The sequence below is a fragment of the Sphingomonas echinoides ATCC 14820 genome (assembly GCF_000241465.1).
GTDB lineage: Bacteria > Pseudomonadota > Alphaproteobacteria > Sphingomonadales > Sphingomonadaceae > Sphingomonas > Sphingomonas echinoides.
In genome coordinates this window covers 3,478,847-3,536,517 of the sequence record NZ_JH584235.1, presented here as the reverse complement: position 1 = coordinate 3,536,517, position 57,671 = coordinate 3,478,847, and the positions used below count along the sequence as shown (strand labels likewise).

Below are 57,671 nucleotides of genomic sequence, written 5' to 3'. Positions count from 1 at the left end.
CGGCACCTTCATCATCAACGGCACCGAACGCGTCATCGTGTCGCAGATGCACCGCTCGCCGGGCGTGCTGTTCGATCATGACCGCGGCAAGACTCACGCCTCGGGCAAGTATCTGTTCGCCGCGCGCGTCATCCCGTATCGCGGTTCGTGGCTCGATTTCGAGTTCGACGCCAAGGACATCGTCAACGTCCGTATCGATCGCAAGCGCAAGCTGCCGGTCACCGCCCTCCTCTACGCGCTCGGCATGACCGGCGAGGAAATCCTCAACCACTTCTACAACCGCGTAACCTTTGTGCGTGGCCAGGGTGGCTGGATCATCCCGTTCCAGGCCGAAAACTGGCGCGGCCAGAAGCCGATGTACGACATCATCGACGCCAAGACCGGCGAGATCGTGTTCGCCAACGGCCAGAAGATCAGCCCGCGCGCTGCCAACAAGGCGGCCAAGGACGGCCTGACCGACCTGCTGATCCCGACCGAGGAAATCTTCGGCCGCTACAGCGCCTATGATTTGATCAACGAGTCGACCGGCCAGATCTACATCGAGGCAGGCGACGAAGTGTCGGCCGAGAACCTCGAATTGCTCGACCAGGCCGGCATCGACCGGATCGAACTGCTCGACATCGATCACGTCGCCACCGGCGCGTGGATCCGCAACACGCTCAAGGTCGACAAGGCTGAAGAGCGCGAGCAGGCGCTGTCGGACATCTACCGCGTCATGCGCCCTGGCGAGCCGCCCACGCTCGAAACCGCAGAGTCGCTGTTCTCGGGCCTGTTCTTCGATCCCGACCGCTACGATCTGTCGGCGGTGGGTCGCGTCAAGCTCAACATGCGCCTCGACCTCGATGCCGAGGACACCGTCACCACGCTGCGCACCGAGGACATCCTCGCCGTCATCAAGACGCTGGTCGATCTGAAGGACGGCAAGGGCGAAATCGACGATATCGACAACCTCGGTAACCGTCGTGTCCGCTCGGTCGGCGAATTGCTCGAGAACCAGTACCGCGTCGGCCTGCTCCGCATGGAGCGCGCCGTGAAGGAGCGCATGTCGTCGGTCGACGTGTCGACGGTGATGCCGAACGACCTGATCAACGCCAAGCCGGCGGTTGCCGCAGTGCGCGAATTCTTCGGCTCGTCGCAGCTGTCGCAGTTCATGGATCAGACCAACCCGCTGTCAGAAGTCACCCACAAGCGCCGCGTGTCGGCGCTTGGACCGGGTGGTCTGACGCGTGAGCGCGCTGGCTTCGAGGTCCGCGACGTTCACCCGACGCATTATGGCCGCATCTGCCCGATCGAAACGCCGGAAGGCCCGAACATCGGTCTGATCAACTCGCTCGCCAGCTTCAGCCGCGTGAACAAGTACGGCTTCATCGAAACGCCGTACCGCAAGGTCATCGATCATAAGGTGACCGACGACGTCGTCTATCTGTCGGCGATGGAAGAGGCCAAGCACACGATCGCCCAGGCCAACGCCGAGCTGAACGCCGACAAGGGCTTTGTCGAAGAACTCGTCTCGTCGCGTCAGGCGGGCGAATTCCTGATGGCGATCCCCAACAACATCACCCTGATGGACGTCAGCCCCAAGCAGCTCGTCTCGGTCGCGGCATCGCTCATTCCGTTCCTGGAAAACGATGACGCCAACCGCGCACTGATGGGCTCGAACATGCAGCGTCAGGCCGTGCCGCTGGTCCAGGCCGAGGCGCCGTTCGTCGGCACCGGCATGGAAGAGACCGTTGCGCGCGATTCGGGTGCTGCGATCTCGGCCAAGCGCGCCGGTATCGTCGACCAGGTCGATGCGTCGCGTATCGTCATCCGCGCAACGGGTGATGTCGAAGCCGGCCAGTCGGGCGTCGACATCTACACGCTGATGAAGTTCCAGCGCTCGAACCAGAACACTTGCATCAACCAGCGTCCGCTGGTGAAGGTGGGCGACGTGATCACCGCAGGCGACGTGATCGCCGACGGCCCGTCGACCGAATTCGGTGAGCTGGCGCTGGGCCGCAACGCGCTCGTCGCGTTCATGCCCTGGAACGGCTACAATTATGAGGACTCGATCCTCATTTCCGAGCGTATCGTGAAGGACGACGTCTTCACCTCGATCCATATCGAGGAATTCGAAGTCATGGCGCGCGACACCAAGCTCGGGCCGGAAGACATCACGCGCGATATCCCGAACGTCGGCGAGGAAGCCCTGCGCAACCTCGACGAAGCGGGCATCGTGTACATCGGCGCCGAAGTCGAGCCGGGCGACATTCTTGCCGGCAAGATCACCCCCAAGGGTGAATCGCCGATGACGCCGGAAGAAAAGCTGCTCCGCGCCATCTTCGGTGAAAAGGCGTCGGACGTGCGCGACACCTCGCTGCGCCTGCCGCCGGGCGTTGCTGGTACCGTCGTTGAAGTGCGCGTGTTCAACCGCCACGGCATCGACAAGGACGAGCGCGCGATGGCGATCGAGCGCGAGGAAATCGAGCGCCTGAAGAAGGACTCGGACGACGAGCGCACCATTCTCAACCGTGCGACCTGGTCGCGCCTCAAGGAAATGCTGCTCGGCCAGACCGCGACCGCCGTTCCCAAGAACGGCCCCAAGAAGGGCGTGGTCATCGATGAGGACGTGCTCGACAGCGTCGATCGTCACGAATGGTGGAAGTTCGCGGTTGCCGACGACAAGGTCCAGAGCGATCTGGAAGCGGTCAAGGCGCAGTATGACGATGCCGCCAAGCTGATCCTCGACAAGTTCCACGATCGTCGCGACAAGCTCGAGCGCGGGGACGAGCTGCCGCCAGGCGTGCTCAAGATGGTCAAGGTGTTCGTTGCAGTGAAGCGCAAGCTGCAGCCGGGTGACAAGATGGCCGGCCGTCACGGCAATAAGGGCGTCATCTCGCGCATCCTGCCGGCCGAGGACATGCCGTTCCTCGCCGACGGGACGCCAGTCGATCTCGTGCTCAACCCGCTGGGCGTGCCGAGCCGCATGAACGTCGGGCAGATCTTCGAAACGCATCTCGGCTGGGCCGCCCGCAATCTCGGGCAGCAAGTCCATCGTGCGCTGGAAGATTGGCGTGAGGCCAACCCCGATGCCAAGGCTGGCGACATGCCCGACGCGGTCAAGGCACGCTTGCTCGAAGTGTATGGCGAGCATTACGCCGCCGACATCGAGGCACGCGATGCCGAGCAGATCATCGAGCTGACCGAGAACCTGAAGACCGGCATTCCGATGGGAACGCCCGTGTTCGACGGTGCCCGCGAAGCCGACGTTTCGGCGATGCTGGAACTGGCAGGACTCGACACTTCGGGTCAGTCGGATCTGTATGACGGTCGCACCGGCGACAAGTTCGACCGCAAGGTCACCGTGGGCATCATCTACATGCTCAAGCTGCATCACTTGGTCGACGACAAGATCCATGCCCGGTCGATCGGGCCGTACTCGCTCGTCACGCAGCAGCCGCTGGGTGGTAAGGCGCAGTTCGGTGGTCAGCGCTTCGGCGAAATGGAGGTCTGGGCGCTTCAGGCTTATGGTGCTGCCTACACCTTGCAGGAAATGCTCACGGTCAAGTCCGATGACGTCGTCGGGCGCACCAAGGTCTATGAGGCGATCGTCAAGGGTGACGACACGTTCGAGGCCGGTATTCCGGAGAGCTTCAACGTGCTCGTCAAGGAAATGCGCTCGCTGGGTCTGAACATCGAACTGACCACGACCGAGCATTTCGACAGCGACGGCGTCGCGATCGCGGCGGAGTAACGCGACCTTCCCCCCTCCCGCTTGCGGGAGGGGTTGGGGGAGGGCCTGTAGGGTCAGGCACTTCCCGACGATATCCCCTCCCCTAGCCCCTCCCGCAAGCGGGAGGGGAATTGGAGAATCCAAATGAACGAACTGACCAATTTCGCGAACCCGGTCATCAAGGCCGAGACCTTCGACCAGATCCAGATCGGCATCGCCTCCCCGGACAAGATCCGCTCGTGGTCGTTCGGTGAGATCAAAAAGCCGGAAACCATCAACTATCGCACGTTCAAGCCCGAGCGTGACGGCCTGTTCTGCGCGCGCATCTTCGGTCCGATCAAGGATTACGAATGCCTGTGCGGCAAGTACAAGCGCATGAAGTATAAGGGCATCGTCTGCGAAAAGTGCGGCGTTGAAGTCACCGTCTCGAAGGTCCGCCGTGAGCGTATGGGCCATATCGAGCTGGCCGCCCCCGTCGCGCACATCTGGTTCCTCAAGTCGCTGCCGTCGCGCATCGGCCTGCTGCTCGACATGCAGCTCAAGCAGCTTGAGCGCGTGCTGTACTTCGAGGCGTATATCGTGATCGAGCCGGGCATCACCCCGCTCGAAAAGTACCAGCTGATGACCGAGGACGAACTCCTCGACGCGCAGGACGAATATGGCGAAGACGCCTTCTCGGCCGGCATCGGTGCAGAAGCTGTGCGCATCATGCTGCAGGACCTCGATCTTGAGGGCGAGCGCAAGGAACTGCTGGAAGAACTGGCGGTCACCAAGTCCGAGCTGAAGCCCAAGAAGATCATCAAGCGCCTCAAGGTCGTCGAGAGCTTCATCGAATCCGGCAACCGCCCGGAATGGATGATCCTCGAAGTCGTGCCGGTCATTCCGCCTGAACTGCGCCCGCTGGTGCCGCTCGACGGTGGCCGCTTCGCGACCTCGGATCTGAACGATCTGTATCGCCGCGTGATCAACCGCAACAACCGCCTCAAGCGCCTGATGGAGCTGCGCGCGCCGGACATCATCGTCCGCAACGAAAAGCGCATGTTGCAGGAAGCCGTCGACGCACTGTTCGATAACGGTCGCCGCGGTCGCACCATCACGGGTGCCAACAAGCGTCCGCTCAAGTCGCTGTCCGACATGCTCAAGGGCAAGCAGGGCCGCTTCCGTCAGAACCTGCTCGGCAAGCGCGTCGACTATTCGGGCCGTTCGGTCATCGTGACCGGCCCGGAACTGAAGCTGCACCAGTGCGGCCTGCCGAAGAAGATGGCGCTCGAGCTGTTCAAGCCGTTCATCTACGCCCGTCTCGACGCCAAGGGTCTCTCCATGACCCTCAAGCAGGCGAAGAAGTGGGTCGAGAAGGAGCGCAAGGAAGTCTGGGACATCCTCGACGAAGTCATTCGCGAGCACCCGGTCATGCTCAACCGCGCGCCGACGCTCCACCGTCTCGGCATCCAGGCGTTCGAGCCCGTGCTGATCGAGGGCAAGGCGATCCAGCTTCACCCGCTGGTCTGCTCGGCCTTCAACGCCGATTTCGACGGTGACCAGATGGCGGTCCACGTGCCGCTCTCGCTGGAAGCCCAGCTCGAAGCGCGCGTGCTGATGATGTCGACCAACAACATCCTGTCGCCTGCCAACGGCAAGCCGATCATCGTGCCGTCGCAGGACATGGTGCTGGGTCTGTATTATCTGTCGATGCTCAAGGAAGGCGAGCCTGGCGAAGGCATGATGATCTCCGACATGCAGGAGGTGCATCACGCGCTCGAAGCAGGGGCCGTCACGCTGCACACCAAGATCATCAGCCGCGTTCCGCAGACCGATGAGCAGGGCAACCAGTATCTCAAGCGCTATGAGACCACCCCGGGTCGCATGCTGCTGGGCGAGTGCCTGCCGCAATCGTCCAAGGTGCCGTTCGACACCGTCAACCGCCTGCTGACCAAGAAGGACGTCGGCGACGTGATCGACGAGGTCTATCGTCACACCGGCCAGAAGGAGACCGTGCTGTTCGCCGACGCGATCATGTCGCTCGGCTTCCGCCATGCGTTCAAGGCCGGCATTTCGTTCGGCAAGGACGACATGATCATTCCGGACGCCAAGGTCGGTCTCGTCGACGAGACGCGCGGCCTGGTGAAGGACTTCGAGCAGCAATATCAGGACGGTCTGATCACGCAGCAGGAGAAGTACAACAAGGTGATCGACGCCTGGAGCCGTTGCGGTGATCAGGTGGCGAACGCCATGATGGAAGAGATCAAGGCGGTTAAGCGCTACGAGGACGGCCCCAATAAGGGTCGCGAGAAGCCGATCAACTCGATCTACATGATGGCCCACTCGGGTGCCCGCGGTTCGCAGGCCCAGATCAAGCAGCTCGCCGGTATGCGCGGCCTCATGGCCAAGCCGTCGGGCGAGATCATCGAAACGCCGATCATCTCGAACTTCAAGGAAGGTCTGACCGTCCTTGAGTATTTCAACTCCACCCACGGTGCCCGTAAGGGTCTGGCGGATACGGCGTTGAAGACGGCGAACTCGGGCTACCTGACGCGTCGTCTGGTCGACGTTTCGCAGGACTGCGTGATCATGGAGCTCGATTGCGGCACGACCCGCGCGCTGGAAATGCGCGCGATCGTGCAGGGCGGCTCGACCATCGCGTCGCTCGGCGAGCGCATCCTCGGTCGCACGACTGCGGAAGACATCATCGACAGCAAGACCGGCGAGATCGTTATCCCGTCGGGCACGCTGCTCGACGAGCCGATGGTCGCGCAGATCGAGGCGATCGGCACGCAGTCGTGCAAGATCCGTTCGCCGCTCGTGTGCGAGACCAAGATCGGCGTCTGCGGCAAGTGCTACGGGCGCGATCTCGCCCGCGGTACCCCGGTCAACATCGGTGAAGCCGTCGGCGTCATCGCGGCGCAGTCGATCGGTGAGCCGGGCACGCAGCTGACCATGCGTACCTTCCACATCGGTGGTGCGGCACAGCTCAACGAACAGTCCAACCTGGAGGCAGTGGCCGACGGCACGATGGAGTATCGTGATCTTCGCACCATCACCGACCAGCGCGGCCGTCGCGTTGTGCTCAGCCGCTCGGGTGAAATCGCGATCGTCGACATGGACGGCCGCGAGCGTGCGGTGCACCGCATTCCCTACGGTGCCTATGTGCTGTTCGACGACAAGCACATCGTGTCGAAGGGCGATCGTCTGGCCGAGTGGGATCCGTTCACCATGCCGGTCATCACCGAGAACCCCGGCGTCGTGAAGTATCAGGATCTGATCGAGGGCAAGACGCTCACCGAGCAGGCCGACGAAGCCACCGGCATCTCGCAGCGGGTCGTGATCGAGTATCGCGCCAGCGGCAAGACCAAGGAGGATCTCCGTCCGCGCCTGACCCTCACCGGCGAAAGCGCCGAGGAGGCCGGTCGCTACATGCTGGTGCCGGGCGCAACGCTCTCGGTCGAGGATGGTGCAACGGTTCAGGGCGGTGACGTTCTCGCCCGTGTCAGCCGCGAAAGCGCCAAGACGCGTGACATCACCGGTGGTCTGCCGCGCGTTGCCGAGCTGTTCGAAGCACGCAAGCCCAAGGAAAATGCGATCATCGCCAAGGTCTCGGGCCGCGTGGTGTTCGGCAAGGACTATAAGGCGAAGCGCAAGATCGGCATCCAGCCCGAGGACGGCGGCGAGGTCGTGGAATATCTGGTGCCCAAGTCGAAGGTCATCGACGTGCAGGAAGGCGATTACGTCAAGCGCGGCGACAACCTCATCGGCGGCAGCCCCGATCCGCACGACATTCTCGAAGTTCTCGGCATCGAGCCCTTGGCCGAATATCTCGTGTCGGAAATCCAGGAGGTCTATCGTCTCCAGGGCGTGAAGATCAACGACAAGCACATCGAAACGATCGTTCGTCAGATGCTGCAAAAGGTCGAGATCACCGACGGCGGCGACACCACGCTGCTGGCCGGCGAGCAGGTCGATCGCGACGAGATGGACGAGATCAACTCGAAGATCGGCAAGAAGGATCGTCCGGCGGTCGGCAAGCCCGTCCTGCTCGGCATCACCAAGGCGTCGCTGCAAACGCGCAGCTTCATCTCGGCGGCGTCGTTCCAGGAAACCACGCGCGTGCTGACCGAAGCCTCGGTGCAAGGCAAGAAGGACACGCTCACGGGCTTGAAGGAGAACGTGATCGTGGGCCGTCTGATCCCGGCGGGCACGGGTGCGGGCATGAACCGCCTGCGCGTTACCGCTTCGTCGCGCGATGCGGCGCTGCGGGTGCAGCAGCGGCGCATGGCCGAGGTGTCGATCATCGCGCCGAATTCGGCCAAGGAAGAGCATGACGCCGAACTCGCCCGCTCGCCGCGCGATGCCGGCGGCACCGGTGACGATGCGCTGGCGGCGGTGACGCCGTCGGGCCATGGCACCGATGCGGATGCTGGCGAGTATCTGAACCAGGAGTGATCCTATCAGGTCGGGCACCCCGCCCGATCTGACGTACAAAGCCGTCGTCCGGGCAACCGGGCGGCGGCTTTTTGGTTGGAGAGGCAGGCCGCCGACTGTGTCCCTTATGGAACCGTTCCGGCCCGGCACGCCGCTCAGTGAGCCTGGTCCGCGAATCGCACAAAATTGGTCTGGTTAAGCCCAATTATCGTCCCAGGTTCTGCTCAGGTTCTATCCACCGCCGAACCACAAAATTTGGACATCTCTGCGCGCGATGCGGTAAATAGCCGAAACACAACGACTTGCTTCTGCGGTCGGGCACGCGTCCCCTGTCATCGAATTGCAACTTTGGCATAGCCTTTGCGGACAGCATTGGTTATACATTGGCGTACCGTAGCGGTGCAATAAGACACCAATGTGATACCACATGATGCGGTAAAGTGGGTGGCCCCGGGCAGGACCGGGGCTTCGGATCGGAGGTCAGCCTGCGCTGTCTGGCCGATGTATTGGGGAGGGTTCTGATTTATGCGACTTCATACCGTTTTGTTGACCTCGAGCATCCTTGCCGGTCTCGCCAGCGCTCCGGCGATGGCACAGACCGCAACCCCGGACGCAGCGGCGGCCGCACCGGCCTCCGCGCCACAGGCTGACACCGCGTCGAGCGACGATATCGTCGTTACCGGCATCCGCGAGAGCCTGCGCAGCGCCATCTCAGTGAAGCGCAACGCCAATGCCGTCGTTGACGTGATCACGTCCGAGGCGATCGGCAAGTTCCCGGATCGCAACGTCGCGGAATCGCTGTCGCACATCCCCGGCGTCAGCATCGACCGCCGCTTTGGCGAAGGCGAAAAGGTCGCCATTCTCGGCACCGATCCCGCGCTTAACCGCATGCTGCTCGACGGCCATGCGCTGGCCTCGGCCGACTGGGGCGGCAATGACAATGATCCGTCCAGCCGCACCTTCAACTATTCACTGCTCGCCCCGGAACTGGTCGAGCGCCTCGAAGTGTACAAGTCGCCGGAGCCGCGCATCGAAGAGGGCAGCCTTGGCGGCACCGTCATCGTGCGCACGCGCCGTCCGCTTGACACGCCGGCAAATTCGATCTTCGCCTCGGGCGGCTACAGCTACAATGATCGTTCGGACAAGGGCAATTTCCGCGGTTCGGGCCTGTACAGCTGGAAGAACAAGGACGACACCTTCGGCGTCCTGATCGCGGGCGGCTATGACAAGCAAACCATCACGCGCGCTGGCGTGGAATTCTTCGGCTATCAGAGCGGCGCGGACTTCTTCCAGAAGAATGCCGACGGCACCGTGAAGCGCGACGCGGCGGGCCAGGGCATCCTGCAGAACCCCAATGCGACGATCACCGGCGGCACCAAGGAAGACCTGATCAAGGCGGTCGCGCCGTTCGGCATCAACTATGCCTATTTCCAGCAGACGCGCGAGCGCAAGACCGTGTCGGGCACCGTGCAATATCGCCCGGCACCGAACCTGACGCTGACCCTCAACGGGCTGCACATTGACGGCAATTACAACAATTACAGCCAGTCGATGTACACCATCCCCGTCGCCTGGACCGGTAACGTGCTGCAATCGGCCAACGTCTCGAATGGCGTCGTCAATGCCGCCTCGTTCGGCGCGGCGACCAGCCAGAGCGCCGAGCTCGATACCAACGTCCGCCACACCAGCCTGAAGACCAACAACCTGAATTTCTTCGCCGATTGGGAAGGCAGCGGCGGCACCAAGGTCAACTTCGCGGGCGGGTGGAGCCGTGCAGTCGGCGGCCGCAACCCCGAATATCTGTTCAACACCCAAACCAAGTTGCCGTTCAGCTATGCCTTTGGCCCCAACAGCGCGACCGTCAACTTCGTCGGTGATTTGACCAACCCCGCCAATTACTTCACCAACGCGAACAACAATCTGGCGCAAATCGAAGGCAAGCCGGTTATCGTCAACGGTACGCAGCTGAACGGCGCGCAGATCGGTGGCCTGGACTACAGCGTCACCACCGACCGCGACGTGTTCGGCGGCTATGACGCGACCATTCCAGTCAGCTTCGGTCCGTTCACGCAGATCCTGCTCGGCAGCAAGATCACCGACCACGTCAACCGGCTCGATGCGCGCGGCATCAACACCTATATGACGAGCTCGAAGACGCTGGCGCAACTCGGCGTGGCGACCACGACGACGCCCGACGGCACGTTCGACGGCAGCGGCGGCTCGGGCAATGCCACCAAATATATCAACCTGTCGCAGCAGGCGGTGATCGACCTCCTCGCCAACGCGATCAACAGCCCGCTGGTCGCCAAGGTCGGTGCCTCGACCAAGGTGCAGGAAACCGTCGCAGCGTCCTACGTCCAGGCCAATTTCGACCAGGGCGGCGTACGCGGCAATATCGGGGGTCGTCTGGTCTATACCCGCGACATCTCGACCTATGCGACGACGCTGAGCAACACGGTCGCGCCGGTGCCCGTCCCGACGCGCACCACCAGCGATTATCTGAAGTTCCTGCCAAGCCTCAACATCGCTTATTCGGTCACCCCACAGGTGATCGTACGCGGTGCCGTGGCCCGCGTGATTTCGCGGCCGCGTTATGAGGATCTGGCAGCAGCGACGTCGCTCAACGACGTCACGCTCGACGGCGGCGGCGGCAACCCCAACCTGAAGCCGTATGAGTCGACCAATTACGAACTGACGGCGGAATGGTATCCGCGCGCTGGCACGTTGGTTTCGCTCGAACTGTTCCGTCGCGATATCTCGAACTACATCATCAACACCCGCACCGACACGGTGTTCTACAACTCGCTGCAGGGCAAGTTGACCAGCTACAGCGTCAACCAGCCGATCAACGGCGGCAAGGCCAAGGTCAACGGCGTGCTGGTGGCGGGCCAGGCGGAAATCTGGGGCGGTTTCGGCCTGCAGGCGAACTATTCGTATCAGGACAGCTCGACCTCGTCGGTCGACACCACTGGTGCTTCGCTCAACCTGCCCTATCTGTCGCATCACACCGTCAACGTGATCCCCTATTTCGAAAAGGGGCCGCTGCAGGCGCGACTGAGCTACAACTATCGGTCGTCCTATTTCCGCACGATCGGCCGTCTGGGCTCGCGCGAAATGGTGGCACCGTATAGCCAGCTCGATTTCTCGCTGGGCGTGAAGGTCATTCCGGCAGTGACCTTGTCGTTCAACGCGCAGAACCTGCTCGATTCGACCTATCTGCAGTATAATGCGACGCCCGATCGTCCGACCGCTTTCTACAAGAACGGTCGCACCTTCGTCGGCTCGATCTCCTTCCGCATGTAACCCCCCTCCCCCTACATGCGGCAGCGCCGCCGCCCGGACCCCCGGGCGGCGGCTTTTTTTTGGGGTGCGGGCACGACGGCTATGTCCTCTATACCAGGCCGTCGTTCAGCCCATCCGCACCACGCGCGTGCCCAGCCGCTCGGCCTCTTCCGGGTCGTGCGTCACCATCAGGATCGGCAGGCGCAGCACGTCGCGCATATGTTCGATCGCCTGCATCACCTCCTCGCGCCGCGGCCGGTCGAGCGAGGACAAGGGCTCGTCGAGTAGCAGGAAGCGCGGGTCGCTCAGCAGCACCCGCCCGATCGCGACCCGCCGCGCCTCGCCGCCCGACAGCGTGCGCGGCCAGCGGTCGAGCAAGCCGCCGATGCCGAGGAAATCCAGCCGATCGCCTATCTCCGCCCCGCGCGGCGCGCCGTAGAGCAAATTGCCGCGCACGCGCAGATGCGGGAACAGCCGTGGTTCCTGAAAGACATAGCCCGCGCGGCGGCGCTCGGGCGGCACGTCCACGCCGTCCCCGAACAGCGTCTCGCCGCCCACCCGCACATGCCCGGCATCGGGGCGCAGCAGCCCCGCCACCATGTTGAGCACGCTGGTCTTACCCACGCCCGATCGACCGAACAGGATCGTCGCGCCCGATCCGACGCCCGGCCCCGGTTCCAGCGTCAGCGCGATCTCGGTGGTGCCGATCCGCTTGGTCAGCGCGAGATCAAAGGACATGGTGCCCCGCCCCCATTCGCCGCGCCAGCACTTCCGAGGCGACCAGCGCCGCCAGCGACAGCGCGACCGAAATGCCGGAAAGCCGCCACGCCATCGCCTCGCCGCCCGGCTGCTGGAGCGCACTGTAGATCGCCAGCGGCAGCGTGCGCGTCTGCCCCGGCACGTTGGAAACGAAGGTTATCGTCGCGCCAAACTCCCCGATCGAGCGCGCAAAGCCCAACACCGCGCCCGCTAGAATGCCGGGCACGCTCAGCGGCAGCGTAATCGTCCAGAATACGCGCGCGCGCCCTGCCCCCAGCGTGCGCGCCGCGCTCTCTAGCCGCTGGTCGACCGCTTCGATCGACAACCGCATCGCCCGCACCGTCAGCGGCAGCGCCATCACCGCCGCCGCAAGCGCCGCGCCGGTCCAGCGGAACAGCACCGACACGCCGAGCAGCGCCTGTAACGGAGCGCCCATCACCCCATGCGGCGCGAACGCCAGCAGCAGCACCCAGCCCGTCACCACCGGCGGCACCACCAGCGGCAAATGCACCAAAGCGTCGAGCAGAACCTTGCCCGGAAATGTCCCGCGCGCCAGTATCCAGGCCAGCGCAAAGGCCACCGGCAGCGTCACCGCCATTGCGACCGCGCCGACCTGTAACGAGAGCAGGACGATGCCCCATTCCTCGGGCGTGAGCATTACCGCGCGCTGAAGCCGAAACGCGCGAAGATCGCCCGCCCGCTATGCGACAGCAGGAAGCGGCGGAACCCCTCCGCCTCACGGTTGGTCGAGTTTTTCAGGCGCGCCAGCGGATAGGTGATCGGCGGATAGCTGCGCGGTGGGAACACGCCTGCGATCCGAACGGCGGACGAGGCACGCGCATCGGTCGCATAAACAATGCCGAGCGGTGCCGCCCCGCGCTCAACCAGCGCCAGCGCCGCACGCACGCTGTCCCCCGCGACAACATGCGGTTGCACACGCGGCCACACGCCAAGCGCGGTCAGCGCGGCCTTGCCATAGCGCCCGGCCGGCACGCTGTCGGGATCGGCCATTGCGAGCGGCCCCGCCGCCAGCAGCCGCGCCAGCGCTGCCGGGGCCAACGGTACCTTCACCGGATTGCCCGCCGCAGCGACGATCACCAGTCGATTGCCGAGGAACGGCGCGCGCGTGCCCGGTACGAGCAGCCCCTTGGCGGCGACATCATCCATCCATGCCTGGTCCGCCGACACGAACAGGTCGGCGGGTGCGCCGGCCGCGATCTGGCGCGCAAGCGCCGAGGAGGCGGCAAAGGACAGAACGGGTTCGGCATGGCCCTGCGCCGCCCAGGCATGCCCAGCGGCGGTCATCGCCTCCTGCAGGCTGGCGGCGGCCAGCACCAGCGGTCCTTGCGATTGAGGCCTCGCCGCTGCGGGAGCGATCCCGATCAACAGTAACAACAGAAGCAGGAGGCGTTTCATGGCCCGTCCATACGATAGCTGTATCGACGCGCATATAGCAAAACCCTCCCGCCCGCGCGTCACCCCGCCTGTACGCGTCCTGTGCGCACCAATTTGCCCCAGCCGACGCGTGGACCGCGCAACGCCTGTGCAATCGCCTTGATCACAACGTAATACATGATCTGGCGATAGCCGATGCGCTGCGGGATGAGCAGCCACAGCAGCCGCCAATTCTCCCGCCGCTCCAGCGCGAACGCCACGGTCGCCGCGAGCAGATCGATCGCGGTGAACACCAGCCAGTAGATCAGCATCTTCTCGACATCATGCTGGGTCTGCGCCCAGCCATGCGCCTGCACCGCAAGATACGTCGTCACGAAGCTGACGATCAGCGCCAGATCGATGATCGGCGAAATGGCGGCGAACACGATCTGGAACAGGATCGCTTGCGGCAGGCCGACACGGGCAAGCCCGCGCGGCTTGCCCGTCGCGATGATGATGCCGTGCTTCCACAGGCATTGCAGCGTGCCGAACGCCCAGCGGAAGCGCTGCTTGGCCAGCCCCTTCACCGTCTCGGGCGATTCGGTCCAGGCGATGGCATATTGATCATAGGTGACCTTCCAGCCCGCCCGCTGGATCGCAATGGTGAGGTCCTGATCCTCAGCCAGCGTATCGTCGGGATAGCCCCCAACCTGCTGGATCGCGGCAAGCCGCCATGCACCGACCGCGCCTGGCACCACCGTCATCGCATCAAGCCGCGCCAGCGCCCGCCGCTCCAGATTCTGCGCGGTGATATATTCGACCGCCTGGAATTTGGTCAGCAGGTTCACACGGTTGCCAACCTTGGCGTTGCCCGCCACCGCGCCGATCTTGGGATCGGCAAACCAGCGTGCCAGCCGCGCGATGGTGGTCGGCTCGAACTGGGTGTCCGCATCGAGCGCGATCACGATCTCGCCCGTTGCCAGCGCGAGGGCGTGGTTGAGTGCCCGCGCCTTCCCGCCATTTTCGAGCGTGAGCAGTTTCACGCGCGGGTCCTGTGCAAAGGCGGAAGCGACGACCTCGCTGGTCTCGTCGCTCGACCCGTCATCGATCACGATCACTTCGACGCGCACATCGGTCGACGCGAGCACGCCGCGCACGGCGCGCTCGATCACCAATTCCTCGTTGAAGGCAGGGATCATCACGGTGACGAAGCGCGTCGGGTCGATCTCGGGGAAGATCGTCCGGCTCTCGCGACGCGCCTGAATCAGCGCCAGCGCCGACAGGATCACCGCACGCGCGATGCCGATGGTGATGGCAAAGAAGAAGATCCATCCCAGCCCGATGACGATCGCGCCAAGCGCACTGAAGATGAACAGGTCGGTCGCAGCCGCTGCCTGATCACTCGCGGACAGCTTCGGCATCGCGACGTCGCGCGGGATACCGGCGAGCGTCGATACGGGCACAAAGGTGTAGCCCTTGGCGCGCAGCTGATCGATAATCTGCGGCAGCGCCTCGACCGTCTCGGAGCGATCGCCGCCCGCGTCGTGGAGCAGCACGATGTTGCGGCTGCATTGCGGTTCGGGATTGGCGGGGTCGCACTTCGCCGTCGGATCGGTGACCTGGGCCACGGTCGTATCGATAATATTCTGGGTGCCTGGGCGTTTCCAATCGCCCGGATCGACGTGCAGCCCGACCGAGATATAGCCACGATCCTGCGCCTGCAGCGCCGGATCGATTTCGTCGGCGGTGGTTGGCTCGGCGTCGCCGAAATAGGGCGCGCGGAACAGACGAAGCGAATGGCCGGTAAAGGCCTGGAACAAGCGCTGCGTCGTGTTGAGCTGAAAGGTCGTCTCGGCGAGCGACGCGCCGGCCAGATTGGGATGGGTATACGTGTGGCTGCCGATTTCATGGCCCTCACGGACCATGCGCTCGAGCAGCGGCCGCTGGGTCAAAGCATTTTCGCCGACGATGAAGAAGGTTCCGGGCACCTTCTTTTCCTTCAGGATATCGAGCACCTTGGGGGTCCAGGTCGGATCGGGACCATCATCGAAGGTCAGCGCGACAAGCCCGGGCTTATAGCCCGTGCGCGCGACGATATAGGGGGAAGGCAAGGTTTCGAACGCGACATTGGCGATCGCGCCATTCTTGTTGGTCTGCACGCGCCGAACGCCTTGCACCGGCACGCCTGCAATTTTCAGGATTTCGCCGCTGCCATCGATGTCAACATCGGTGCCAGCCGGAATCTTCTCGATGGCGGACGCGGGCGGCAAGGTGCGGTGCGAGCGGCCAAAGATCGACCACAGTCCCGGATCCTCCGACCCCAATCGCCAGACCGCCACCCCGTCCAGCCCCGACCGCGCGAGGAAGCGCAGCTGGTTATAGGCGGACGCTGCATCCAGCATCCACACTTCGTGACGGCTGCCGTTTTCCTGATAGGCAAAGCCGGTATTGCCGCTGGCCTTGTCGAACACGGGCATCGCGCTCGATTCCCGCGCGGTTTCCCACGCTTCGTCGATCGCGAGCGGCTCGCCGGTATGATCGTGCCAATTATAGGCATAGCTGCCGATCGCAACGACGACCTTGCTGCGCGGCAAGCCATGCGCCGCCCGCGCAACCGACTGTTCAAACCACGCCTGCGACGCGATCGGCCCCGCTTCCCCGCCTGGCTCGTGCTCGTCATACGCCATCAGGAAAATGCGATCGACCACCGGGGCGAACGCCTGCAGATTCCAGCCATTCTCGCCATCGGCCTGCCCAATCGGCACGGCGATCGCAATCACCCAGCTGTGCTTGATAAACCGCGCCCGCGCCTCGGCGAGAAACGTACGAAAATCGGCCTGTCCCTTGGGGGTAAGCTCCTCGAAATCGAAGAACGCGCCGCCCGCATGGTTTGCGGCCAGCCAGGGCTCGAGCTTGTCGAGCAGCGCCTTGCGTTGCGCAGGTACCCGCAGCAGCGCCTCCATGCCGCGCGGATCCCAATTTCCGTTCACCGCATTCTGCACCATCGGCAAGATCAAGGGGCGGTGCGGCGACCGGTTGATGATCTCGCGCCCGGCAACATCGCGAAACACGGTGACCTTGTGATCTGGCCCCGTCACGGAGACCCAGCCCGGAATCAGCCAGTCCAGTTCATTGATATTACGACGGAGCGATGCCGCCGATGACTCATCCCATGGCGCGTGAAAGGCAATCGCCAACGGCTGGTCCACGCCGACTCCCCTGGGACGGGCACCGAGCAGCCGGGCATAATCGTTCAGGTCATGCCGTGCCCGTTTCAACAGCGGCTCGTGCGGCGGTGGCAGCTTGGTCAATGCGGCATGCTCCGCCTCGACCGGCAGCAACGGCGCGCGCGGCACCGCCCCGATCGAAACTCCAAGCGCGGCAATCGCCACCACGATCAACAGCACGAACGCCGTTACCGCCACCGCGAAACGCCGACGGCGGCGCCCCGAGGCATCGTAGAAAACGGGGGCGCTGTTCATGGAATTCCTGTCCTCGGGTAAAATCATTATGATCGCATCGGCCCCTTCGCATGGCCTAAACGCGACGCCAACATGACATTCGTTTCATTTGTATCTCTATCGTCATCGTCGGCCCTGGCGCTAGAGCCAACGCATCTTGCCGCCGCCGAACCCCGCGCTAGGATACGCCTCACAGGAGAGCCCCAATGCGCCACATCGCGATCATCGGCTCCGGCCCCGCAGGCTATTATAGCGCAGAAGGCTGTCAAAAGACGTTTGGTGACGCAGCGCGCGTCGATATCATCGATCGTTTGCCGGTACCCTATGGATTGATCCGCAGCGGCGTTGCCCCAGACCATCAGTCGATCAAAGGGGTCGCACGCCGTTATGAAAGCGTCGCGCTGAGCGAAACGGTGCGGTTTGTCGGCAATGTTACGGTGGGAACCGATGTTTCCATTGGCGAATTGCTGGAACGTTATGATGCCGTCATCCTCGCAACCGGAGCGCCGCTGGACAAGCCGCTGGGCGTGCCGGGCGATGACTTGCCGGGCGTGATCGGGTCGGCCGCTTTTGTCGGCTGGTACAATGGCCATCCCGATTTCGCCGATCTCGATCCGCCGCTCACCCGCGGCGATGCAGTAATCGTCGGGGCCGGCAATGTCGCGCTCGACGTTGCCCGGATTCTCGCAAAAGCCGAGGACGAATTCACCGGGTCGGACATCGCCGCCCATGCGCTCGGGCGACTGCGCGCAACCGAGCTGGCGACCATCACGATCCTCTCGCGCCGCGGGCCGCAGCAGATCGCGATGACCCCGAAGGAACTCGGCGAGCTCGCGTATCTTTCGCGGGCGCTTCCGGTGGTCGACGCTTCCGACCTGCCGCCACCCGAAAGCGATGCAGCACTCGAACCAGGCTTGCGAAAATCGATCGCGCATTTGAGGGCGTTTTCCGAACGCACCGACGATAAGCCCATCCACATCGTCTTCGACTTTTTCGCGCGTCCGCTTCGCATTGAGGGCGAACATGGTGCCGAGCGCGTCGTCGTCGCACGCACCGCGATCGATGATCTTGGGACCGTACACGACACCGGGGAAACCTATGCGGTTCCTGCGGGCTTGGTCGTCAGTTGCATCGGCTATCGTACGCCGCCGATCGCCGGGGTGCCCTATGACGAAAAGCTGGGGCGTTTTGCGAATGTCGACGGACGGATCGCGCCCGGGCTGTACGCGGTGGGGTGGGCTCGCCGCGGTCCGACCGGCACGATCGGCACCAACCGCCCCGACGGCTTCGCTATCGCGGAACTGATCGCAGAGGACATTCCGGCCGACAGCGGCAAACGCGGCCGCGCCGACCTCGACGCGTTGCTTGCCGCGCGCGGCGTTGCGATCGTGACCTTCCGCGATTGGCAGAAGATTGAAGCGGCCGAGGTTGCGCGCGCGCGTCAGGGTGCCCCCCGTGAAAAATTCGCGACGATCGAAGAGATGCTTGCCGTCCTTCTTTAGGCTGTCGCGGTCAGGCAATCCTTGCGCGCGGCAATTTTTTGACTTGCTACCGCCGCGCCCTGCGGCTACGCGCTGCGCCCTGCAATGTGTCGGGGCGTGGCGCAGTCTGGTAGCGCACTGGTCTCGGGGTCCAGGGGTCGTAGGTTCGAATCCTATCGCCCCGACCATTGCTGAAATACGGCGGGTAGTTTGCCGATCACGGTAGCTCCGGCTGTTTCCAACGCCCCCCACCATCCCAATAAACAGTCCGGTACGGGCTTAGCCACCTGTCGTGCGCTTTCGCTTAGAGCAAGGCGATGTTGCATTTATGCCACAAAAATGCCATTATTTTGAAATATTTCAGAATGCGCCCATTGCGGACCTTCCACGCCTTGAGCTTCTGAAAACCCGTATTTAGCCTCCTATCCACAACGGCGCAGCAGGGGCCGCGCCAAAAAACGGGGAGTCTCTATATGGTTAAGCTTCGCACACGTGCGCCCGCTGCACGGGCAGTCCTCCTCGCCTCCGCTGCAACATGGTCGTTTGTCGCCGCTGGCGCGACTCACGCCGCGACGCTTAACGACGCCCCGGTGGCCGCTGGCGGTGGGACCTATGTGCTCGAGCCGCAGAACGCGATCGCGGCTGCCCCAGTTGCGGCAGCGCCCGTTTCCGACCCGAGCATTGTTATAGCGCCGCCAGGGACGTCGGTGACCGATCGCGACCCGACCAATGTCACCGGCATCGGGCAAATGATCATCGACCAGAAGACCGGCTTCATCGGCCTGTGCACCGGCACGCTGATCAACCCGCGTACCGTCATTTTCGCGGCGCACTGCGTGAATGAAAGTCCGACGGGCACCGCCATGAACCCGTGGGGTTATGGCACCGATACCGGCCAGTTGCCGATCGCGTTCGGGTTTCAGGCCAATAACAATCTCGCGGGCAATTCGGCGTTCGGGCACTGGCTCAACGGCACGGCTGGCGGGGCCAAATATCTGACCTCGATCACTGACTATCTTTATAACGTCAACCAAGTGCAATATAATGCGCGCTCGCTTGATCTGGGGCTTTCGAACAACTTCTTACAGGCGGACGTCGCGGTCGCATCGCTCGACACGCCCGCCGCGAACGTGCCGACCTGGGCGCTGCTATTCTCGGCGCTGCCCGCACCCGCCTCGATCAGCGACACGACTGGCACTGGCTATCACGTGGCCATCGCCGGCTATGGCAACACCGGGACGGCGACCAGCGGCAGTTCGGTCGGCGTCGATTATCGGCGGCGCTTGGCAGAGAACTATCTGGGCTTGCTCGGATCGCTGGACGATATTGATATCGGCCTGTTCGGCATCACGCCACGCGGCCGTCCTCAAAACCTCTATCAGATCGACTTTGACAGCAGCGGTGCGCCCAACAGCCGCACCAACGGTTTCGACTTCAATATCTTCAAGGATAACGCCCTGCCTGGAGAAGGGATCACCGGCCCGGGCGATTCGGGTGGTCCGCTGATCCTCGACCGCACCTATGCCAAGCAATTGGTGATCGCGGTGCTCTCGGGCGGGACGCGCTATTTCAGCGCGCAGCCCTCGGGCAGCTACGGCACCAGCGCCTTCTACCAGCCGCTTTATCTCTATTGGGATTATATCGCCGCAGCGAACCCGTATCGCTATGTCAGCACGCTTGCGGGCGACGGCAACTGGACCGACCCGACGCATTGGGTGACCAACCTCGATCCCGCCTATAACGTCATCGTCAACGGCGCGCTGGTCAACGGCGTGCCCACCACGGCAGGTCAGGGCACCACGGGCACATCGGGAAAATTCGGCCAGATCTGCGATCAGGAACCCAATGCCGCCTATGACGTCTGTTATGACGTGAAAACCGGCGTCTATTACGACCACGGCGTCGCGGTCACCAACCCCGTTCCGGGGACCACTGCCAGCTCGACCGCGCTCCCCGCCGCCACGCTCGCCAACGGCTTGCCCGGTGCAACCAACTTCGTGCCGAACAATATCAATCCGGACTCGGTCAATCAGATCAACGCGCGCTATTTCGACGTAACGTTGGCGGCCGCCGGCACCACCACGCTCGGATCGGCGGTGACGATCGACCGGCTGACGCTCAATGGCTCTGCCGCCAAATTGACGGTCAACAGCGGCGCTTCGTTGACCAGCCTGATCAACATCAACCAGTTGCAGGGCCTCGTCACCAATAACGGCACGATCACATCGGCGGGCGACTATCTGTTGCTGACGGGCGGCATCACCGGTGCGGGGCGCTTCAACGCGCCGTTCTTCACCAGTGTGAGCGGCATGATCATGCCCGGCACCGCCGGGACCATCGGCACGATCACCTTCGGCGGCAATTTGGTGCTGTCGTCGGGAACGGTGCAGTTTATCGACCTTGGCCCGGCAGGCACGTCCGATAGGCTCGCCGTCACAGGCGCTGCGAGCGTTGGCGGGATCGTTGGCTTCGCGCCCGTCGCGGGCCACACGATTCGCTATGGCGATGTCTATACGATCCTGACCGCGCAAGGCGGCATCACCGGCACCTATGCGGCCCCGACCGCGCTCAGTGCGATCCTTACCCCGCGCTTCATCTATTCCGCCAATGCGGTGCAGGTGGCGATCGACGCCGGATTGTATGCAAACGTCGTTGGCAGTTCGCCGGTGCAGCGCGCTTATGCGCAATTGCTCGACCAGAACCGCAGCATCTACAACACCTATGCCGGTGTTTATGGCCCGCTCGATCTGCAGAACGCGGCCACGATCCAGGGCACGCTCGACAGTCTTGCGCCGCGTGAGCAGACCCTGAAGCGCGCGCTCGGCACGCTGGCGGTGGACAATATGCAGCGGTTTACTGCCGCTCGCCTGGCCAATCTCGATCATGGCGATGTTGACGGCACACTCGCGATCATCGGCAATCCGCTGATGTTCGCGGCGAGCCGCGCGGCGGGAGATGTCGTCGCCAGCGGTGCTGCCCTCACCGCAAACGATACGGCGCTGCGCCCGGGCAAGCTGCCCGACACGGTCAACGGCTACATCGCGGCGGGCTATCTCAACGGCAATAGCCGACCGATGCCGACCGCCGTTCCGCTCGGCGGGCGCGACACCTTTGACGGGTTCTACGTCGTCGGTGGCATTGAAGGCGAACTCGACAGCCGCACCGCCGTCGGCATGTCCTTCTCCTACACCAAGGCCAGCGGCTCGACGACCGGCGGCCAATATGCCCGGGCCGACCTGTTCCAGACCAGCGCTTATGGCAAGGTCGCACTGGTCGGGCCGCTCACTTTCGATGTTCAGGCCAGCCTGGGCTTCCTCGACACGACCACGCGCCGCAACGTTTCGCTGGTCGGAACGCCCTTCACGCTGCGCGGGCACGAAAGTTCACTGACCTATTCGACCCAGCTCGGCCTGGGCTATGATATCGGCCTCGGCGGCGGCCTTAAGATCACGCCGCGCGCCGCGCTGCGTGCAGGCCAGATCGACTGGGCGGGTACCAACGAAACAGGCGGCGGCACCGCACTGCGGATCGCCCCACTTCCCTCCAACAGCGTTCAGGCCTTGGGCGGCGTCAATCTGAGCGGCGGCAAGACCTTCAAACCGTATCTTTCGGCTTATTATGTGCACGCCTTCCGCAACCAGCCGAGCGCCTTTGGTGCGAATTTCGTTGGCGGCGTCGGGCCCAACACATCCTTCGCGCTGGCCGCGCAAGACAAGGATTGGGGCGAGATCGGCGGCGGTCTGTCCTACACCGCCAAGGACGTTACGCTCTCGGTCGGAGCCGATACCACTGCGGGCCGAAGCGATATCTCCAACCAAAGCTACCGCGCGACGGTGAAGATCGCTTTCTGATCGCGGCATGGCGCTAAGCCAAGGGGCCGTCCGGGTGACCGGGCGGCCCTTTGTGCATCGATGCTCGACGCGCGGCGGCTCCCGCTGCTACCGCTCAATGCCATGACCGCTCTCGAAATCGTCGCGTTCCTGCTTGGCCTGGCCAATGTCACGCTGGTCGTGCTGCGCAGCATCTGGAACTATGTCTTCGGCCTGGCAATGGTCGCGCTCTACGCGGTCATCTTTCTCCATGCGCGGCTGTACAGCGATGCGGTGCTGCAGGTGTTTTTCTTCGTCGTCCAAATCTATGGCTGGTGGAACTGGTCGCGCGCGCGAGCGCAAACGGGCGAGGTGTCGGTCGGGCTTATGACCAACCGCGCACGATTGACCTGGGCGATCGGGTGCCTGTTGGCGGCGGCGCTATGGGGATATGGCATGCACCGCTTTACCGACGCCTCCTTCCCCTGGGCCGATGCGACGCTCGCTGCGATGAGCGTCGCCGCGCAGATCCTGCAATCGCGCCGCGCGGTCGAAAGCTGGTGGCTGTGGATCGTGGTCGATATCGGCTCGATCGGGCTCTACGCCGCCAAGGGCCTGTGGCTGACGATGCTGCTGTACGCGATCTTCCTGGCGCTGGCGATTTGGGGCCTGATCGACTGGCAACGGGTTGCACGAAAGGCCGCTGCAGCATGACCCTGATCTGCCTGCATGGGCCCGAAAGCACCGGCAAATCGACGCTGATCGAACACCTCGCCGCGCATTATGCGACGGTGTTCGTGCCCGAATATGGCCGCACCTTCGCCGAAACCCACGGCACCGACTTCACCATGGCGGATCTGGTCGAGATCGCGCAAACGCATGATGCGATGACACAGGCGGCCCGTGCCACGGGTGCCAACCCGCTCTTCCTCGATACCGATCCGCTGATGACGGCGGTATGGGCCGATATGCTGTTCGGCACGCGCGACCCGTGGTTCGACGCGTGGCACAACACCGCCGACCTGTACTTGCTGCTCGACATCGATTTGCCGTGGATCGACGATGGCACGCGCCTGTTTGGCAGTGCGACGGAACGGCAGCGTTTCTTCGATCTGTCGCGTGCCGAACTGGAGCGGCGCGGTCTGGCCTATGTGCTTATAGGCGGGCGCGGCCCCGACCGTCTTGCGGCGGCGCTCGATGCGCTCGCCACGGCCGGGGTCGAAGACCCGCCGATCAGGCGTTCTCCGCTCTGCGGGGACTAGAGCGTCAGACTTTAGCCCCCAATCCGTTCGTGCTGGGCCTGTCGAAGCACCCTGTCCACGAGCGAGCTCTCGCCTGCGACACGGGCCCTTCGACAGGCTCAGGGCGAACGGGTCAAAGCGAACCGCGCGCTCAGCCCTTCTTCGCTTTGAGCGCCTTAACCGCCGCCAAGGTGCCGGTGATGTGCCCCTCGGGCTTCATCTCGGACAGGACGTAGGCAATCTTGCCATTGGTGGCGATCACATAGGAGGTGCGGTTGGTCCAGCCGGCCTTTTGCGGCAGCGCGACGTCATAGCCCGAGATCGTGGCAGGCGTGGCCAGCCCGACCGGGAATTTGTCACGGCATTCGACCGACGAGAATTCCTTGATCCGCTCGGCATTTCCCGCGGTCAGGCCGATCAGCGTCGCGCCCTGCTTCTCGAAATCGGCCGCCGCCTCGGCAAAGGCGTGCGCCTCCGCAGTGCAGCCCGAGGTGAAGGCGGCGGGGAAGAAATACAGCACCACCGGCCCCTTTTTGAGCGCGGTCGCCAGCGTAAAGCTGTGCGTCTTGCCGCCAAGCGCGGCCTCGGTGGTGAAGTTCGGCGCGGTATCGCCGACCTTCAGCGCGGCCATGGCGGGGGTAGCAAAGCCAACCGCGAGGCTGGCGGCGACAAATGGGATGGCAAACTTCATGGGCGACGTCTCCTAAAACGATCCGTCATCCTAGCCTGCCGCCCCCGCCGCCGCCAGCCCGCCCGTTAGCGCGACGGCGCGAGCTTGGTGTTGAGCACCCAGCCGACATTGTCATTCTCGTCGGCCACTTCCCACCACAGCCCGTTCTTGTTGCCGGTCGGGTAAACGATCGCACCGGCAGGCAAGGTGCGCAGCACGCGGCCAGTCGCACTGGCCGCCGAGCGCAAGGCCAGCGGGCCCTGCGCGGTGAAGGTCTTGGCAGGCGCGGCTTCGGCGGTGCCGGTGTCGCCTGGCGTCACATAGCCGAGCTCGTTGACCAGCTTGGAATAAGCCTGGATGAACGCCAGCGTCACGATCCGGCCAATATCGGTATTGTCATAGCCGCCGCCAATCACGCCGCCGCCCGCAACGCCGCCAAACACGCCGCCGCCGCCGCCAAAGCTGAGGCTGTTCTTGGCGGCATAGCCGTCCTCGGTCGCCAGCGTTTCGGTGGTGCGCACATTGGTGATCGACAGCACCACATTGGCTTCCATCTTGCGGCTGCGCACGCCCCCGACGATCCCGCCGATCGGCCCCCCAATCAGGCCGCCGAGCCCGGCTGCCACACCGCTGCCGCTGGCGTTGCTGTTGGCACCCTGCACTTCGGCCTGAAGGACATAGTCGGCGGCCTTGATCTGGCCTTGGCCGACATTGGAACCGCGCTGCAGCCCGAGATCGCCGCCGATATCGCGCTCGCGCTGCGCCGCCTGCAAGCCGCTGCCGCGATCGACGATGTTGAAGCAGCCTGAGCGCTGCACCAGCACCTTGAGCAGCTTCTGCGGCGGCGCGAGGTTGTACTGGGTCCAGCCGCGCGAATCGTCGCCATCGACGATCGAGATCGTGCCGTGCTTGCGCGCGCAGTGCGGCACGTCGTTCATCGTCGCTTCCTGCAGCTTCTGCGTGCCCGACGGCTTGGCCAGTCGCTGTGCCGCGACCTGCATCGGCATGCTCCCGATGATCGCTGCCATCGCCATCCCGGTCACGATTTTCGACATACCCTGCCCCCGCTTAGAGTCGTTACGCTGGCTCGATATCCGATTTGCGTCAGGCGGCATAGAGATGACCGCGATGATGACGGGCTTTGTGCAGGCGTGCAGGCGATGCTATGGCCCCCTCTTCTGTTTCCAGCACACAACCGGGCGAATTCGTGACCCCTCTTCAGAACATCCGCAATTTCAGCATCATCGCCCATATCGATCATGGCAAGTCGACGCTCGCCGATCGCCTGATCCAGGCGACCGGCGGCCTCAGCGACCGCGAAATGTCCGAACAAGTCCTTGATAATATGGACATTGAAAAGGAACGCGGAATCACCATCAAGGCGCAGACCGTGCGCCTGCGCTACGTCGCCAAGGACGGCATCGAATATGTCCTCAACTTGATGGACACGCCGGGCCATGTCGACTTCGCCTATGAAGTCAGCCGCAGCCTCGCCGCGTGCGAAGGCGCGCTGCTCGTGGTCGATGCCGCGCAGGGCGTCGAGGCGCAGACACTCGCCAACGTCTATCAGTCGATCGAGCATGATCATGAAATCGTGCCCGTCATCAACAAGATCGATCTCCCCGCCGCCGACCCGGACAAGGTCAAGGCCGAGATCGAGGAAGTGATCGGCCTCGACGCCTCCAACGCCGTGCTGACCAGCGCCAAGGCCGGCATCGGCATCGCCGAAGTTTTGGAAGCGATCGTCACCCGCATCCCGCCGCCCAAGGGCGATGCCGATGCGCCCTTGAAGGCGATGCTGGTCGATAGCTGGTACGACCCCTATCTCGGCGTCGTCATCCTCGTCCGCGTGATGGCGGGCGTGTTGAAGAAGGGCCAGCAGATCAAGTTCATGCAGGCCGGCACGCTGCATCTGGTCGACCGCGTCGGCTGTTTCCGCCCCAAGATCGAGCAATTGACCGATCTCGGCCCCGGCGAAATCGGCTTCATCACGGCGCAAATCAAGGAAGTCGCGCAGACCCGCGTCGGCGACACCATCACCGACGCCAAGCGCCCCGCCGCCGAGGCGCTGCCGGGCTTTAAGGAAGTCCAGCCGGTGGTGTTCTGCGGCCTGTTCCCGGTCGACGCCAATGATTTCGAGAAGCTGCGCGAAAGCATCAGCAAGCTGCGCCTCAACGACGCGAGCTTCTCCTTCGAGATGGAAACCAGCGCCGCGCTCGGTTTCGGCTTCCGCTGCGGCTTCCTCGGCCTCCTCCACCTCGAAATCATCCAGGAGCGCCTGACGCGCGAGTACGACCTCGACCTCATCACCACCGCGCCGTCGGTGGTGTACGAGCTCGAACTGACGCATGGCGGCGGCACGATCGAGCTGCACAACCCCGCCGACATGCCCGATCCCAACAAGATCGAGAGCATTTCCGAGCCGTGGATCCAGGCGGTGATCTATGTCCCCGACGAATATCTCGGCAGCGTGCTGAAGCTCTGCCAGGACCGTCGCGGCATCCAGAAGGACCTCACCTATGTCGGCGGCCGCGCGCAGGCGACCTATGAGCTGCCGCTCAACGAAGTCGTGTTCGACTTTTACGACCGGCTGAAGTCGCTCTCCAAGGGCTATGCCAGCTTCGATTACACCCAGATCGGCAAGCGCGAGGGCGACCTCGTCAAGATGAGCATCCTCGTCAACGAGGAACCCGTCGATGCGCTGTCGATGATCGTCCACCGCGGCACCGCCGAAGTGCGCGGGCGCGGCATGGTCGAGCGCTTGAAGGAACTGATCCCGCGCCATCTGTTCAAGATCCCGATCCAGGCGGCGATCGGCGGCAAGGTGATCGCGCGCGAGACGATCAGCGCAATGCGCAAGGACGTGACCGCGAAATGCTATGGCGGCGACGCCAGCCGCAAGCGCAAGCTGCTCGACAAGCAGAAGAAGGGCAAGCTCAAGATGCGCGAATACGGCAGCGTGAGCATCCCGCAGGAGGCGTTTATTGCGGCGCTGCGGATGGGGGATGAGGGGTAGCAGGCTGGGGGCGCAGGGACGGAAGACGATCTGGATTTGCTGGTGACCGCTATGCGCCCGATCCCGGTCGTACAGCCCGCCGGGCGGCAACTTTGAAAGCAGTCGTTCATTTCGTCGGCCCACGATCCTCAGATGGCTGAGCCTAGGGAGGGAGGGCCAGAAACACGCTGTGCGGCCCCATTCGCCCAGACCGTGCGCCGAGGGCCGATATCTTACGCTTTGGACCTCTAGCCTCTGGAAGTCGTGGTGTTGCCTTACTGCGTGTAGGTGATGAGCAGGTTCGCTTCCTCGCCGGCACCCTCCTCTACAATACCGACAGATACCCATTGACCGCTCAGCGTTGGCGACGGAATCCATCGATCGTCGCCAAGCCGCGTATCGGACGTGCTGCGCGAAAGAGTGACCCATGCATTGGGATCAGGTTTCTCGACGCCCCAAAAAAATACGCGCGGTTTCGGAAATATGAGGTCGACCGGGATAATTTTGTAAACGGCAAAGCCGAACCGGTTCGGTTGATCGATTTCGCCCGTTCCAGCAATAGCTGCGGGATTCACGGGGAATTTGCCGAGCGGCGCGCGCGCGGTGGGCTTAACGGCCCAAGCCGAGACCCGCGCGTCATAATCCGCCATCGTGCTGTGGATTTCCCACTCGGAGTAAAATTTATCTGGATTTTTGATTCCCGGAACGCTCCCACGCACTACGGCCGATCCGAAAAGCGAAAGGATCATGGACAGTTTGTAGTTTTTGCCGACAAACCATTTGGGCATTGCCTCTTCATAAGGCGACGCCGTCCCGGCGCAGTGATCGTCGTAACTATGCGGGCGTTCCTCCGCGAAGGTCTCCACGGGTATCGGCTCGACGCACGATGCCCAGGGCACATTGAGCATGGCTTTGATAAAGCCCATGACTGGTTCGCGGCTACCGAGTGCCTGAGCCCCTTCCAACCACTTGAAAAAGAAGTGCCAGGAGCCTTTGCTTTTGAGCATCCCGGACAGATGATCTTTTTCGAATTTCTCCGAAAAAAAACTCGGGTAGGATTTTCCCTCTGATTGCAGGAAGTCACCCGCCAGCCAGTTGGCAGAGCCTTCCATAAACCAATCGGCGGGCGAATAGCCGACGGTCTCCGATTGCGCGCTAGCGGTTGCTCGCTGGAAGCAATGCGTGGCCTCGTGAGCGAGAGTGTATTCGAAAACCGTTTCGAAGTCCGCAACTTCGGCTTCCGAGTAGATGGCTTTGAGCGTTATCAGGAGCACGCATGCTTTTGGGCCGGGATAGGTGGCACCAGCCACTTTTCTGGTTCGTGAGTAAGTCGTCGCTCCCAGATTTCCGGTTTTATCGAGGCGTTGATCCTCAAGATAAATATCCCAGTAAATTGGTAAAGATGTGGACCAGGCCTGCTGTTGAAAATTCAGGATGTCGATCGCTTTCTCCGCGACCGCATTCGGGGAGAGACCGTAATGACTCAGCACGCCGGACTTAAAGTGCAAGCTTCCGCCGTTGTTTGGCGTTCCGAATGCGAATTGCTGTGGAAAATCGCTTTTTAATGGCCCCTTTTGCTGTGCGCTTACGGGTGCGCACAAAGCGATGAGCCAAGCCAATGCGATCAGACGACCAAGAGCAATCATCAACGCGCTCCCCCAAGCAATAAGCGCTCGCTGCGCCCTGTCGTATAGCGCACCGATTTGTGGCAACGAAGCATAGCACCTCGCTTTCAACTGGAAAGAGATGATCGTCTGGCCCGCTTCGCGCCCTAATACCAGGCATTGTGAGATCTGGCTTAGAATCCCAGAAGCCGCTCTTCGTTCAGAAGCGGCGGAGCGTGCTCGGGCGCAACTTCGCGCTGATCAGGCGTAGAAGCTGAGTTGATCGAGTGTGAGCAATGCCTGCAGCGCCCGGACCTGCGTGTACGAGGCCGAATCAGCCGCGCCATGCCCCACGGCGTGCCGCGAGCCTGCCGATCCCAGCGGACCGTTCGGGTCGAAGTCGGCAAAGGTATATTCAGCGAGATACCGACCAAATACCGCAGGGAACAGCAGCGTGTTCGCAGCTCCAGCCTTCTGAGCGGCAGCTTCGAGCGCGAACTTGATTAGGGTCTTAGTTTTCGCGCTCGTGCCATGCGCCGCTCGGTGGGCGGCAGCCAATATGCCCTCGATCTCCGTTAGGACGATCTTGATCGTTGCTGTCGGTTCGCCCGCCAGATAGGTGTTGATCGCGGAGCGAAGCAGCGGTTCCTTGTCCGCATAATGCGACTTCGACATCCAGCGCGCTAGCATCGCGTCGAGGCGGGCCTTGTTGAATCTGGCAAGAAGCGCATCTTCCGCGGGCTTCAGGTCGAAATTGTTCCGGGCAGCGCCCGCTAGGTCTCTAAACTCCGACAATATCTCGACAAACGGAAACCACCCAGCTTGCGACAACTTATTTAGCAAATCGCCGTCAGAGGTGATCTCATAGAGATGCCGATAGCGCAGCGTACGATATAGGTCGCCGAGGACGCGCTTCATCACCTCGCGGTCGAGTTTGCTGTCCGTGTCGAGATGAAAGAACAGACCAAATCGCCAGTTCACACGGAAGATGCAAACAACACGATCATCTGGCCCGATTTCCACGAGGGGGAAGTCGACTCCGGTCACGTCCGCGATATCGCGCTCGAAAATCGGTGAGCCGCCCGTCATGCTGCGCTTTAGCGTGATATTCTGAACCTGCGCCGCCGTGTCGACCCAGAGTTCGGCGGTGTCGTCCGAGCGGACGACCAGCAATATCTGATTAGCGCTACGTAGCTGCGCAGATTTACCGGCTGCGCTCAGGCATCCTTCGATTGCGCTGACCAGCCCCTCCACGATAATCTGAAAGTGCGGCGTGTCCGAATCGATCGCCATCCGCACCCAAACAGCGATCTCACCCGGACCTTGCTTGGCCTCTGCGGTCACCCCGCAAAGGTTTACGTTAGTGAGGAGAATGGGATCTCCGAGATTGCTGGCAAGGGTTCCCGGCCGTGGTTCGTCGTGCATTAGTGAAGCCTAGTCGCCCGCCGGCTCAAACTAAATACCCGGCGCATGTATAAGCGGATACCGGGCGATGTCCGCTATGCATTGGGACAGCAACGAACCGCCATTCCGTTTGCGGTCCAACTCAATCCATAACTCCTGCCTCCTATCCCTCCGCCCCCTCCCGCGAACACCAAGCCCGCCAGCCCGCCTCGGTCGCGGCGGCTTCCCATTGCGCCTGGGCGGCGGCCATTTGGGTGCAGGCTTCCTTTCGGGCTGTTCTGCGCGCGTCGAGCGTCGCGCCGCTGGCAAGGGCGCTCGACAGGCCACGCTGCGTCATCGGCGCGGGACGCAGCATGGCGTCCTGCGCCCATACCGCCTCGCGCGCTTGTTGGAGCAAGGCGCGCCGCGCCTCGAAGGAATCCTCGGTGCCTGCCGCCGGGTCGGGATCATCGAGATGCAGGAACATGTCGTTCCAAAACGCGACGATCGCGTCGGGCCGGTCGATCACGCAGAAGATGAACTCGATTTCGGTCAACTGGCGCAGAGCGAAATCGGCCGCGACGATGTCGCCGCGCAAGCGCGCCTGGCGTTCGACTTTAACCTTATTGGTGTAGTGCCGCATGAAATCGTCGTGGCGCTCTGCACCGGCGCGTGCGCGGTCTGCCTCGGACATGGATGCCGGGTTGCGCGCCTTGCACACCGGGCAATTCTCGGCGGCCTCGCGCTCGATCGTCGCGCGGTTGCGCGTGCCAGGGGCGAGGCCGGGCCCGCCATAGCGGTCGGTCAGATGGTGGCGCAGGATGAACATCGTCAGCCGGTCATTATACCAGCGGCGTTCGCCGACCTGCTCGCCCTTGTGGAAGACCGGGACGGGCACGCCCTCGATCGCGCGTTCGATCGCGACATCGACCAGGCGCTGCACCCCGTGATCGAGCGCGGCGAGCCAGGCGGCGCGGAAGCCGTCGGCCCCCGGTTGTCGCCGGAGGTAATAGGCCCCCTCCGCGCTCATGTTGATGCGCCGGGCGGCGGCGGTGACCGACCCGGTTTCGGCGAGCGCGGCGATGAAGCCGCGCTGCCGCTCGGGCGTCCAGCCGTCATAGCGATATTTGCGGGGGACGGGCTCGAACGCGAGCACCGGGCGAGCGGTGGGGACGAGGTTCTGCATGTCCGCGTATTTAACCGATATGGTTAGTGTAGGACAGTGCACCCTAGCCGACCGCCGCCCAGCGCACTTCGCCTTGGCTCCACGAAAGGAAAGCGGCTTTGTCCATCGGCTGGGCGATGGCATAGCCCTGGATCACGTCAGCCGATGATTCGCAGGCTTCCTTGTGTCCCCCCGCTCGATCATCTGTCGCCGCCGCGCGACGCGCATCGCGCGAACCCCTTCGACAAGAATTCCCGTTCCGCCACCAACTGCCCGATCTTCACGTGCGGCTTCGCGATCTCGATATCGCCTGCCACCCTGGCCGCGTCGCTCGCGCCCGAGAGGGTCGCCACCATGCCGTCGATCGCCTGCCGCTTCAATTACCTTCGGCATCGACGGTGAACACCACCGGTTTGCCCCGCGACATCGGCTCCCAACCGGCCGCCGTGGCGGCGCGCACGCACCGCGAAATTGTTGCGTCATCGAGTTGGAGACGACCGCGCGGCAAGCCCTTCAAGAGCCGCTTGGGCGGCGGGAATTGCACCCATGCTGCGCGTTTGGCATCGCGCTGGAGAAGGGCAATCGTCATTCCCTTCCAACCTTCGTCATCCGCCTGATGCGGCTCACGCTGGAGGTGCCAATCATAGATAGTGCCATCGACCTCGACGGTGCCGCGATTGCTTTGAGATTTTGACATAGCAGGCGGTGTAGCATGCTAGCCCGGCCAAAGCACAGGTTCCAGGCTGGATAGGCGCACGGCTCAGGCTGGCGGACGTTGGAGACGCAATTTGCGATTTCGCGCCGACCTCCGCTCCATCGCTCCGTTTTAAATATCTTTGACCGGTCCCGCATCGACGGCGACGAAGAGACCCCATTCGATCCAGCGTTCGCGGCTACCCGCCGCGCCGCACCACATGTCCCTTGCCATCATGGGATCGATTCCAAAGCGGGCCGAGATGCGTGCCAACGCCGCGTCTACATCGCTGCCGGCCAGCATCGCCGCAAGGAAGGTATAATGTGGCGCGCTCAGCGGAACGGTGCGGGTGATGTAGTCGCGTCGCACCAGGGCGACATGGCAAGGCTCCGGCGCGGGCAACAGCGGTGCCTCGCCGCGGCGCACCGCATGATAATAGCTGGCAACCGGGAAGCGATAGCGCCCCAGTGCAAAGGCAGGCTGAAGACGCAGCGCGCTGTCGGCGGTGTCGCTGGTCGCAAACACATTGCCTTCGTTTCCCTCGGCATCGAACATCGTGAACGCCGCATATTCGAACCGGGCGAGATCGATCATGAAATCGACCCAGGCCTCAGGCGCGTCGCCATCGGGTCGGCGCGCCTCCATCCAGTCCGCGAAGCGACGGCCGAGATCGTAGAGCGTGTGCCGCTCGGGCGGGCAGTCGCGGATATAGTCGGCGACGAAATCGTCGAACAGCGCCCGGCCAAGCGCATGGCACAGCGCGGGAAACTGTTCGCGCATGCACGCGGCGATGCGCAGGAAATAGCCGCGCTGGTAGATCGCCAATCCGCCCGCGGCACCAAGCCTGCCGTCGTGCGCGAACAGCGCCTGCGCCGCCGGATCGGCATGAGGGTCGATCAGCGCGGCATGCATCCGGCTTTGCATGTCTGCCAGCACGCTCACGCCGCATCCTCCATCACGCTTGCCATCGCGCGAGGGATGAGGAAGCCGACCGGGTTGGAAACCCCGTCGCCGCCGCGCACGCACTCGGCCGCCCCGGACGACACGGTGTCACCCGCCATATACCGTTCCGCCTTGCGCAGCTCGGCGAGGCAGTCGTCGAAGCCGGGAATATGATCGTCCCATTCGAGCAAGGTGGCGGCCCCGCCGGTCCGCGCCCAGGCGATGCGGAACAACTCCCAAACCTCAGCCCGCACCGGGCGGTCATGCGTGTCGATCACATGGGTCCCGAAATCCTGATGCCCGGCGAGGTGCATCTGGACGACGCGCTCGCACGGAAAGGCATCGAGATAGGCGATCGGATCGCTGCCAGCGTTGAAGCAGCTGACATAGACATTGTTGACGTCGAGCAGCAGCCCGCAGCCGGTTTCCTCCGCCAGCGCGCGCAGAAAATCGGGCTCGCTCAGCGTCGACTGCGCGAAGCGGACATAGGAACTGGGATTTTCGAGGATCAGCGGACGCTCCAGCAGCTCCTGCACCTGCCGGACGCGCGCCGCGACATGCGCCAGGCTCTCCTCGGTGAGCGGCATCGGCAGCAGATCGTGCGAATTGTGCCCGTTCACGCCCGTCCAGCACAGATGGTCGCTGACCCAGGCCGGGCGAATGTCTTGGGCCAGCCGCTTGAGCGAGGCGAGATAGGCGCGGTCGAGCGGGTCGGTGCTGCCGATCGACAGCGAGACGCCGTGGAGCACGACCGGATAGCGCTCGGCCACCGCATGGAGGATCGCGCGCGGGCGACCGCCCGAATCCATGAAATTCTCGGAAATCGCCTCAAACCACAGATCTTGCGGTTCGCCCGACAGGATCGCGTCGAAATGCACATTGCGCAGGCCCAGCCCCAGCCCAAGCCGGGGCAGGCCCGCCAGCTTGCCGTCAGCTGCAGCCACCGGCACCGCTCATCCCGCTCGATCCACACGCGGTCATGTTGCCGCGCGCATCGTTATCGCCCGAAATCCACAGATAGCTGGGCCCGGTGCCCGCGAAGGCCGCCGGCGGTGGCCCGAGCGTCGCCGGCAGCGGCTGGCTGGCCCCACCCTTCTGCGTCGCGAGCAGTTCCAGCCGCGTCGCCTCCCAATTCGCCTCGAACACCGCACGCGCCCGCAGCCAGACGCTTTGCCCCTGGTTGGGCCCGTTGGTGCTGAACCGCTCGGCATTGATCGGCGTCGCGCACGATCCTTGCGAGCGGCAGGCATTGGCACCGGGATTGTTCATCTCCTCGCCGGTGCCGTAGAGGCCGCAGCCGCCCTGCCCCTTGCACTCATTCTGGACGTGGCAGGTATGATCGGCACCGGTCGAGCAATAACCTTGCCCGGCACAAGCATTGGGTTCGCGTCCCGGCGCGCCGAACAGGCCGAAGCGATCCGACCCGGCGCAGGCGTTCAGCCCCATACAGGCGTGGAGCGGCAACCCCTCGGGCTGCGGGCCAATCACCCCATAGCCCGGAAAGGCGGGCTCGGCGGCATAGGGATACGGCGTCGGCACGGGAACGCCCGGCGCGGGGGCTGGCGACGGGGTCGGGGTGGAGCAGGATGCCATGGGTCGTTCCTCTCGCAGGCGATCATTGGTTCTGGGCGGCGGTCCAATACGGGCCAACATCGGGCAAGTGCATCGGTACGTTGTTGGTGCCGGTCTTGGAGATGGCGACGCCGACATAATAAATGACGTTCTTCAGCACGCCGATCAGGTCATTATCGGCCTTCTCGATCTTCATTGCCTTGGCGGTGTTGGCACCGGGCGCGAACAGCGTCTGGACATGCTCGACCACCTCACTGACGTCACACCGCGCGATCAACGCGTTGGCGGCCGCAATCGCCTTGTTGCCAAAGTCCGTCAGCCCCTGGAACGAGATTTTTTGGTCGCCAAGAGAAACATGCTCGAAGGTAGGGCCCATCATCATGCCCGCATAGTCTCCGGTCGGGATCGGAATCTGGCGGATCGTGCGGATATATTTATCGAGCACCCAGATCATCGAGCGGTGCAGCCCTTCGTTGAAGAAGACTTTCTGCTGCTCGGGCGGCACGAGATAGATCGTCTCGGTCATCACCAGCATGTACTGGAAGCAGGCGCTGCAGAAATTGGCGATGTCGACATAATGTTCGGGGTAGCTCGCCGCGAGCGGGCTTTCGGGCATGTTTACCAGCACGCCCGCATCGAGCAGCGCCTGGCTGGTGACGGCGGGCTGGATCACCTCCGCCGGCGCAGGCGGCTGGGCCGGGCGCACTTCTCCAGTACCGGCATAGTCGGCGAACTGTGCCTGCAGCGTCAGGAACTTCACATAGTGCGATTCCTCGGACTTGGACGGGTCGTCATAGGCGCTCGGGCCGACAGGCTGGATCGGCACGCCCTCGCCCTGATCGCAAATCGTGTCGATCGCGGTCGCGGCGTCCCGGATCGAACGAATCGCGACCAATTGGGTCGCCCCCGCATGGCTGTCGTCCGCGTCGGGATAGACTGCCGCCGCTGCCGCCCCCTGTACCGGATCGGCCCAGCTCACCGCCGCTGGCGGCGCAGGCTTCCATGGATCGAACCCGGCCGAGGGATAGACGGTGTCGACGTTGTTGGGCGAGTAATTATAGGGCTGGATCGCATGGGTCACCGACCCACGTTGAAAGTCCGAATCTTCGAGGAACTGGGTGCTCAGCAGACAGCGGATGTACGAATAGAATTGCCCGATCGTATCCCAATTGCTGTCCTGCGGCGGGGCGTTCCATTGCTCGGGATATTCGATCTGGAGGAAGTGCCAGAGCTGCTCGAAGCTCAGTTTCCCGAGCGGGATTTGTACCGCAGTCTTGCCGTCCGGGCCCGCCGGTCCTTGCGGATTATGATAGGGCAGCCCGGTCGGATAGGCACCCGGTGCCTTTCCATAAAGCTGCGGCATCACGCCCATCGACCACAGGATGTTCGATGAGAGCGACATATGGAGCATCTCCTCCACCGCCACACTCATGATGATGCCGCCTGCCTTATTGGCATAGAGCTGGGCGTCGCTGATCGTCTCGCCGCTCTCATTGTTCCGGACGAGCGAGTAATAAGTGTAAAGATAGATCGGGATCGTCGCGAGTTCGATCTCGACCGCCGTCTGCAGGTCGGCCTTTAGGCGCGTGAGCACCTGATCGCGCGTCCATGTAGTGTTGAGCGTCGCGACGAACGCCTGTTCGGCAGGCGTAAGCGGCGTCACGGGATCAGGCAAATCCATTGGAGCCCCCTCAGGTCCGAACGATTTTGGAACCGGGGAACAAAAAATACGGACGCCAACCCCCGCTGGTGCCTATGTGTATTAGTCCAGTTCGCGGAGGACAACGAAAAAATCTGACCGCAGACGTTTTCTAACGTCATTACTTCATTTGCGGGAGAACCCCTCGCATTGCTGATCAATATGCCCCTACGGTGACACTTACAAAGAGTGAACGCGTGGCTTGCTATGTTCCTGTGTTTTCTGTGTTGACACTATCGCGCGTTGTTCCTCTGGGGATGGATCAATGAACAACCTGGCTGGAAAATCCTGTGGGATGCACGCGGCCTTTATGTCGCATCCGTCAGCCTGAATGGCGGGCCCGTGACTCACGCATATGTGCGGCACGATCCAATCATGGCGGGTGGCGAATTGCGGTTCACGCTGCAATCGATGCCGAACACGGTATGGGCGGCTGGAGCTGCAGATAGGCCATACGCGAGCACCCGGTCGCAATGACCCAGCCGCCCTTTGCGACCATCAACCCTGTTAAGCCGATTCCGCATCTTGCGCGTCGGAGCCGGCTTTCCGTCGCGAAGACGTCCGCCGTGCTGGCCGACGCGCCGCCATCGCCAGATGCGTCACCCTGTCAGCGCTCCGCTGCGCTACGCGTCACCCAGGCAGGCGCGGGCGCTACCGCCACGCCGACATAGGTGTCGGCGGTGCCGTAATAGAGATAGAAGCGTCCTTTGAAATAGCTCAGCCCTTCCAGAAAGGTCGTACCCGCCTGATACTGCCCGCTTTTCTCCCAAGGTAATTCCGGTTTGATGAACGGGACGGTGCTGCGCGCCAGCAGCTTGGTCGGGTCGCGCAGATCCAGCAAAGCCTGGCCGCCGGAATACGCGCCCGGACCGATTGAGCGATCGCGATACGCGTCATTCTCGGAATTCTTGCCATTGTAGAGCATAACGATGCCGCGCTCGGTCACGAGCGGCGGCGGACCGACTTCGGGAAGCTCGCTGTCGAAGAGCGACGGTCGCGCCGCCATCAGCACCATTGGCTCGCCATTGGGCAGGACGACCGGTGACCAATGGATCAGATCGGTCGACCTGGCGATGTGGATCAACCCCTCGCCGAACACCATCCAATATGCGCCGTTGATCAACGCGGCCTTCATACGCCCGCCGTCGATCCGCTGGATGATCGCGGCCGATTTGGTCGAGAGGTTCTCGAACGCAGTGCCAGCGAACGCCGACCCGTGCTTCTGCCAATGGATCAGGTCGCGCGACGAGGCGATGCCCAATCGCGTGCGGTCGTGGTTCCACTGCGTGTAAGTGACGTAATAGGTTCCGTCCGGCCCCTCGCACAGACGCGGATCTTCGCACCCGCCATCCCATTCGGCGTGCTGCTGGTCGTCCTTGTCGGGATAAAGCACCGGCGTCGGACGATAGGTGAAGTGCAGGCCGTCGTCGGAAGACGCATAGCCCAGGCGCGACGTGTGGAAGCCGATCATCTTTTCGTCCGGGCGGTCTTCCGCACGGAACAGGACGACCATCTTGCCGTCGCGCACGACCGATGCGGGGTTGAAGGTGTGGGCTGACATCCAAGCGTCGGGACGTTTGTGCATCGGGTCGTCGAAGACGGCGTTCGGGTCGGGCTTGAGCACGGGCGTGGTCGCAGACCGCAAGAAGGGTCCGAGATGCCACTCGGCACGATCAGTGTGGATAGCCCCAGTTCTTGCAGGGCGCGCGCTCGCCCATGCGCCCGGCGCGACCGCCAGCGCCGCACTGGCACCCAGGCCCCGGAGAAACTCGGCGCGGTTAAGACGGAATTGCGACATCTCAGATTTCCTCAGTGATGGCCGATGGTGCCGGCCAGCGTTTCCAGCGACGTACCTTTGGTTTCGGGGAAAAAGCGGGCGACCGCGAAGGCCCCAGCCAACGTGATGACCGCGAACACCGCGAAGGGCAGGCCCCGCGCATGTGCCGCAATGATCGGAAATAGCAGCGTGATCGCGAAATTGACGATCCAGTGAGTCGCGCTGCCCATGCTTTGACCGGTCGAGCGGACCGAGGTCGGGAAGATCTCGGACAGATAGACCCAGATGACCGCGCCCTGCGAAGAGGCGAAGGCGAGGATGTACACGACGAGCAAGGCGAGCAGATACTGCGAACCCTGGCCGCTGCCCATTACCAGCGCCACGCCGGCCAGGGCGATCGCCATGACGCACGCGCCCGTAACCAGCAGCGTCTTGCGTCCAAGCCGATCGATCAAGGTCATGCCAACCAGTGTCGCGAGCAGGTTGGCGAGGCCGACCGCTACCGCCTGCAGGTCCCCCGACACGTTGCCGAAGCCGGCGCTCGCAAAGATGTCGTTGAGATAGTAGAGGATGGCGTTGATACCGGTGAACTGATTCAGGAACGCCAGCGACACCGCCAGAACGATCGGCTTCTTGTGCAGCCGCCAGTTCAGGCGGCCCTGCCCTTCCTCTGGAGCGCTGATCTCGGAGAGCGTTTCATGCGCACCGACGCGGCGCAGGCTGGCCTCGGCCTCGGCGATACGGCCTTTCGACACCAACCAGCGCGCGCTTTGCGGGATCGCGAACAGCATCGCGAAGAAGAAGATCGAGGGGACCGCAGCCACGCCGACTTTCCAACGCCAAACGTCGATCCCGCCTACAAGCTGCCCCACAAGGAAGTTGCTGAGATAGGCGAGCAGAATTCCCAGAACGATGTTGAACTGGAACAGGCCGACCATGAAGCCGCGGTGCCGCGCGGGGACGATTTCGGAAATATAGACGGGTGCCAGCACCGACGCGCCGCCTACCGCGACGCCGAGCGCCAGCCGTGAAACACCAAAGACGTAGATGTCGGGCGCGAAGGCGCAGCCGATTGACGCCAGCGCGAAGAGGAAACCGACCATCTTGAGCGTATCGCGCCCGCCGAGCCGGTTGCCGACGAGCCCGGCACCCAGCGCGCCGACGCAGGTACCGAGAAGCGCGACCGCGACGGTAAGCCCCAACCCGGCGTCGCTCAGTTCGAACACCTTGCGGAGCGCGGTGGTGACGCCCGAGATCACGGCTGTGTCAAAACCGAAAAGGAGGCCCGCCAGCGATGCCACTCCGGCGGTGAAAATGTTAAGGCGTTTCATCGCCGTACCCCTCCTAACATTGGTATGTTGATTTGTTTTTTTAAACGATGCCGCGCTGGGAGGGGCCTTGTCAATCCTCCTTTTGGCTTCCCCCAAGCGGAAAATCGGCTAATCGATGGCTTGCCCTGCTCTTGAAGATCTAATCCGTTTGCCTCGGACGGATCGGTGGTATCGGTCGGAACAATGGACAGTCAGCCACAAACGGTGCGTCGCCGCAAAGCCAGCCTTTCCGGCACCAATCTCGAACTGACCGGCGACTATAATCAGCGACTGGTCTACCAAGCCGTCCGCGTCAGGGGGCCGATCACCCGCAATGCGCTGATCGAACTGACCGGGCTCGCCAAACCGACGATCGCGGGCATCGTCCGGCGCCTGCTCGGCAGTGAACTGGTGATCGAGACCAGTCGGATCTTTGGCGCGCGCGGCCAACCCGCCGTCCACCTCGAGGTCAATCCGGAAGGGTGCTATTCCGTTGGTTTGCAAGTCGATAACGACCGCTTGGACCTGGTATCCATCGATGCGTTGGGAAACCCGGTCAGCCGGGGCGTCATCACCCGGCCGGCATCGTCCGGCGAACGTGCGAAGACGCACTTCCGGACACAATATCTGAAGCTCACCGAAGACATCCGCCGCGACCGGATCATCGGCCTGGGCGTTGCAATGGTGGGCAGCGTGTCGAGGGACGGTCGGCACGCTGACCCGGGCGATGGCGACATCGGGATCGACCTGCTGGCTCTCTCCGATGTCTCGCCGGGCGTGCCGATCTACATCGATTCCGCGCTTGCCGCGGCGACGGCTGGCGAGTCGCTGTTCGGCGTGGGCGCTTCCCTCCAGAGCTATTATTATATTCTGATGGGGCCGAAACCGGTGGGCGGCCTGGTCGCGCATGAGGGGCTCTTCAAAGGCGCGCACCCGGAAACCAAGCGCTACCTCTTCCCGGGTGCCGAACCTGCCTGGTGCCGCCAGGCGGTCGCCGCGGACCGCATGGCCCCGCTCCCCGCGTGCGAGGAAGCGTGGCTGGCGGCCGCCGCTGCGGACCTCATCCCGCTCCTCACGTCGATCAATTGCATGCTCAATCCAGGCGGCGTGCTGCTCGCTGGCCGGTTCCCGGACGGATGGCTGACGCGGTTGGCCGAACGATGCAATACGCTGTTGCTCGCCAGCGCACCGGAGATACCAAGCCACGCCGGCATCCAGCCGGCCCGCCTGGCGAGGGACGCGACGCTGATCGGGGCGGCAAGCCTGCCGATGCGGGCAAGACTGTTTCCGATCGGCGAGGCATTGCTGAAGGCGCACGATCATGTCGGGTGAGCGGCGCTCAAGCAGCAACGGCGGTGCGAGTGCGCGGACGTCGCGGCACCTGTTTCCCTTCCGGTCGGACCGCGCACCGGCGTCGACCGGCATCGACGCGGCAGCCGACTCGCCCGCGCCCTATCTGACGCTGGATATCGACGCCAACCACAACCAGCGCGTCGTCTTCCAGGAAATTCGAACGCACAAACGCGTCACCCGCAGCGAACTGGCGACCATCACCGGCCTGACTATCCCCACGATCGTCAACGTATCGCGCCATCTCCTCCAAGCCGGGCTGATCGTCGAGGCCAAGCGACCGGCACGCGGTCGCGGCCAACCCGCGTGGGAACTGGAACTCAACCCGGACGGTGCCTTTTCGGCGGGCCTGAACATCGACCGTGACCACCTCACGCTGGTCGTGCTCGATCTGAGCGGCCAGATCCGCGGCCGCGTCTCGGCCGAGATCGGCTTCGCTTCGCCCGACGACGCGCGGCGATTCTTCGCGCAGAGCTGGCGCGAACTGGTGACCAAGGCACACATTTCGCCCGATCGCGTGGTAGGTCTTGGGATCGCGTTGCCAGACGAGCTCGGTACGCTGGCTTTTCCCGGCAAGCCGCTCACCTATGACGCCTGGGCGCGCACCGATGCCGCCGACCTGTTCCGCGACACCTTCGCCGGTCCGACCTTTGTTGAAAATGACGCGGTAGCGGCGGCGATCGGCGAAGCGCAGTTCGGTCACGGGCTTGAAGCGCCAAGCTTTGTCTACGTTCTCATCAGCGTGCTGCTCGGCGGCGGCATCGTGATCGACCGCACCTATTTCCGGGGCGAGAATGGCCGCAGCGGCGAGTTCGGCTTTATGCGGGTGAAAACCCCAACCGGCGCGATTTGCACCTTGCAGGATGTCGTGTCGCTTGGCGCCTTGTCCGAATGGTTGAAGATCCGGGGCGTCGCCATCACCGGGCCAGAGGATTTGAAGCGACTCGATGCCGCCGGAACCGCCGCGGTCGAGCAGTGGCTCGAAGAGGCGAGCGGCTATCTGACGAGCATCTTCTCGCAGATCCAGCGATTCATCGATCCCGATTCGATCCTGCTGGGCGGACGCCTGCCGGAGCATCTGCTCGATCGACTGGCGGTGTTGTGCCAGCAAAGGCAGGCAGACGCACAGCCCCGCGAGAGCGGCGACATACGCCGCGCGAAATTATCCTCCGACGCCCCTGCGATCGGCGCGGCGATTCTACCGTTCCAGACCCTGTTGTTCCCATCGCTCGAGATGCTCGGCCGGTTCTGAGACGCGCACGTGCCGCACCGCGCGCTCTGCGATCGCAAGACCGCCGATCAAGCCCGAGATTGGCGAGAAGTGCGCAAGAAGAATGTCTTCCGAATCGAATTCGGAGAGATAGCCGTTGGTGAGATAGTCGAACCGCCGGCGCACATCGCGGATGAGGCCGGAAGTGCCGATCACCCCGCCGCCGAGAACAAGCCTGTCCGGGGCGAGCGTGCTGACGATGTTGACGCAGGCTTGCGCCAGATACTCCGCGATCATCGCATGGCCGGGGTGCTCGGCACCCAGAGTGGACAGAGAATCGCCCCAGCGCGCCTTGATTGCGGTGCCGCTGGCCAATCCCTCAAGACAGTCGCCATGAGTCGGGCAAGCGCCGGGGAAGCGGTCATCGGGGTGGCGGCGCACGAACATATGCCCCATTTCCGGATGGCTGCGGCCGGACAGCGTCACGCCGTCGAGTACGGCCCCGCCGCCAATCCCGGTGCCTACCGTGAGATAGCAGACTCGCGCATGACCGCGCCCCGCCCCCCAGCGCCACTCGGCGAGGGCGGCACCGTTGACGTCGGTATCGAGCGCGACCGGAACGCGATACCGTCTGAACGGCGCAATCATGTCGACACCCCGCCACGACAGCTTCGGTGTCAAACCCAGCCGCCCCCAGTGCGGAGAACCGGAATCGGTATCGACCGGTCCGAACGAGGCGAGCCCGATCGCGGAAAACGGACCGTTCCGCTCGACCTCGGCGTCGAGCCAGCGTGTCACCGCGGCGAGGGTTTCCGCGGGTGTCCGCGTTTCGAACTGGGCCTGATCGAAAAGGCTCCCGTCGGGCCCGCCAATCCCGACATTGAACTTTGTTCCGCCTGCTTCGATCGATGCAAATCGGCGCATCTGCGGTGCCGGGGGTCCGCGACGGGACGAAGCGTTCATGTCAAATCCTTGCCTGCATCGCGAGGCGTCTTTCGATTGAAAAGTCGGTCCACCGGCGCGGTCGACCGGAGCGCCCGCTGCTCGCGGACGCTCCGGTACAGAACCTAAAACTTGGCGCGCGCGCCGAAGCCGAAGCGGCGACCATAGCCCTCATAGTCGCCGATCCGGTCGGTCGTGCCCCAATAGCGCACCGCCCGCTCGTTATTGAGGTTAAGCGCCTGGACAAAGACCGTCAGGTTCTTGGTGACGGCAATATTCAAGCTGGCATCCAGCTCGCCATAGGCGGACACGAACAGATCGTTCTCATATGGTCGGCCGTTGAGGGTCACCGCGTTATGCTGGCTGATATAGGCGTTGCGCCAGTTATAGGCCATGCGGAACTGGATCGGGCCCTTCTCGTAAAAGCCGATCAGATTGTAGGTCACCGGATCGGTATCGACATAGCCCTGGACGCTGGACGATCCACCGGAGGGGTGGACGTAGGACGCGTTTGCCTGGACACCGAGGCCGTCAAAGGGCGCGGGCAAGCTGGTGAACGTATATTGTCCCGACACTTCGACGCCGATGAGATCCGATGAATTCAAGTTGAGCGGCTGAGTCACCGTCCAGGTTTGCCCGGCGATTTGTTGAGTCGTCGTACCGGTATATTCCAGATCCGACAGCGACTTCTGGAACAGCGCCACGCTCAGGAAATTGGATTTGCGGTGCCAGGTCAGCGCCGCATCGAAATTCCACGCCTTCATCGGCTTCAGGCCGGGATTGCCCTGAGCGATGGTCAATCCTCCCGCCCCCTGACGCGCGTTGACGCTTTGCATGATCATGAGATCGTACAGCGTCGGACGTGTCAGCGTCTTGGCGACGGCGACCTGCAGCATCAGATTGCTGGTGAGGTCGTCCTTGAAGTTGGCGGCGGGTAGAACCTCCGTGTAGGATCCGCTTTGGGTGTGCGGCGCGACCGGCCCGTAGCTGACTTGCGGGTAGCCGGCGTCGGTATACGTCACGCCGGTGATCGCCTGGAACACCCCGGTCGCGTCGGTATCGGTGTGCGTCAAGCGCACGCCGATATTGCCCGACCAATGACTTCCCCCGAAGCTCGCCTCGACGAAGCCGCCTGCCGTGCGTTCTTTCACCTGTCCGCTTGCGCCCTGATTCACCACTGCGCCGAAGCCGCCGCCATTGGCATCGAGCGCCGCCTTCTGGCCGGGCGTCAAGGTGGCGACGACCGCCGGCGACAGCAGGTAGTTCATCACGGCTGCGTTGCGGAAGCCCGGAAAGGGCGTCTGGAACATGCCGGTGCCAAACAGATTGCTGACGTCGCTGACCGGGGAATAGAGGTTGGACGGCAGCGTCAACCCCTGGAACAGCGCGATGACATTGTCCGGAGTCTTGACGGTGACCAACCCCTTGGTGCGCTCCGAATAGTTCGCGCCGGCCTGGATGCTCCTGAAAATGCCCGAACCGATCTTGTACCGCAGCTTGAAGTCGCCCTGGTAGATCTCGTCGCTAAAGTCCTGGCCTTCGAGGGCGTGATAGGCGGTCTTCAGGTTTACCGAGGGCGAGAGATCGCCGAGGCCGGTAAAGACCGGAAGGTTGTTCGGCCCAAGCGAATAGGTCGCGTTCGGCAACGCGCCATAGTCGCTCTCGAACCACGATTGATTGCCACCGTTGTTGTTGGTGGCGGTCGACCACGAGCCGTCCAGCGTCATCGACAAGCGCGACGACGGGTCGAACTTGATGTTGATGCCGGCTTCCTTGGTTACGGCCAGTTCCGGTCGGATGTAGTTGACGATCGCGGAATAGGACGTGCCCCCGGTATAGCCGGTGATCGTGTGGTTGCCGTTGACCGTCACGCCACTGCTCTGGCCGTTATTGCCCGTGAAGAAGGCTTGCGTGTTGTCGTTCACATCGAGCTTGGAATAAAGCCCGTCGGCGGTGATCAGCAGCGTGTCGGTCGGGCGAAATTGCAGGTTGATCTCGCCCGAGATGCGCCGCCGGTTGGTCGCATTGGCTTCATATTCGGTATAAGCTGGCCCAAACCCTTGCACGCCCCCGGGAACGGTCGCCGTATTGACGGTTTGCGGGTTCTGATACCCGTCCGAATAGATGCGCCGGTTCTCCACCTTGCGATCGATGTAGGAGAAGGACACGAGCGCGCCGAACCGGCCATCGGCAGTCTTGGTGCTGAACAGCGCGGAGCCCTGCGGCGAGATTTGGCCGCGTTGCTGATCGTAATTGCCTTGCGCCGATACGACGAAGGTATTGCGGCGGAGGTCGAGCGGCCGTGCGGTGATCATGTCGACCGTGGCGGCGATCCCGCCCTCGGGCTGCTCGGCAGTGACCGACTTGGAGACATCGACCCGTGCGATCAGTTCCGCCGGGAGGATGTCAAAGTTGAACTCGCGGCCATTGGAGTCGGTGGCCAGGACCCGCCCATTATAGAGGGCCGTGGTGAATTCCGGGCTGAGCCCGCGCACCGAGATCTCGGTCGGCTCGCCCGCGGTCGCGTTATTGCCGTTCACGGTCATGGTCGAGACCGCCACGCCGGGGATACGCTCGATCGCTTCGGCGATGTTCTGGTCGGGCAGCTTGCCTATGTCTTCAGCGACGATCGAATCGACGATGTGATCCGAGCGCAGCTTGACGTCGAGCGCCTTGCTGAGACTGGCGCGAAAGCCCGTCACCACAATATCCTGCGACGGCGCTTCGCTCGTCGCGCTCGATGGGGTCGACTGGGTCGACGCGTTCGGCGAAGCGGCTAGCCCGCTCGGACCTTCCTGCGCCTGTGCACCTGACGCAGCCCAGCAGGTGGTGGTCAACAACGCCGCAAAAAGCGCGCGATTCCGCATATTCATGATTTTCCTCTCCTTTTTAGAATCTCGGGCGGTCAGCAATGCTTCTTGCGGCATGCCTTCGCGCTCGGAACCCAATCTCTTCGGGTTGATAGACGTCTCACTCAAAGCTTCGGCTGGTGCCGTATTCTGCGACCGCGCGCCCTTGCCCGCGCCTCCTCCATTGCGACCGTGCCGCCTGCGGCACCGCAAACAGGTTAGCTCGAACCTTCTGGGTGCCTTCGGCAGCGGAAAGTTTAGGATGTTGTTTTTCTATAATCACGTCCCGAGCGGGTCAATAGGTTTTTCAGCGCGGTGCGTTTCCCCCACCGTCCCCCTGGAACCGCGTTCGAGACAACCCAAAGGAATGGACGGCCACATTCGTTGAGAATCGTGACGTAGTCGAAACGATCAGCGCAGCGCGCAAGGATGTGACTGCGAAAGGCTATGGCGGCGACGTCCGCCGCAAGCGCAAGCTACGCATGGGGGGATTAGGGGTCGCGCGCTAGAACGTAGCAATCACCCCGCCGACGCCGCGGCAAAGAGCTTATGGAACGCGTGCAGGTCCGCCGCGTCGACGTCAGACACAGCCCAATATTCCAGGTCGCCTGCCACCCAACGTTCGATAGTGTAGGTATGGCGGCGCAATGCGCCCGGCGATACGTGCGGGCTTTGGGGCGCGGGCCGGATGAACAGGTTGATCGTGTGCAGCCGCCGCCGATACACCAGCGCCGCGACCGGCCGATCGCCGATATAGTCGAGCCGCCCACCGACAAGCGGGAACCCCTGCTGCACAAGATCGACGACCGGCGGCGAGAAATCGATCCGACCGTTGAACCAGGGTTTGACGACATGTCGGTCAGAGGTGAGCACGTCGGTCAAATGCGCGGCCTGAAGCGACCGGATATGACTGGCGATGACCTGATCGGGCAGGTCGGCCACGCTGGCCTGCGGAACGGCGACCAACAGGGCGAGGCTCGCCGCAAGCGCACCAATCGCCCCGCCGCCGAACCAGGGCAAATAGCGACGGACCGGCGCACGCCTTGGCGCGACCCGATCCACGGGCGGTGCCGCGACCAGGGCTTCGATGCGGTGTCGCAGCCTGCCCGGTGCGGCTTCATCAAGGGCGACCGATGCGATGACGTCGTGCACCTCCGCGAGGGTCGCGAGATAGCCGCTACACGCAGCGCAGCTGCGGACATGGGCTTCGACCTCGGCTGCGTTCAAACTGTCGAGTTCACCATCGAACAGCGCGTTGAGCGCTGGTTCGCGATCGGCGCAATGGGTCATGCGCGCATTCCCTTTCGTTCGCCGGACAGGAACAGCGTGGCCAGCAAGATGCGCGCGCGGGCGAGGCGCGACATCACGGTACCGATCGGGACATCGGTGATCGAGGCAATCTCGCGGTAGGAGAGCGCGTCGAGCTCCCGCAGAATGATGGCCTCCCGAAAGGGCTCGGGCAGCCCCGCAATCGCATCGCGCACCGATAGCGCGTCAAACTGGCGCTGCAGCGCGGTTTCGGGCGTGTCGGCATCGGTCAAGATCTCGGTGATGTCGGCGGCGTCGCCCGCATTGCCAAGCCGATTCGATTTGCCCCAATCGATGAAGCAATTGCGGACGATTGCGAACAGCCATGCCTTTTCATTGCTGTGGCACGATGCGTACCCCTTCAGCGCGCGCAGAAAGGCCTCCTGCACGATATCTTCGGCGGCCGACTGGTCGCGCGACAGGTACCGCGCATAGCGATAGGCATCGTCGAGATACGGCAAAAGCTGTCGACCGAACCGCCGGGGATCGGGCACGGAAGCCGGAGCGGGCGGTGCGTCGGGCACGACCTGCGGGCGCGAATTCCAGCGGCCTCGGCCATTGCTCACCATGTCGATTAGGCTCGCAAACTGATGACAGTGCGCGGTCAGCGCTGCTGCGCAAGATAGGCGATAATGTCAGCGCGCTGCTTCGGGTTGGCAACCGAAAAATACATCTTTGCGCCGGGCACGACCTTTTGCGGGTTGGTCAACCAACGATCGAGGTTGGCGGGCGTCCAGACCATCCCGGAAGTGCGGAGCGCCGCCGAATAGGCATAGCCCGGCACCGTCCCCGCCTTGCGACCAACCACCCCTCTGTGCCTTGGGCCGACGTCATTTTCGTCGAGCGAATGGCAGCCGGTGCAGGCCTGATACAGCGTTCTGCCGGCGACGGGATCGCCCGCAGATTGCGGCACAACCGCGACCGATGCGGCGGCAGCGGCATGGCGCGCTGTCACCCCCGTTGCGCCGACGATGGCCACGGCGATGACAGTCAGTTTTGCAGCGGTTGGAAAGCTCGTCATTGCCTTACCCTGCCAGCGTTTGGTCGATGATCGCGAGCGGCGATGAGGACTGGCGAACCGCGAGGCTCGAAATCCCGATTGCGGAGCGCAGATCGGCGGGGGGCACCAGCAAAGGTCCAGGCCCCGGACCAACGCCCGGCGATGGCTGGGGATAGGCCGTTGACCGGCCTGCGTGAAACACCATGCCGCCCTCTGTTTTTTGCTGGATCTGGTGGATGTGCCCGTTCAGCGCCGTCACCGAGGTGAACCGCTTGAGCAGGGCCAGCGCCTGCATCCCGTCTGACGTGCCCCAGCCCCATTCCGGAAACAGCGGCCATAAGGGAAAGTGCGATAGCACCACGATCGGCGTCGAAGCGGACAGGGACGCGACATCGTCTTTCAGCCACGCGAGTTGATCGTCGCCGAGCGAGCCCATGCCTCTGTCCGCAAGGCGAATGACATTGACCAGGGCAATGAAATGCGCGCCGTTGACGTCGAAACTGTACCAGCCCTCGCCCTTGGTACCCTTGCCGAACCGGTCGAGATACGGCTGGGGATTGGTGCCATCGACAATGTCATGTTCGCCGGGGACGAAATGGACGGGCATGTTGAGCTCGGCCAGCAACTGCTGCGCGGTGTCGAATTGCTCGGGCGTCGCAAGGTGCGTGATATCGCCGGTATGCACGATGAAATCGGGCTGCACGACCAGCGCCCGCACCTTGGCGATGGTTTCCTTCAGCGTCCCGATCACATCCGGATTGGCCGCTTTCTTAAAGCCGATATGGGTGTCGCTGATCTGAAGAAAGCTGAACGGCTTGACGGCGGATAGCGCCGTATCGCCCGCTTTCGGTGTTGCCGCGATGGCCTGATCCAGCGTCAGCGATCCTGTAATCCCGCCAGCCAGCGCAAACAGCGTGCCCGTCCCCGCCCAGCCCATGCACTCCAGCATCCCGCGCCGATCGATCCGCTTATCCCAATGATGATCTGCCATGTCCGTCCTTCCCTGATGGGTTCGACGGTAAGACTGGAATGGCGCGGGTTTTATTCCCGTGTCGGACAATATTTCTCTGTTCGGGAGGCCAATAGGCGGTTCAGCCGACCGCCGCCCAGCGCACTTCGCCTTGGCTCCACGAAAGGAAGGCGGCTTCGTCCATTGGCTGGGCGATGGCATAGCCCTGGATCACGTCGCAGCCGATGATGCGCAGGATGTCGGCCTGTGCCTGCGTCTCGACGCCTTCGCCGACCGCCTGGCAGCCAAGGCCGTGGATCAGCCCGATCACCGCCTGCGCGATGATGCGCGCGCCGGCATCTTCGGCAATATGTTCGATCAGGCTGCGGTCGAGCTTGATCCGGTCGAGCGGGAGCGCGCGCAGGCGCGGCAGGCTGGAATAGCCGGTGCCGAAATCGTCGATCGCAATGGTTGCGCCATCGGCGCGCAGCAGCGCGATCGCCTCCAGCACTTCGTCACTGCAATGCATCGCCAGCGTCTCTGTGATTTCGAGTTCGAGCAGCCGCGCGGGCGCGCCGACGCGGTGCATGGCGGCGCGCAGGCGGCGGAAGAAGCTGGCATGGTCGAGCTGGCGCGGCGACACATTGACCGCGAGGCGGTGCTCGATCCCCAACCGGCTCCAGCGCGCGATCGTCTCGGCGACGCTGTGCACGACCCAGTCGCCAATCTCGACGATCAGCCCGGTTTCCTCGGCGCGCGGCAGGAAGGTGCCGGGCAGGCGCAGGCCGTCCTGCGGGTGCCGCCAGCGCAACAGCGCTTCGGCGGCGACGATCTGGCCCGATCCGATGCGGAGTTGCGGCTGAAAGACGAGCGCGAATTCATCGCGGTCGATCGCGTCGCGCAGCGCACTTTCGAGCCCCGCGCGCTCGGTGATCTGCGCCGCCAGCTCGGCCGAGAAATGCTCGGCGCGACCGCGCCCGCTGCTTTTGGCGTGATACATTGCGGCGTCCGCCGCGCGCATCAGGTCGGTCAGCGTGTCGCCATGGTCGGGGCGCAGCGCGATGCCGATCGACGCGCCGATCGCAACATCGGTGCCCGTCAGATCGAACGGCTCGGCCAAGGCGAACAACACCGCGCGCCCGACCCGCGCGGCATGCGCGGAATCGACCTGCGCAAAGAACATCGTAAATTCGTCGCCCGCCAAGCGGCCGATCAGCGGGCTCGGGCCACCCTCGGGCAGCGCGACGCTATCGGCGACCGCGCGCAGGCGGTTGGCGACCATCCCCAGCAGCATGTCGCCACAGGCATGGCCCATCGTATCGTTGACCGCCTTGAACCGATCCAGATCGATGAAGAACAGCGCGCCGCCCGCGCCAGCGGGCATGGTCGACAACAGCCGCTCGCACGTGCGGCGGAAGTTGGTGCGGTTGGCAAGGCCGGTCACCGGATCGAACATCGCCAGCCGCTGGACGCTGTCGAGATTGGCATTCAACTGCGCGAACAGCGCGTGCATGGCGGTGGCGAGCTGGGGCACGTTGGCGGCGATTTCGGGGGGGATCTGGTCGCTGAGATCGCCCTGCGCCGCCTGCGCCAGGCGGGCGATGGCGGCGTCGATCGCCGACGCCGTCCCGGCAATGCTGCGCTCGGTCGACGCCCAGCACATCGCCGCGCAGACGATCGCCGGGATCAACGCCCGCGAAATGTTGCTGATATCGACGCCACCCGACGACGTGGCGGCGAGCGCGAGGATGAAAGCGACCGCCCCGGAGCACATCGCGAAGACGATTGCGCGGCTTTTGAGCGTAACGCCTTCCATCGCGATATCGTGAGCTCCTGGCAGCGTGGTGCGAAACGCACTGGCTTGCCCAGGAAGATGACAGGCAAAGGTTAAGACTTTCGCGAAGCCCGCGCGCGTTTCAGCACGATGTAGAGCGCACCGCTCCCACCGTGGCGCGGATGCGCCGCGCGGACCGCCGCAATCGCGTCGGCGTGGCGCGACCCGGCCAGCCAGTCGCCGGTCGCCGCGCGAATCGCCCCGCGCGCGTGCGGACGCTCACTGGTCGGGCGCGGCGGCTTTCCGGTGACCAGCAGGATCGTGCGGTCCCCGGCCCGGATCGCCGCGTCGAGCGCACCGTCCAGTTCATTATAGGCGGATTGCAGCGTATGGCCGTGCAAATCGATCGTGCGATCGGGCGAAACCAGGCCGCGCGCGATTTGCTTGTCCCATGTGCCGTCCAGCGTGTTGGCGCTGTTGGCGGGCGCGGCCACGCGCGCGGGCTTGGGGACCGGCGGCGGTGGGATGCGGCCGACGATGCGCTTGGCGGGCGGTGCCGCAGGCGGCGGGGCCACGGGCACCGGCGCCGCTGCCCGCGCGGTTTTGGAGCCTGTCGCTGGCGCAGTTGGCGCGGTTTTGGCCAAGGGGCGCACCCCGGCCATCACGCGGGCCCACAACGCCGCCTCGTCAGAACTGAGGTGACGCGTTCCCATCGGGCCTCTTACCAGACACGCGTGCGGCCGTCAGTCGCTGCAGGGTGCCGGTCGGCAACAGCAGAAAGGCGGTGCCGCGCGCGGTCATGCCGCCCGCAATCGCCTCGGCATCGGGGCCTGCGCCCCAAAAGGTATCGACGCGATTGGCCCCTTTGATTGCGCCGCCCGTATCCTGCGCAATCCAAAGGCGGCTGGCGTCGACACGATCCATCGACAGCAGGATCGGGGCCCCCAGCGGCACGAAATGTGGATCGGCCGCGACACTCACCCCGCCTGTAACCGCCACCCCCAGCGCACCCAGCGGCGAGCCGGATTGTTCATGAAAGAACACATAGCTCTTGTTTTCGCGCATGATGTCGCGGCCCTGATCGGGATGATCATGCAGCCATTGCGACATGCCCTGCAGCGAGGTCTGCCCCGGCCCGAGCAAGCCGCGCTTTTTCATCAGCGTGCCGATCCCGGTGTAATCGCGGCCATTCTGATTGTCATAGCCGATCCGCATCACCGACCCATCGGGCAAGCGCAGCCGCCCCGACCCCTGGATCTGCAGGAAGAACAATTCGACCGGATCGGCCGCCCAAGCAAGGATCGGCGCGCGTCCGGCAAGCGAGCCGGTCTCGATCGCAGTGCGATCATCATAGGGGACGAAGCTGCGCCCATCGACACGGCCGCGGATCTTCTTGCCCTTCAGCGTATCGCTGAACTGGCCGAGATCGACATCGATCAAGTCGGTCGGCCGCGCATAGATCGGCACGTCATAGCCGCGCCGCCGCTCGCGCGCTGCGCGGATTTCGGGTTCGTAATAGCCCGTGGCAAAGGCTTTGCCGTCGCCGACCTGCACCGCGTCGAAATATTCGGCGAAGAAGCCGCGCGCCTCGCCGCGGCGGACGCCTGGCGCGGCACCGCAGGCCGCCGCCCAGTCACTGCCGCGCGTGAGGCCGGAAAGATCGCTACGGCGCAGCAGCGACGGGCAGGACGCCTGAAAAGCTACAAGCGCCCGCGCGGCGGCGGCTTCGTCGATGGGAAGCGCGTAGACCGGCGGCCCGGCGACCACGCCCGCACCAGCCGCATTTGCAGTGCTCGCCGCAACCGGTGCGGCGGGTTGCGGCGCAATCGGCGTGGCGGCAACGGGCCTGCGCACCGGTGCGGGACGATTGGCGACCAGACGGGGGCGCTCGACCTGGCCGCCGCAGCCGGCGAGCAAGACGGCAAGCGCAATCGACAGCCCGGCAAAGCCCACCCGCATCGGCGTTATGCCTCGTCGGTGTCGGCGAGCTTCCAATTCGGGTCGCTGCTCTTCAACGTGCGCGCGAAGGTCCAGACATCATGCGTCTCAACCGCATCGGTCATCGAGCCCGCAATCACATTCCCCTCGGCATCGCGCGTCACGGCGGCGATGTCGGCGTCAAAACGCACGGTGATGCGCGCGAGCTTGCCCTCAAGCGAGGCGTCGGCGATCACTGCGCGCTCGATCGACACCAGCCGGTTGTCGAGCACATGACCGGCCGTGTTGCGCGCCAGGATCGCGCTGGTGAAGGCATCGCGGACCGAATCCTCGGCGAGCCAGCCAAGCTGTTCCTCGTCGCCCTTCCAGAACGCCTCCAAAATCATGCGATAGGCACCCTGCGCGCCGCCGAGAAACCGCGGGACATCGAAGCTCGAATCGGCGGCGATGATCGCGCGGATGCCAGCCTCGGCCTTGGGTTCGACATTGCGGCTGACCGGCTCGCGCGCTTCGCCAATCGCCTCGACCGGACGCTGCACCACCGTCAGCGGCGCGCGTTCTTCGGCGGGCTTGGGCAAGGGCTGTTCATGACCCGTGCGTTTGCCCAGCACCCGATACAGGTTCAGCGCAAGAAACGCAGTCAGCATTACGAGAATGACGGTCAGGAACACGCGGCCTCCGGGGCTTTCAACAGATGCAGTACATAGGCCTAACACGCCAAGGATTCAAATCGTGCAATATGACGAGCGTCTCCGGCGAGTTGAACTCGGTGCCCCCCCCTGCTAGGCGCGCGCTTTCGACGACGCCACGGAGGTGTGGCGCTTATACGATCAGGGTAAGGACGAGTTCCATGAGCGAGCAGGACGACGGCTTCATCACCACCACGGTTCCGACGACCGACCCCTATGGCAATGGTGTGGACACTGCGCCCGCCGCTGGCCTGATCTCACAATATGTGAAGGACTTGTCGTTCGAAAACCCGAACGCCCCGGCCATTTTCCAGAACCCGACCGCGCCCGCCATCGACGTGCAGTTCAACATCGCGTCCTCGCAAGTCGGCGAGGACGTGTATGAAATCGTGCTGCGCATCGAAGTGAAGGCGGACGCAGAAGGCACCGTCGCCTTCCTCGTCGACCTTTCCTACGCCGGCCTGTTCGGCCTGCGCAATTTCCCGGCCGAGCATCTCCAGCCGTTCCTGCTGGCCGAAGCGCCGCGCCTGATCTTCCCGTTCGCGCGCCGCGTGCTGGCCGATGCGATCCGCGATGGCGGCTTCCCGCCGCTGTTGCTCGAGCCGATCGATTTCGCCAGCGTCTTCCTGCAGCAGCAGGAAGCGGCCGAAGGCGGCATTGGCGAGACGCTCGGCACAGCCTAAGGGCCTTTTCAGCCCCCCATCCCCAGGTCCGGATGCGGGGGCTGTTTTTGTGAAGACAGCGCCATGAACCTCGTCAAATCACTCGGCTCGATCGGCGGCCTCACGCTGGCCAGCCGGGTGCTGGCGTTGGTGCGCGATTCGCTGGCCGCCCGCTATGTCGGGGCGGGCTTTGCCTCAGACGCGTTCAACGGCGTCGCCTTCCGTTTGCCCAACATGTTCCGCGCCTTGTTCGCGGAAGGTGCGTTTTCCGCCGCCTTCATCCCGATGTTCAACAAGAAAGCGGCGGGGCCAGACGGCATTGCGGCCGGTTATCAGTTCGCCGAGCGCGCGCTGGCGGTGCTGCTGCCGATCCTGATCCTGTTCACCGGCGCGCTGATCCTGGCGGCCTGGCCGATCACCTGGCTGCTCTCGGGCGGTTTCGCGCGACAGCATCCAACGCACGAGCAATTCGCCTTTGCGGTAATGCTGTCACGCATCACTTTGCCCTATCTCGCGCTGATCTCGCTGGCGTCGCTCTTGGGCGGCATCCTCAATTCGCTCGACAAATTCTGGGTCAATGCCGCCGCCCCGATCCTGCTCAATCTGGCGATGATCGTCGGGCTGTGGGTCTTCCACGGCGCGGACGTCTATCAGACCGCGCGCGTGCAGGCGATTTCGGTCACCGTCGGCGGCGTGCTGCAACTCATCTGGCTGATATGGGCGTGCCACCGCGCCGGAGTCGATATGCGGCTGCGCTTGCCGCGGCTCGACGCCGATGTGCGCGAGATGCTGCGGCTGATCGTCCCCGCCGCCGCGGGCGCGGGCGCCTCGCAAATCAATCTGCTGATCTCGACCTCGCTCGCCGGCAGCCTGCTCGCCTCGGGCTCGATCACGTACATTTATTATGCCGACCGGCTGAACCAGCTCCCGCTCGGGCTGATCGGCATCGGCCTCGGCACGATCCTGCTGCCGACCATCTCGCGCCTGCTCTCCACCGGCCAGGACACAGCCGCGATGGAAACGCAGAATCGCGGGATCGAGCTGGCGCTGTTCCTCACCCTCCCCGCCACAGTCGCCTTCATGGTCGCCGCCGAGCCGATCGTGCGCGGGCTGTTCCAATATGGCCATTTCACCGCGATGGACGCGCGCCGCTGCGGCTGGGCGCTCAGCGCCTTCTCGGTCGGCCTGCCGTCTTATGTGCTCGTGAAGGTGCTGACGCCCGGCTATTATGCGCGCGGCGATACCAAGACGCCGGTACGCTATGCGATGCTCTCGATCGCGGTGAACATCGTCGGCAACCTCATTCTGATCCCGCTGATCGGCCATGTCGGCCCGCCGCTCGCGACGGCCCTCGCCTCCACCGTCAATGTCGCGATGCTCTATCGCACCCTCACCCAGCGCGGCCATTTCGCCGCGGACAGCGCTTTGCGCCGCAAGGTCCCGCGCCTGTTGCTCGCCGCCCTATTGATGGGCGCGACGGTGTTCGCGTTCGAGCGGCTGCTCACTCCCTATCTCGGCGGTGCGCTGATCGTGCGCTATGCCGCCCTTGGCGTACTGGTCGGCGCGGGCAGCGCGGTCTATGGCGTGGCCTGTTTCGTCACCGGTGCATACCGGATCGCGGACCTGAAGGCGCTGATGCGGCGGCGCGGCACCTCCAACACTCCCAAGCCCGCCCAGGAATAAGCATATGCGTGTCGTCTCCGGCATCCAGCCCACCGGCAACCTCCACCTCGGCAATTATCTTGGCGCAATCAAGCAGTGGGTGGCGATGCAGGATGCGATGCCTGAGGGAGACGACTGCCTGTTCTTCCTGGCCGATCTCCACGCACTGTCGCAGCCGGTGATCCCGGCCGAGCTCAACGCCCACACCACCGAAATGGCCGCCACGCTGCTCGCCTGCGGCATCGACCCCAAACGCGCGATCCTGTTCAACCAGGCACGCGTCCCCGCGCACAGCGCGCTCCACTGGATCCTCGGCGGCACCGCGCGGATGGGCTGGCTCGGCCGCATGACGCAGTGGAAGGACAAGGCGGGAAAGAAAGGCGAGAGCCAGAGCGTCGGCCTGTTCACCTACCCCGTGCTGCAAGCCGCCGATGTGTTGCTCTATCAGGCGACGCACGTGCCCGTCGGCGAGGACCAGAAGCAGCATCTGGAGCTGGCGCGCGACATCGCGGTGAAGTTCAACACCGATTATGGCGACACCTTCACCCTGCCCGAACCGTTCATCTCCAAGGCCGCCCCGCGCATCATGAGCTTGCGCGATGCGAGCGCGAAAATGTCCAAGTCCGATCCGTCGGACGCCAGCCGCATCAACCTGGTCGATGACGACGACACGATCGCGAGCAAGATCCGCAAGGCCAAGAGCGATGCCGATGGCTTGCCGGGCGAAGTCGCCGGGTTGGCCGAACGGCCCGAGGCGCGCAACCTGGTGACGATCTACGCAGCGCTCGCGGGCGTAACGCCCGATGCGGTGCTGGCGCAGTTCGCTGGCCAAGGCTTCGGCGCGTTCAAGCCTGCCCTCGCCGATCTGGCGGTGGCGACGCTCTCGCCGATCCGCCAGCGGCTGACGGCGTTGCTCGACGATCGCGCGGCGGTGAGTGCAGTGCTGGCCGATGGCGCAGCGCGCGCGAGTGTGCTGGCGGCACCGACGCTGGCGGCGGCGCAAGCGGCGGTTGGGTTGCAGGTGTAACCTGCCCGGTTGCTGAGCCGCGTGGGCGGCACAGGGGTAACGCAGTGCAAGCCCCTCTCCTTCCCGGAGAGGGGTGGACGGTGGCCAACGCGTACACCCGAAGGGCAGCAAACGCCCCACTTGCGGACATTCATGCGCTCCGTCAAAATCGTGCGATTACGCGTGGGTGAGGCAGGCGCTTATGGGGAGGGCAAAATGAAATTGCGTCTGCACAGCAAAGCAGACTTAGGGATCGGTTTAGGCAATCTCGCCATCGGTGGTCTGAACTTCACTCATCGCAACAGCCCTTACGGTTATAGCTGGGACCGATATATGTGGCTGTTTTGGCTGTTGATTGCTGGCATCTGGATTTACCGTGCGTTTCGTCCCGGAAGGTCGGCGAATTAGGCTTTGCGCTGGGATGGCCGTCTATTTCTACTTCTGGTGGACGTCCGCTTTCCACCCAGGTCGAGCCGTTCCCGGCCTTTCGATCGACACGACTCGCCCAGAAGTGGACATTGCGCCCCTCTCTAATCGGCATATGATCTGGCTATGGCAGGCGACTTCCTCTTTACCGCCGCGATATTTGCGCTGGCAATTTATGGCGTCTGGTCCATCCGGCGTGATCTTCGCCGTGGGGTCGCCTCCGCCCGAGGTTTCTCATTTGCGAAGGTTACTCAGCCAAAGCGTTATCGGTGGCTGATGGGCTTCAACATATTCGCTGTCAGTCTCATCTGCATTGGCGCGATCATCCAACTGGCCGAAGCAATCGGCAAATCGTAGAGCGGTAGCCAGCGGCAGCTTTCCACCCCTTTCCGCCGTTCGCGATCTATAGCGCGATACCATAGGCGGCGCATACCACGCCCAATTGCTCCCCCCAGCGAAAGCCAAGGAACCTGGTTCGTTCCAAAGGCCCACTGGAACAGCGCTTCTAGTCACGCTCCCGCGCTACCGCAGGCCAACCCGCGCCAAAATCCCTCTCCCAG

At 63.7% G+C, this 57,671-nt stretch carries 41 protein-coding genes, 1 tRNA gene and 2 pseudogenes (1 of these 44 cut by a window edge); 17 read left to right on the top strand and 27 right to left on the bottom strand.

All coding sequences use genetic code 11. The features are described from left to right. The 3 genes from rpoB to ON00_RS16360 all read left to right on the top strand — a co-directional run. Nucleotides 1-3,733 carry the 3' portion of a DNA-directed RNA polymerase subunit beta gene (gene rpoB, locus ON00_RS16370; protein ID WP_010407631.1) on the top strand. Its footprint begins 449 nt before the window's first position, so only the last 3,733 of its 4,182 coding nucleotides appear in the window; the start codon falls outside the window, past its left edge; it ends in the stop codon at nt 3,731-3,733. Nucleotides 3,734-3,856: 123 nt separating this feature from the next. Beyond that, nucleotides 3,857-8,149 carry a DNA-directed RNA polymerase subunit beta' gene (rpoC, locus tag ON00_RS16365; RefSeq protein WP_010407629.1) on the top strand — a complete coding sequence of 1,431 codons (4,293 nt, stop codon included), beginning with the start codon at nt 3,857-3,859 and terminating at the stop codon, nt 8,147-8,149. 504 nt (nt 8,150-8,653) lie between these two features. Further along, nucleotides 8,654-11,431, top strand: coding sequence for a TonB-dependent receptor (locus ON00_RS16360; RefSeq protein WP_010407627.1), 2,778 nt, complete (start codon nt 8,654-8,656; stop codon nt 11,429-11,431). A gap of 105 nt (nt 11,432-11,536) precedes the next feature. On the opposite strand, the gene ON00_RS16355 is transcribed toward ON00_RS16360, so the two are convergent. Genes ON00_RS16355 through ON00_RS16340 form a run of 4 tightly spaced genes read right to left on the bottom strand, consistent with a single transcriptional unit; the run spans nt 11,537 to nt 17,025 of the window. Further along, nucleotides 11,537-12,148, bottom strand: a complete 612-nt coding sequence (locus ON00_RS16355) for an ATP-binding cassette domain-containing protein (RefSeq protein WP_010407626.1) — start codon at nt 12,146-12,148, stop codon at nt 11,537-11,539. Continuing rightward, entirely contained in the window at nt 12,138-12,827 is a 690-nt protein-coding gene (gene modB / locus ON00_RS16350) for a molybdate ABC transporter permease subunit (protein WP_010407624.1), read from the bottom strand. The genes ON00_RS16355 and modB overlap by 11 nt, the downstream gene beginning before the upstream one ends. Continuing rightward, nucleotides 12,827-13,585: a molybdate ABC transporter substrate-binding protein gene (modA, locus tag ON00_RS16345; RefSeq protein ID WP_010407623.1), complete on the bottom strand. Its 759-nt coding sequence runs from the start codon at nt 13,583-13,585 to the stop codon at nt 12,827-12,829. The genes modB and modA overlap by 1 nt, the downstream gene beginning before the upstream one ends. A 59-nt stretch (nt 13,586-13,644) precedes the next feature. After that, nucleotides 13,645-17,025, bottom strand: a complete 3,381-nt coding sequence (locus tag ON00_RS16340) for a trifunctional glycoside hydrolase family 18/polysaccharide deacetylase/glycosyltransferase family 2 protein (protein WP_010407622.1) — start codon at nt 17,023-17,025, stop codon at nt 13,645-13,647. A gap of 185 nt (nt 17,026-17,210) precedes the next feature. On the opposite strand from ON00_RS16340, the gene ON00_RS16335 reads away from it, so the two are divergent. The 5 genes from ON00_RS16335 (at nt 17,211) to ON00_RS16315 (ending at nt 23,556) form a co-directional block, all read left to right on the top strand. Beyond that, nucleotides 17,211-18,506, top strand: coding sequence for an FAD-dependent oxidoreductase (locus ON00_RS16335; RefSeq protein WP_010407621.1), 1,296 nt, complete (start codon nt 17,211-17,213; stop codon nt 18,504-18,506). A gap of 90 nt (nt 18,507-18,596) precedes the next feature. Continuing rightward, nucleotides 18,597-18,673: transfer RNA gene (locus tag ON00_RS16330), tRNA-Pro, on the top strand. Between the two features lie 285 nt (nt 18,674-18,958). Then, a complete protein-coding gene (locus ON00_RS16325) occupies nt 18,959-22,336 on the top strand; it encodes an autotransporter outer membrane beta-barrel domain-containing protein (RefSeq protein ID WP_083834130.1) in 3,378 nt (1,125 codons plus the stop codon). A gap of 102 nt (nt 22,337-22,438) precedes the next feature. After that, nucleotides 22,439-23,008, top strand: coding sequence for a nicotinamide riboside transporter PnuC (gene pnuC, locus ON00_RS16320; RefSeq protein WP_029623010.1), 570 nt, complete (start codon nt 22,439-22,441; stop codon nt 23,006-23,008). Then, nucleotides 23,005-23,556: an AAA family ATPase gene (locus tag ON00_RS16315; protein WP_010407616.1), complete on the top strand. Its 552-nt coding sequence runs from the start codon at nt 23,005-23,007 to the stop codon at nt 23,554-23,556. Before pnuC ends, ON00_RS16315 begins: the two co-directional genes overlap by 4 nt. 130 nt (nt 23,557-23,686) lie before the next feature. Here ON00_RS16315 and ON00_RS16310 read toward each other — a convergent pair whose 3' ends face one another. Together ON00_RS16310 and ON00_RS16305 are read right to left on the bottom strand one after the other, a co-directional pair. After that, a complete protein-coding gene (locus ON00_RS16310) occupies nt 23,687-24,226 on the bottom strand; it encodes a redoxin domain-containing protein (protein WP_010407614.1) in 540 nt (179 codons plus the stop codon). 65 nt (nt 24,227-24,291) lie between these two features. Next, nucleotides 24,292-25,260 carry a CsgG/HfaB family protein gene (locus ON00_RS16305; RefSeq protein WP_010407613.1) on the bottom strand — a complete coding sequence of 323 codons (969 nt, stop codon included), beginning with the start codon at nt 25,258-25,260 and terminating at the stop codon, nt 24,292-24,294. A gap of 152 nt (nt 25,261-25,412) precedes the next feature. On the opposite strand from ON00_RS16305, the gene lepA reads away from it, so the two are divergent. Next, nucleotides 25,413-27,221: a translation elongation factor 4 gene (lepA, locus tag ON00_RS16300; RefSeq protein ID WP_010407612.1), complete on the top strand. Its 1,809-nt coding sequence runs from the start codon at nt 25,413-25,415 to the stop codon at nt 27,219-27,221. A 254-nt stretch (nt 27,222-27,475) separates the two neighbouring features. On the opposite strand, the gene ON00_RS16295 is transcribed toward lepA, so the two are convergent. From ON00_RS16295 to ON00_RS16245, 11 genes and pseudogenes are all read right to left on the bottom strand, one after another. Continuing rightward, on the bottom strand, nt 27,476-28,846 hold the full coding sequence (locus tag ON00_RS16295) for a hypothetical protein (protein ID WP_154651355.1): 1,371 nt from the start codon (nt 28,844-28,846) through the stop codon (nt 27,476-27,478). A gap of 219 nt (nt 28,847-29,065) precedes the next feature. Next, the gene (locus ON00_RS21065) at nt 29,066-30,229 is read right to left on the bottom strand and encodes a hypothetical protein (RefSeq protein ID WP_029623006.1); all 1,164 of its coding nucleotides are present in this window, start codon (nt 30,227-30,229) and stop codon (nt 29,066-29,068) included. 142 nt (nt 30,230-30,371) lie between these two features. Then, nucleotides 30,372-31,373 (bottom strand): hypothetical protein, encoded by a 1,002-nt coding sequence (locus ON00_RS19945; protein WP_010407609.1) that lies wholly within the window; start codon nt 31,371-31,373, stop codon nt 30,372-30,374. A 168-nt stretch (nt 31,374-31,541) separates the two neighbouring features. Then, nucleotides 31,542-31,729, bottom strand: a pseudogene (locus ON00_RS16280) (IS3 family transposase); the annotation flags it as partial. Then, entirely contained in the window at nt 31,729-32,049 is a 321-nt protein-coding gene (locus ON00_RS16275) for a hypothetical protein (RefSeq protein WP_010407606.1), read from the bottom strand. The pseudogene ON00_RS16280 and the gene ON00_RS16275, both read right to left, overlap by 1 nt. 129 nt (nt 32,050-32,178) lie before the next feature. Then, nucleotides 32,179-32,988 carry an HvfC/BufC N-terminal domain-containing protein gene (locus tag ON00_RS16270; protein ID WP_010407605.1) on the bottom strand — a complete coding sequence of 270 codons (810 nt, stop codon included), beginning with the start codon at nt 32,986-32,988 and terminating at the stop codon, nt 32,179-32,181. Next, nucleotides 32,985-33,911 carry an MNIO family bufferin maturase gene (gene bufB, locus ON00_RS16265; RefSeq protein WP_211207176.1) on the bottom strand — a complete coding sequence of 309 codons (927 nt, stop codon included), beginning with the start codon at nt 33,909-33,911 and terminating at the stop codon, nt 32,985-32,987. The genes ON00_RS16270 and bufB overlap by 4 nt, the downstream gene beginning before the upstream one ends. A 7-nt stretch (nt 33,912-33,918) precedes the next feature. Beyond that, entirely contained in the window at nt 33,919-34,581 is a 663-nt protein-coding gene (locus tag ON00_RS16260) for a hypothetical protein (RefSeq protein WP_010407603.1), read from the bottom strand. A 22-nt stretch (nt 34,582-34,603) separates the two neighbouring features. After that, complete coding sequence (locus ON00_RS16255; RefSeq protein WP_010407602.1) at nt 34,604-36,241, bottom strand: ferritin-like domain-containing protein; 1,638 nt, start codon at nt 36,239-36,241, stop codon at nt 34,604-34,606. A gap of 625 nt (nt 36,242-36,866) precedes the next feature. After that, nucleotides 36,867-38,057 carry a glycoside hydrolase family 130 protein gene (locus ON00_RS16250; RefSeq protein ID WP_010407601.1) on the bottom strand — a complete coding sequence of 397 codons (1,191 nt, stop codon included), beginning with the start codon at nt 38,055-38,057 and terminating at the stop codon, nt 36,867-36,869. A gap of 11 nt (nt 38,058-38,068) precedes the next feature. Continuing rightward, nucleotides 38,069-39,367, bottom strand: a complete 1,299-nt coding sequence (locus ON00_RS16245) for a sugar porter family MFS transporter (protein ID WP_010407600.1) — start codon at nt 39,365-39,367, stop codon at nt 38,069-38,071. A gap of 204 nt (nt 39,368-39,571) precedes the next feature. On the opposite strand from ON00_RS16245, the gene ON00_RS16240 reads away from it, so the two are divergent. Then, nucleotides 39,572-40,678: an ROK family protein gene (locus ON00_RS16240; protein WP_211207135.1), complete on the top strand. Its 1,107-nt coding sequence runs from the start codon at nt 39,572-39,574 to the stop codon at nt 40,676-40,678. Further along, nucleotides 40,668-41,948: an ROK family transcriptional regulator gene (locus ON00_RS16235; protein WP_010407598.1), complete on the top strand. Its 1,281-nt coding sequence runs from the start codon at nt 40,668-40,670 to the stop codon at nt 41,946-41,948. Before ON00_RS16240 ends, ON00_RS16235 begins: the two co-directional genes overlap by 11 nt. On the opposite strand, the gene ON00_RS16230 is transcribed toward ON00_RS16235, so the two are convergent. Both ON00_RS16230 and ON00_RS16225 read right to left on the bottom strand, forming a co-directional pair. After that, the gene (locus ON00_RS16230; protein ID WP_010407595.1) at nt 41,895-42,830 is read right to left on the bottom strand and encodes an ROK family protein; all 936 of its coding nucleotides are present in this window, start codon (nt 42,828-42,830) and stop codon (nt 41,895-41,897) included. The genes ON00_RS16235 and ON00_RS16230 overlap by 54 nt on opposite strands. Nucleotides 42,831-42,973: 143 nt before the next feature. Next, nucleotides 42,974-45,721: a TonB-dependent receptor gene (locus tag ON00_RS16225; RefSeq protein ID WP_010407592.1), complete on the bottom strand. Its 2,748-nt coding sequence runs from the start codon at nt 45,719-45,721 to the stop codon at nt 42,974-42,976. Between the two features lie 380 nt (nt 45,722-46,101). Here ON00_RS16225 and ON00_RS21415 point away from each other — a divergent pair. Beyond that, nucleotides 46,102-46,176: pseudogene (locus ON00_RS21415) on the top strand (hypothetical protein); the annotation flags it as partial. A gap of 40 nt (nt 46,177-46,216) precedes the next feature. Here the strand turns inward: ON00_RS21415 and ON00_RS16220 are convergent. The 8 genes from ON00_RS16220 to ON00_RS16185 all read right to left on the bottom strand — a co-directional run bounded on the left by ON00_RS16220 (nt 46,217) and on the right by ON00_RS16185 (nt 53,337). After that, a complete protein-coding gene (locus ON00_RS16220) occupies nt 46,217-46,987 on the bottom strand; it encodes an anti-sigma factor family protein (RefSeq protein ID WP_010407589.1) in 771 nt (256 codons plus the stop codon). Then, entirely contained in the window at nt 46,984-47,574 is a 591-nt protein-coding gene (locus ON00_RS16215) for a sigma-70 family RNA polymerase sigma factor (RefSeq protein ID WP_010407587.1), read from the bottom strand. Before ON00_RS16215 ends, ON00_RS16220 begins: the two co-directional genes overlap by 4 nt. Nucleotides 47,575-47,609: 35 nt before the next feature. Then, the gene (locus ON00_RS16210) at nt 47,610-48,026 is read right to left on the bottom strand and encodes a c-type cytochrome (protein WP_010407585.1); all 417 of its coding nucleotides are present in this window, start codon (nt 48,024-48,026) and stop codon (nt 47,610-47,612) included. Between the two features lie 4 nt (nt 48,027-48,030). Further along, the gene (locus tag ON00_RS16205; protein ID WP_010407584.1) at nt 48,031-48,996 is read right to left on the bottom strand and encodes a metallophosphoesterase family protein; all 966 of its coding nucleotides are present in this window, start codon (nt 48,994-48,996) and stop codon (nt 48,031-48,033) included. Nucleotides 48,997-49,096: 100 nt separating this feature from the next. Beyond that, nucleotides 49,097-50,770 (bottom strand): putative bifunctional diguanylate cyclase/phosphodiesterase, encoded by a 1,674-nt coding sequence (locus ON00_RS16200; protein ID WP_010407582.1) that lies wholly within the window; start codon nt 50,768-50,770, stop codon nt 49,097-49,099. A 71-nt stretch (nt 50,771-50,841) separates the two neighbouring features. Then, nucleotides 50,842-51,441 (bottom strand): Smr/MutS family protein, encoded by a 600-nt coding sequence (locus tag ON00_RS16195; RefSeq protein ID WP_040601705.1) that lies wholly within the window; start codon nt 51,439-51,441, stop codon nt 50,842-50,844. Continuing rightward, nucleotides 51,416-52,687, bottom strand: a complete 1,272-nt coding sequence (gene mltA / locus ON00_RS16190; protein ID WP_010407578.1) for a murein transglycosylase A — start codon at nt 52,685-52,687, stop codon at nt 51,416-51,418. The genes ON00_RS16195 and mltA overlap by 26 nt, the downstream gene beginning before the upstream one ends. Before the next feature lie 5 nt (nt 52,688-52,692). After that, the gene (locus tag ON00_RS16185) at nt 52,693-53,337 is read right to left on the bottom strand and encodes a Tim44/TimA family putative adaptor protein (RefSeq protein ID WP_010407576.1); all 645 of its coding nucleotides are present in this window, start codon (nt 53,335-53,337) and stop codon (nt 52,693-52,695) included. A 179-nt stretch (nt 53,338-53,516) separates the two neighbouring features. Between ON00_RS16185 and secB the strand changes: the two genes are divergently transcribed. From secB to ON00_RS16165, 5 genes are all read left to right on the top strand, one after another. Then, entirely contained in the window at nt 53,517-54,038 is a 522-nt protein-coding gene (gene secB / locus ON00_RS16180) for a protein-export chaperone SecB (RefSeq protein WP_010407574.1), read from the top strand. 63 nt (nt 54,039-54,101) lie between these two features. Beyond that, entirely contained in the window at nt 54,102-55,700 is a 1,599-nt protein-coding gene (murJ, locus tag ON00_RS16175) for a murein biosynthesis integral membrane protein MurJ (RefSeq protein ID WP_010407573.1), read from the top strand. Between the two features lie 4 nt (nt 55,701-55,704). Next, nucleotides 55,705-56,706, top strand: coding sequence for a tryptophan--tRNA ligase (gene trpS, locus ON00_RS16170; protein ID WP_010407571.1), 1,002 nt, complete (start codon nt 55,705-55,707; stop codon nt 56,704-56,706). Nucleotides 56,707-56,838: 132 nt separating this feature from the next. Beyond that, entirely contained in the window at nt 56,839-57,093 is a 255-nt protein-coding gene (locus ON00_RS20665) for a hypothetical protein (protein ID WP_211207134.1), read from the top strand. A 144-nt stretch (nt 57,094-57,237) separates the two neighbouring features. Further along, nucleotides 57,238-57,468, top strand: coding sequence for a hypothetical protein (locus tag ON00_RS16165; protein ID WP_010407569.1), 231 nt, complete (start codon nt 57,238-57,240; stop codon nt 57,466-57,468). The last annotated feature ends 203 nt before the right edge of the window (nt 57,469-57,671 follow it).

Excerpts from the sequence above, each read along its gene's own strand:
- rpoC (WP_010407629.1), top strand. The coding sequence starts at position 3,857 with ATGAACGAACTGACCAATTTCGCGAACCCGGTCATCAAGGCCGAGACC.
- ON00_RS16360 (WP_010407627.1), top strand. The coding sequence starts at position 8,654 with ATGCGACTTCATACCGTTTTGTTGACCTCGAGCATCCTTGCCGGTCTC.
- ON00_RS16355 (WP_010407626.1), bottom strand. The coding sequence starts at position 12,148 with ATGTCCTTTGATCTCGCGCTGACCAAGCGGATCGGCACCACCGAGATC.
- modB (WP_010407624.1), bottom strand. The coding sequence starts at position 12,827 with ATGCTCACGCCCGAGGAATGGGGCATCGTCCTGCTCTCGTTACAGGTC.
- modA (WP_010407623.1), bottom strand. The coding sequence starts at position 13,585 with ATGAAACGCCTCCTGCTTCTGTTGTTACTGTTGATCGGGATCGCTCCC.
- ON00_RS16340 (WP_010407622.1), bottom strand. The coding sequence starts at position 17,025 with ATGAACAGCGCCCCCGTTTTCTACGATGCCTCGGGGCGCCGCCGTCGG.
- ON00_RS16335 (WP_010407621.1), top strand. The coding sequence starts at position 17,211 with ATGCGCCACATCGCGATCATCGGCTCCGGCCCCGCAGGCTATTATAGC.
- ON00_RS16325 (WP_083834130.1), top strand. The coding sequence starts at position 18,959 with ATGGTTAAGCTTCGCACACGTGCGCCCGCTGCACGGGCAGTCCTCCTC.
- pnuC (WP_029623010.1), top strand. The coding sequence starts at position 22,439 with ATGACCGCTCTCGAAATCGTCGCGTTCCTGCTTGGCCTGGCCAATGTC.
- ON00_RS16315 (WP_010407616.1), top strand. The coding sequence starts at position 23,005 with ATGACCCTGATCTGCCTGCATGGGCCCGAAAGCACCGGCAAATCGACG.
- ON00_RS16310 (WP_010407614.1), bottom strand. The coding sequence starts at position 24,226 with ATGAAGTTTGCCATCCCATTTGTCGCCGCCAGCCTCGCGGTTGGCTTT.
- ON00_RS16305 (WP_010407613.1), bottom strand. The coding sequence starts at position 25,260 with ATGTCGAAAATCGTGACCGGGATGGCGATGGCAGCGATCATCGGGAGC.
- ON00_RS16295 (WP_154651355.1), bottom strand. The coding sequence starts at position 28,846 with ATGATTGCTCTTGGTCGTCTGATCGCATTGGCTTGGCTCATCGCTTTG.
- ON00_RS21065 (WP_029623006.1), bottom strand. The coding sequence starts at position 30,229 with ATGCACGACGAACCACGGCCGGGAACCCTTGCCAGCAATCTCGGAGAT.
- ON00_RS19945 (WP_010407609.1), bottom strand. The coding sequence starts at position 31,373 with ATGCAGAACCTCGTCCCCACCGCTCGCCCGGTGCTCGCGTTCGAGCCC.
- ON00_RS16275 (WP_010407606.1), bottom strand. The coding sequence starts at position 32,049 with ATGTCAAAATCTCAAAGCAATCGCGGCACCGTCGAGGTCGATGGCACT.
- ON00_RS16260 (WP_010407603.1), bottom strand. The coding sequence starts at position 34,581 with ATGGCATCCTGCTCCACCCCGACCCCGTCGCCAGCCCCCGCGCCGGGC.
- ON00_RS16255 (WP_010407602.1), bottom strand. The coding sequence starts at position 36,241 with ATGGATTTGCCTGATCCCGTGACGCCGCTTACGCCTGCCGAACAGGCG.
- ON00_RS16250 (WP_010407601.1), bottom strand. The coding sequence starts at position 38,057 with ATGTCGCAATTCCGTCTTAACCGCGCCGAGTTTCTCCGGGGCCTGGGT.
- ON00_RS16245 (WP_010407600.1), bottom strand. The coding sequence starts at position 39,367 with ATGAAACGCCTTAACATTTTCACCGCCGGAGTGGCATCGCTGGCGGGC.
- ON00_RS16235 (WP_010407598.1), top strand. The coding sequence starts at position 40,668 with ATGTCGGGTGAGCGGCGCTCAAGCAGCAACGGCGGTGCGAGTGCGCGG.
- ON00_RS16230 (WP_010407595.1), bottom strand. The coding sequence starts at position 42,830 with ATGCGCCGATTTGCATCGATCGAAGCAGGCGGAACAAAGTTCAATGTC.
- ON00_RS16225 (WP_010407592.1), bottom strand. The coding sequence starts at position 45,721 with ATGAATATGCGGAATCGCGCGCTTTTTGCGGCGTTGTTGACCACCACC.
- ON00_RS16220 (WP_010407589.1), bottom strand. The coding sequence starts at position 46,987 with ATGACCCATTGCGCCGATCGCGAACCAGCGCTCAACGCGCTGTTCGAT.
- ON00_RS16215 (WP_010407587.1), bottom strand. The coding sequence starts at position 47,574 with ATGGTGAGCAATGGCCGAGGCCGCTGGAATTCGCGCCCGCAGGTCGTG.
- ON00_RS16210 (WP_010407585.1), bottom strand. The coding sequence starts at position 48,026 with ATGACGAGCTTTCCAACCGCTGCAAAACTGACTGTCATCGCCGTGGCC.
- ON00_RS16205 (WP_010407584.1), bottom strand. The coding sequence starts at position 48,996 with ATGGCAGATCATCATTGGGATAAGCGGATCGATCGGCGCGGGATGCTG.
- ON00_RS16200 (WP_010407582.1), bottom strand. The coding sequence starts at position 50,770 with ATGGAAGGCGTTACGCTCAAAAGCCGCGCAATCGTCTTCGCGATGTGC.
- ON00_RS16195 (WP_040601705.1), bottom strand. The coding sequence starts at position 51,441 with ATGGGAACGCGTCACCTCAGTTCTGACGAGGCGGCGTTGTGGGCCCGC.
- mltA (WP_010407578.1), bottom strand. The coding sequence starts at position 52,687 with ATGCGGGTGGGCTTTGCCGGGCTGTCGATTGCGCTTGCCGTCTTGCTC.
- secB (WP_010407574.1), top strand. The coding sequence starts at position 53,517 with ATGAGCGAGCAGGACGACGGCTTCATCACCACCACGGTTCCGACGACC.
- murJ (WP_010407573.1), top strand. The coding sequence starts at position 54,102 with ATGAACCTCGTCAAATCACTCGGCTCGATCGGCGGCCTCACGCTGGCC.
- trpS (WP_010407571.1), top strand. The coding sequence starts at position 55,705 with ATGCGTGTCGTCTCCGGCATCCAGCCCACCGGCAACCTCCACCTCGGC.
- ON00_RS20665 (WP_211207134.1), top strand. The coding sequence starts at position 56,839 with ATGCGCTCCGTCAAAATCGTGCGATTACGCGTGGGTGAGGCAGGCGCT.
- ON00_RS16165 (WP_010407569.1), top strand. The coding sequence starts at position 57,238 with ATGGCAGGCGACTTCCTCTTTACCGCCGCGATATTTGCGCTGGCAATT.